Source organism: Streptomyces sp. NPDC020875, assembly GCF_040641415.1.
In the GTDB taxonomy this organism is placed as follows: domain Bacteria; phylum Actinomycetota; class Actinomycetes; order Streptomycetales; family Streptomycetaceae; genus Streptomyces.
In genome coordinates this window covers 57,672-115,342 of sequence record NZ_JBFADP010000006.1, presented here as the reverse complement: position 1 = coordinate 115,342, position 57,671 = coordinate 57,672, and the positions used below count along the sequence as shown (strand labels likewise).

General features: G+C 72.7%; 45 protein-coding genes (2 of these 45 cut by a window edge). 23 read left to right on the top strand and 22 right to left on the bottom strand.

Annotated elements, in window-relative coordinates; genetic code table 11:
- From AB0G74_RS05420 to AB0G74_RS05395, 6 genes are all read right to left on the bottom strand, one after another.
- Positions 1-323: the 5' portion of a response regulator gene (locus AB0G74_RS05420; RefSeq protein WP_361140987.1), read on the bottom strand. 364 nt of this gene lie to the left of the window's left edge; only the first 323 of its 687 coding nucleotides appear in the window; it begins with the start codon at positions 321-323; its stop codon lies off the left edge, out of view.
- Positions 324-459: 136 nt separating this feature from the next.
- Positions 460-3,003 carry a sensor histidine kinase KdpD gene (locus AB0G74_RS05415; protein WP_361140985.1) on the bottom strand — a complete coding sequence of 848 codons (2,544 nt, stop codon included), beginning with the start codon at positions 3,001-3,003 and terminating at the stop codon, positions 460-462.
- A gap of 218 nt (positions 3,004-3,221) precedes the next feature.
- On the bottom strand, positions 3,222-3,974 hold the full coding sequence (locus tag AB0G74_RS05410; RefSeq protein WP_361140984.1) for an ABC transporter ATP-binding protein: 753 nt from the start codon (positions 3,972-3,974) through the stop codon (positions 3,222-3,224).
- A 210-nt stretch (positions 3,975-4,184) separates the two neighbouring features.
- The gene (locus AB0G74_RS05405) at positions 4,185-4,970 is read right to left on the bottom strand and encodes a DUF3710 domain-containing protein (RefSeq protein WP_361140982.1); all 786 of its coding nucleotides are present in this window, start codon (positions 4,968-4,970) and stop codon (positions 4,185-4,187) included.
- Position 4,971: 1 nt separating this feature from the next.
- Positions 4,972-5,523: a dUTP diphosphatase gene (gene dut, locus AB0G74_RS05400; protein ID WP_361140980.1), complete on the bottom strand. Its 552-nt coding sequence runs from the start codon at positions 5,521-5,523 to the stop codon at positions 4,972-4,974.
- 1 nt (position 5,524) lies between these two features.
- Entirely contained in the window at positions 5,525-6,097 is a 573-nt protein-coding gene (locus tag AB0G74_RS05395; RefSeq protein ID WP_361141086.1) for a PaaI family thioesterase, read from the bottom strand.
- Between the two features lie 248 nt (positions 6,098-6,345).
- Here AB0G74_RS05395 and AB0G74_RS05390 point away from each other — a divergent pair, with 248 nt between their 5' ends.
- Positions 6,346-6,801, top strand: a complete 456-nt coding sequence (locus AB0G74_RS05390; RefSeq protein ID WP_361140978.1) for a DUF3093 domain-containing protein — start codon at positions 6,346-6,348, stop codon at positions 6,799-6,801.
- 22 nt (positions 6,802-6,823) lie between these two features.
- Here AB0G74_RS05390 and AB0G74_RS05385 read toward each other — a convergent pair whose 3' ends face one another.
- From AB0G74_RS05385 to AB0G74_RS05370, 4 genes are all read right to left on the bottom strand, one after another.
- Positions 6,824-7,780 (bottom strand): hypothetical protein, encoded by a 957-nt coding sequence (locus tag AB0G74_RS05385; RefSeq protein ID WP_361140976.1) that lies wholly within the window; start codon positions 7,778-7,780, stop codon positions 6,824-6,826.
- A gap of 13 nt (positions 7,781-7,793) precedes the next feature.
- Positions 7,794-8,090: a DUF4193 domain-containing protein gene (locus AB0G74_RS05380; RefSeq protein ID WP_006345898.1), complete on the bottom strand. Its 297-nt coding sequence runs from the start codon at positions 8,088-8,090 to the stop codon at positions 7,794-7,796.
- 418 nt (positions 8,091-8,508) lie between these two features.
- Entirely contained in the window at positions 8,509-9,741 is a 1,233-nt protein-coding gene (locus AB0G74_RS05375; RefSeq protein WP_361140974.1) for a HAMP domain-containing sensor histidine kinase, read from the bottom strand.
- A 3-nt stretch (positions 9,742-9,744) separates the two neighbouring features.
- Positions 9,745-10,398, bottom strand: coding sequence for a response regulator transcription factor (locus AB0G74_RS05370; RefSeq protein ID WP_146482805.1), 654 nt, complete (start codon positions 10,396-10,398; stop codon positions 9,745-9,747).
- A 382-nt stretch (positions 10,399-10,780) separates the two neighbouring features.
- On the opposite strand from AB0G74_RS05370, the gene AB0G74_RS05365 reads away from it, so the two are divergent.
- On the top strand, positions 10,781-10,957 hold the full coding sequence (locus AB0G74_RS05365) for a hypothetical protein (protein WP_361140971.1): 177 nt from the start codon (positions 10,781-10,783) through the stop codon (positions 10,955-10,957).
- 300 nt (positions 10,958-11,257) lie between these two features.
- On the opposite strand, the gene AB0G74_RS05360 is transcribed toward AB0G74_RS05365, so the two are convergent.
- Both AB0G74_RS05360 and AB0G74_RS05355 read right to left on the bottom strand, forming a co-directional pair.
- On the bottom strand, positions 11,258-12,073 hold the full coding sequence (locus tag AB0G74_RS05360; RefSeq protein ID WP_361140969.1) for an inositol monophosphatase family protein: 816 nt from the start codon (positions 12,071-12,073) through the stop codon (positions 11,258-11,260).
- 111 nt (positions 12,074-12,184) lie between these two features.
- Positions 12,185-13,312 (bottom strand): ferrochelatase, encoded by a 1,128-nt coding sequence (locus AB0G74_RS05355; RefSeq protein WP_361140967.1) that lies wholly within the window; start codon positions 13,310-13,312, stop codon positions 12,185-12,187.
- 227 nt (positions 13,313-13,539) lie between these two features.
- Between AB0G74_RS05355 and AB0G74_RS05350 the strand changes: the two genes are divergently transcribed.
- Together AB0G74_RS05350 and AB0G74_RS05345 are read left to right on the top strand one after the other, a co-directional pair.
- On the top strand, positions 13,540-14,787 hold the full coding sequence (locus AB0G74_RS05350) for an MFS transporter (RefSeq protein ID WP_361140966.1): 1,248 nt from the start codon (positions 13,540-13,542) through the stop codon (positions 14,785-14,787).
- On the top strand, positions 14,744-16,066 hold the full coding sequence (locus AB0G74_RS05345) for a D-arabinono-1,4-lactone oxidase (RefSeq protein WP_361140964.1): 1,323 nt from the start codon (positions 14,744-14,746) through the stop codon (positions 16,064-16,066). Before AB0G74_RS05350 ends, AB0G74_RS05345 begins: the two co-directional genes overlap by 44 nt.
- Before the next feature lie 16 nt (positions 16,067-16,082).
- Here AB0G74_RS05345 and AB0G74_RS05340 read toward each other — a convergent pair whose 3' ends face one another.
- The gene (locus tag AB0G74_RS05340; RefSeq protein ID WP_361140962.1) at positions 16,083-17,015 is read right to left on the bottom strand and encodes a hypothetical protein; all 933 of its coding nucleotides are present in this window, start codon (positions 17,013-17,015) and stop codon (positions 16,083-16,085) included.
- Positions 17,016-17,470: 455 nt separating this feature from the next.
- Here AB0G74_RS05340 and sepH point away from each other — a divergent pair, with 455 nt between their 5' ends.
- Positions 17,471-18,556 (top strand): septation protein SepH, encoded by a 1,086-nt coding sequence (gene sepH, locus AB0G74_RS05335; protein WP_361140960.1) that lies wholly within the window; start codon positions 17,471-17,473, stop codon positions 18,554-18,556.
- A 212-nt stretch (positions 18,557-18,768) separates the two neighbouring features.
- On the opposite strand, the gene AB0G74_RS05330 is transcribed toward sepH, so the two are convergent.
- The 3 genes from AB0G74_RS05330 to AB0G74_RS05320 form a co-directional block, all read right to left on the bottom strand.
- Positions 18,769-19,503: a gamma-glutamyl-gamma-aminobutyrate hydrolase family protein gene (locus AB0G74_RS05330; RefSeq protein WP_361141085.1), complete on the bottom strand. Its 735-nt coding sequence runs from the start codon at positions 19,501-19,503 to the stop codon at positions 18,769-18,771.
- A 249-nt stretch (positions 19,504-19,752) separates the two neighbouring features.
- Positions 19,753-20,235: a MarR family winged helix-turn-helix transcriptional regulator gene (locus AB0G74_RS05325; protein WP_361141083.1), complete on the bottom strand. Its 483-nt coding sequence runs from the start codon at positions 20,233-20,235 to the stop codon at positions 19,753-19,755.
- 518 nt (positions 20,236-20,753) lie between these two features.
- Positions 20,754-21,686, bottom strand: coding sequence for a ParB/RepB/Spo0J family partition protein (locus AB0G74_RS05320; protein ID WP_361140958.1), 933 nt, complete (start codon positions 21,684-21,686; stop codon positions 20,754-20,756).
- Positions 21,687-21,838: 152 nt separating this feature from the next.
- Between AB0G74_RS05320 and AB0G74_RS05315 the strand changes: the two genes are divergently transcribed.
- The 11 genes from AB0G74_RS05315 to argF all read left to right on the top strand — a co-directional run bounded on the left by AB0G74_RS05315 (position 21,839) and on the right by argF (position 38,612).
- The gene (locus AB0G74_RS05315) at positions 21,839-25,771 is read left to right on the top strand and encodes a BTAD domain-containing putative transcriptional regulator (protein ID WP_361140956.1); all 3,933 of its coding nucleotides are present in this window, start codon (positions 21,839-21,841) and stop codon (positions 25,769-25,771) included.
- Between the two features lie 267 nt (positions 25,772-26,038).
- Positions 26,039-26,458, top strand: a complete 420-nt coding sequence (locus AB0G74_RS05310; RefSeq protein ID WP_358824214.1) for a cell division protein SepF — start codon at positions 26,039-26,041, stop codon at positions 26,456-26,458.
- Between the two features lie 308 nt (positions 26,459-26,766).
- The gene (locus AB0G74_RS05305) at positions 26,767-27,858 is read left to right on the top strand and encodes an ATP-binding protein (RefSeq protein WP_361141081.1); all 1,092 of its coding nucleotides are present in this window, start codon (positions 26,767-26,769) and stop codon (positions 27,856-27,858) included.
- Between the two features lie 116 nt (positions 27,859-27,974).
- Positions 27,975-28,262, top strand: coding sequence for a nucleotide pyrophosphohydrolase (locus AB0G74_RS05300; RefSeq protein WP_361141079.1), 288 nt, complete (start codon positions 27,975-27,977; stop codon positions 28,260-28,262).
- A 360-nt stretch (positions 28,263-28,622) separates the two neighbouring features.
- Positions 28,623-29,423 (top strand): DUF6099 family protein, encoded by an 801-nt coding sequence (locus AB0G74_RS05295; RefSeq protein ID WP_361140954.1) that lies wholly within the window; start codon positions 28,623-28,625, stop codon positions 29,421-29,423.
- A gap of 381 nt (positions 29,424-29,804) precedes the next feature.
- Positions 29,805-30,728 carry an LLM class F420-dependent oxidoreductase gene (locus AB0G74_RS05290; protein WP_361140952.1) on the top strand — a complete coding sequence of 308 codons (924 nt, stop codon included), beginning with the start codon at positions 29,805-29,807 and terminating at the stop codon, positions 30,726-30,728.
- Between the two features lie 5 nt (positions 30,729-30,733).
- Positions 30,734-31,765 (top strand): homocysteine S-methyltransferase, encoded by a 1,032-nt coding sequence (gene mmuM / locus AB0G74_RS05285; RefSeq protein ID WP_361140950.1) that lies wholly within the window; start codon positions 30,734-30,736, stop codon positions 31,763-31,765.
- A 177-nt stretch (positions 31,766-31,942) separates the two neighbouring features.
- Positions 31,943-33,436: a 3' terminal RNA ribose 2'-O-methyltransferase Hen1 gene (locus tag AB0G74_RS05280; RefSeq protein WP_361140948.1), complete on the top strand. Its 1,494-nt coding sequence runs from the start codon at positions 31,943-31,945 to the stop codon at positions 33,434-33,436.
- Positions 33,433-36,063 (top strand): polynucleotide kinase-phosphatase, encoded by a 2,631-nt coding sequence (locus tag AB0G74_RS05275; protein WP_361140946.1) that lies wholly within the window; start codon positions 33,433-33,435, stop codon positions 36,061-36,063. Before AB0G74_RS05280 ends, AB0G74_RS05275 begins: the two co-directional genes overlap by 4 nt.
- A 138-nt stretch (positions 36,064-36,201) precedes the next feature.
- Entirely contained in the window at positions 36,202-37,434 is a 1,233-nt protein-coding gene (locus AB0G74_RS05270) for an arginine deiminase (protein ID WP_361140944.1), read from the top strand.
- A 149-nt stretch (positions 37,435-37,583) separates the two neighbouring features.
- On the top strand, positions 37,584-38,612 hold the full coding sequence (argF, locus tag AB0G74_RS05265) for an ornithine carbamoyltransferase (protein WP_361140942.1): 1,029 nt from the start codon (positions 37,584-37,586) through the stop codon (positions 38,610-38,612).
- A gap of 44 nt (positions 38,613-38,656) precedes the next feature.
- Here argF and AB0G74_RS05260 read toward each other — a convergent pair whose 3' ends face one another.
- Positions 38,657-39,592, bottom strand: a complete 936-nt coding sequence (locus AB0G74_RS05260; RefSeq protein WP_361140941.1) for a PaaX family transcriptional regulator C-terminal domain-containing protein — start codon at positions 39,590-39,592, stop codon at positions 38,657-38,659.
- A 193-nt stretch (positions 39,593-39,785) separates the two neighbouring features.
- On the opposite strand from AB0G74_RS05260, the gene AB0G74_RS05255 reads away from it, so the two are divergent.
- The 5 genes from AB0G74_RS05255 to AB0G74_RS05235 all read left to right on the top strand — a co-directional run bounded on the left by AB0G74_RS05255 (position 39,786) and on the right by AB0G74_RS05235 (position 44,890).
- Positions 39,786-41,357, top strand: a complete 1,572-nt coding sequence (locus AB0G74_RS05255) for an MFS transporter (protein WP_361140939.1) — start codon at positions 39,786-39,788, stop codon at positions 41,355-41,357.
- Positions 41,358-41,794: 437 nt separating this feature from the next.
- Positions 41,795-42,361 (top strand): DUF2617 family protein, encoded by a 567-nt coding sequence (locus AB0G74_RS05250; RefSeq protein WP_361140937.1) that lies wholly within the window; start codon positions 41,795-41,797, stop codon positions 42,359-42,361.
- Positions 42,358-42,771 (top strand): DUF4247 domain-containing protein, encoded by a 414-nt coding sequence (locus AB0G74_RS05245; protein ID WP_361140935.1) that lies wholly within the window; start codon positions 42,358-42,360, stop codon positions 42,769-42,771. Before AB0G74_RS05250 ends, AB0G74_RS05245 begins: the two co-directional genes overlap by 4 nt.
- Positions 42,772-42,831: 60 nt before the next feature.
- Positions 42,832-43,269, top strand: coding sequence for a DUF350 domain-containing protein (locus tag AB0G74_RS05240; protein ID WP_361140933.1), 438 nt, complete (start codon positions 42,832-42,834; stop codon positions 43,267-43,269).
- Between the two features lie 67 nt (positions 43,270-43,336).
- Positions 43,337-44,890, top strand: coding sequence for a polyamine aminopropyltransferase (locus AB0G74_RS05235; RefSeq protein ID WP_361141078.1), 1,554 nt, complete (start codon positions 43,337-43,339; stop codon positions 44,888-44,890).
- 86 nt (positions 44,891-44,976) lie between these two features.
- Here the strand turns inward: AB0G74_RS05235 and AB0G74_RS05230 are convergent, their stop codons facing one another.
- Entirely contained in the window at positions 44,977-45,384 is a 408-nt protein-coding gene (locus AB0G74_RS05230; protein ID WP_361140931.1) for a VOC family protein, read from the bottom strand.
- A gap of 285 nt (positions 45,385-45,669) precedes the next feature.
- Between AB0G74_RS05230 and AB0G74_RS05225 the strand changes: the two genes are divergently transcribed.
- Complete coding sequence (locus AB0G74_RS05225; RefSeq protein ID WP_361140929.1) at positions 45,670-46,332, top strand: class I SAM-dependent methyltransferase; 663 nt, start codon at positions 45,670-45,672, stop codon at positions 46,330-46,332.
- Between the two features lie 316 nt (positions 46,333-46,648).
- Here the strand turns inward: AB0G74_RS05225 and AB0G74_RS05220 are convergent, their stop codons facing one another.
- The 4 genes from AB0G74_RS05220 to AB0G74_RS05205 form a co-directional block, all read right to left on the bottom strand.
- Complete coding sequence (locus tag AB0G74_RS05220) at positions 46,649-47,734, bottom strand: HAD-IIIC family phosphatase (RefSeq protein WP_361140927.1); 1,086 nt, start codon at positions 47,732-47,734, stop codon at positions 46,649-46,651.
- A gap of 104 nt (positions 47,735-47,838) precedes the next feature.
- A complete protein-coding gene (locus AB0G74_RS05215) occupies positions 47,839-49,011 on the bottom strand; it encodes an acyl-CoA dehydrogenase family protein (protein WP_361141076.1) in 1,173 nt (390 codons plus the stop codon).
- Positions 49,012-49,075: 64 nt separating this feature from the next.
- Positions 49,076-49,372 (bottom strand): acyl carrier protein, encoded by a 297-nt coding sequence (locus AB0G74_RS05210; RefSeq protein ID WP_361140925.1) that lies wholly within the window; start codon positions 49,370-49,372, stop codon positions 49,076-49,078.
- Complete coding sequence (locus AB0G74_RS05205; protein WP_361140924.1) at positions 49,369-50,235, bottom strand: 3-hydroxyacyl-CoA dehydrogenase family protein; 867 nt, start codon at positions 50,233-50,235, stop codon at positions 49,369-49,371. Before AB0G74_RS05205 ends, AB0G74_RS05210 begins: the two co-directional genes overlap by 4 nt.
- 867 nt (positions 50,236-51,102) lie before the next feature.
- On the opposite strand from AB0G74_RS05205, the gene AB0G74_RS05200 reads away from it, so the two are divergent.
- Positions 51,103-57,671, top strand: the 5' portion of a protein-coding gene (locus AB0G74_RS05200) for a type I polyketide synthase (protein WP_361140922.1). 4,879 nt of this gene lie beyond the right edge of the window; the window shows 6,569 of its 11,448 coding nt (coding positions 1-6,569); its start codon is at positions 51,103-51,105; its stop codon lies beyond the right edge, outside the window.

The window sequence follows — 57,671 nt, the reverse complement described above, 5'->3', positions numbered from 1 at the left end:
AGCTCGTCCATCCCGAACGGCTTGGTGACGTAGTCGTCGGCGCCCGCGTCCAGCGCCTCCACCTTCTCGTCGGAGGTGTGCCGGGCGGAGAGCACCAGGATCGGCACCCGGGTCCAGCCGCGCAGCCCCTTGATCACCTCGACGCCGTCCATGTCGGGCAGCCCCAGGTCGAGGACGACCACATCCGGGTGGCGGGCGGCGGCCAGCTGGAGAGCGGTCGCCCCGTCCGGCGCCGCGTCCACCTCGTACTTGCGCGCCTTCAGGTTGATCACGAGGGCGCGTACGATCTGCGGCTCGTCGTCGACCACCAGCACCCTGGTCATCACTGGCCCGCCTTTCTGTCCTTCAGGTGCCGCGGGGTCCGCGGGGTTCCTTCGCTGTCTGCGGTGTCACGCACGGGTTCGCCGCCGGGGCCGTCACGGCGGGGGCGGCCGCCGGGCCACCGGAACGGGCTCGGGCTCACGAGGTGACCTGCGCGGGGAGATCGGGTGTCACCGGTGTCGTCCCGGGCGCCGCGGTGAGCGTGAGGACCATGGTCATCCCGCCGCCCGGGGTGTCCTCGGCCGACAGCGTGCCGCCCATGGCCTCGACGAAGCCCCGGGCCACCGCGAGGCCCAGCCCCACCCCGGCGCCGCGCGGGGCGTCCCCGTACCGCTGGAACGGCTCGAAGATCCGCTCCTTCTCGTCGTCCGGCACACCGGGCCCCCGGTCCACGACCCGGACCTCCACCCGGTCGCCGAGCGCGCTCGCCGAGACCGCCACCGCGGTCGCCTCCGGGCTGTACTTGACCGCGTTCTCGACGATGTTCGCCACCGCCCGCTCCAGCAGCCCCCGGTCCACGGTGACCATCGGCAGCGTCTCCGGGATGTCCAGCTCCACACTTTCCACGGGCACGGAGACCAGGGCCATGGGCACCACCTCGTCGAGATCGGTCACCCGCATCAACGGGGTGACCGTACCCGTCTGGAGACGGGACATGTCGAGGAGATTGCCCACCAGATGGTCAAGCCTGTCCGCGCCGTCCTCGATCCCCGCGAGCAACTCCGCCTCGTCCTCCTCGGACCAGGCCACGTCGTCGGAGCGGAGCGAGCTGACGGCCGCCTTGATCGCCGCCAGCGGGGTCCGCAGATCATGGCTGACGGCCGCCAGCAGGGCCGTACGGATCCGGTTGCCCTCGGCCAGTCTGCGGGCCTCCTCGGCCTCGCCGACCAGCCGCTTGCGGTCGAGGACGACGGCCGCCTGGGCCGCGAACGCGGCCAGCACCCGGCGGTCCTCGGCGGGCAGTACCCGCCCGGAGAGCGCCAGCGCCATATGGTCCCCGACCGGCATGTCCACATCGGCGTCCTCGGGCCGGACGACCGACCGGGGGCCGACGCTCCCGGCCGTGGTCCACGGATCGACGTCGCTGGTCCGCTCCAGCAGCGCCACCGACTCCATCCCGAAGGTCTCCCGCACCCGCTGCAACAGCGCGTCCAGCGACGTCTCCCCGCGCAGCACGCTCCCGGCGAGGAAGGAGAGGATCTCGGACTCGGCGCGCAGCCGGGCCGCCTGATGGGTCCGGCGGGCCGCGAGGTCCACCACGGACGCCACCGCGACCGCCACCGCGAAGAAGATGACGATGGCCACGATGTTCTTGGGGTCGTACACGGTCAGGGTGTGCACGGGCGGGGTGAAGTAGTAGTTCAGCAGGATGGAACCCACGGCGGCCGAAGCCAGCGCCGGGAGCAGTCCGCCCAGCAGCGCCGCCATCACCGTGGCGAAGAGGAAGAGCAGTACGTCGTTGGCGAGCCCGAGAGTGTCGTCCAGCGCCGTCAGCAGCAGCGACAGCAACAGCGGGACCGCGACCCCGATCAGCCAGCCCGCGATGATCCGGGACCGGCCGAGCCGGGCCCCTCGCGCCACCGGCAGCCCCCGGCCCTTCCCGGCCTCGTCGTGGGTGACGATATGGACGTCGAGATCGGGCCCGGACTCCCGGGCCACCGTCGCCCCCACCCCCGGGCCGAAGACGTACTGCCAGGTCTTGCGGCGGCTGGACCCCAGCACGATCTGGGTGGCGTTGACGCCCCGGGCGAACTCCAGCAGCGACGAGGGGATGTCGTCGCCTATCACATGGTGAAACGTCCCCCCGAGGTCCTCGACCAGGGTGCGCTGGACCGCCAGCTCCTTCGGCGACGCCGAGGTCAGCCCGTCGCTGCGGGCGATGTAGACCGCCAGGATCTCGCTGCCCGACCCCTTGGCCGCCATCCGGGCCGCCCGCCGGATCAGCGTCCGTCCCTCCGGCCCGCCGGTGAGCCCGACGACGATCCGCTCCCGCGCCTGCCAGGTCGAGCGGATGTTGTGCTCGCCCCGGTACTGCTGGAGGTACTCGTCGACCCGGTCGGCCACCCAGAGCAGGGCCAGCTCGCGCAGCGCCGTCAGATTGCCCGGCCGGAAGTAGTTCGACAGGGCCGCGTCGACCTTGTCGGGCTTGTAGATATTGCCGTGGGCCATCCGGCGGCGCAGCGCCTGCGGCGCCATGTCCACCAGCTCGATCTGCTCCGCCCGCCGCACCACCTCGTCCGGTACGGTCTCCCGCTGCCGGACGCCGGTGATCGACTCCACCACGTCGCCGAGGGACTCGAAGTGCTGGATGTTCACCGTCGATATCACATCGATCCCGGCGGCCAGCAGCTCCGCCACGTCCTGCCAGCGCTTGGCGTTGCGCGAGCCGGGCACATTCGTATGCGCCAGCTCGTCCACCAGCGCCACCGCAGGACGGCGCTCCAGGACCGCGTCCACATCCATCTCGGTGAACGCCGCGCCCCGGTATTCCAGCTCCCGGCGCTGGATCTGCTCCAGACCGTGCAGCATCACCTCGGTACGCGGCCGGTCGTGGTGCTCCACGAAGGCGACCACGCAGTCCGTGCCCCGCTCCACCCGGCGATGGGCCTCGGAGAGCATGGCGTAGGTCTTGCCCACGCCCGGTGCCGCGCCGAGATAGATCCGAAGCTTGCCGCGTGCCATGGCCCCATTGTCTTTCAGAAGGCGGTCGGGCGTACTCGCCGTACCGCTCCTACGCTGCGACGACGATACGGCGAAGGAAACGGGCAAATCGGGTGGAGGGTGGGCGGGAGGGGCGGTATTGACGCGATTCTGATGCCCATCCGCCCCACCCGTACCGCACGGCCACCCTGGTGGGGCGCCTCGGCCGTGTCGTTGGAATCGTGCCCGGCCCGTGGCGGTCAGGCCCGGACGGCCCCGGCGGCGGCCGTCTCGGCTATCTCGCCGTCGTGCAGCTCCAGTACCCGGTCCGCCAGTCCGAGCAGCTGGGCGTCATGGGTGGCGACCAGCGCCGTCACCCCCTCGGCCCGGACCACCGCGCGCAACAGCTCCATCACCGACAGCCCGGTCTCCGCGTCGAGCTGACCGGTCGGCTCGTCCGCGATCAGCAGGGCCGGGCGATTGGCCAGCGCCCGGGCGATGGCCACCCGCTGCTGCTGGCCGCCGGAGAGCTCCGTGGGGCGCTGGGCCGCGTGGTCCGCGAGACCGACCAGGGAGAGCAGCAGCTCCACCCGCTCGTCCCGCTCCCGGACCGGGGCGCCCCGCAGCCGCAGCGGCACCCCCACATTCTCCGCGGCGGTCAGGATCGGGATCAGCCCGAACGACTGGAAGACAAAGCCGATCCGGTCCCGCCGCAGCTCCAGCAGCTCGTTCTCGCCCAGCCCGGACAGATCCGTGCCGTCCAGCCTGATCCGCCCCCCGTCCGGGGTGTCGAGACCGCCGACGAGATTCAGCAGCGTCGTCTTCCCCGACCCGGAGCGGCCCTTCAGCGCCACCAGTTCGCCCCGGGGCACCTCGAAGGAGACCCCGCGCAGCGCGTGCACCGCCCCGGCGCCGGAGCCGTACGTCCGGTGCAGATCCTCCACCCGCACCATCGGCTCCCCGGCCACCGCCGTACCCGCCGCCGTCGCTTCCGTGCTCTCGTCCGTGCTCATGAGATCCCCCTGTCGTTCCCGTACACCGCACAGCTCCGTACCCGGCCGCCCCGTAGCCGATCCGCGAACGGCACGGGCCGCCGCGGTCCGGCTGCTGGGCACCGGCGATCTCGCACGTTACGGGGTACGACGACGGGCCGCACCCCCCTGTGGACAAGGGGGATACGGCCCGTCGCAAGCGGTACGGCGCCCGGGCGCCGACGCGGAGGGTCAGCGGACCTCGGTGATCTCCGGGCCCCGCTGGAGCTGGCCCATGCCGCCGGAGAAGCGGGAGGTCGCCTGCTCCTCCTGCTGGACGCCCTCGGGCACCATCTGGGCGTCCTCGGGGAGCTTGAGGACGATCGGGTCACGAGGCGCCATCGGCCCGTCACCGCGGACCACCACCGTGTCGCGGAAGATCTGCTCCAGCAGTCCGGCCGCCTCCGGCTGGACCGCGCCCTGGCCCGAGATGACGCCGCGCAGGAACCAGCGCGGCCCGTCGACTCCGACGAAGCGCACCAGCTGGACCCCGCCCGTGCCGTCCGGGAGCTGGACCGGCACCTGGGCCCGCAGCTCCCAGCCGAGCGGGCCCTCGACCTCGTCGATCACCCCGCCCTGCTGGGTGATACCGCCGGCGATCTCCTCACGGACCTCGCCCCAGATGCCTTCCTTCTTCGGCGCCGCGAACGCCTGGAGCTGGATCGCGCTGTCCCGCAGGACGACCGTGGCCGCGACGATCGCGTCACCGGCGACCTCGACCCGCAGCTCCATGCCCTCGACACCGGGCACGAAGAGCCCGCCCAGGTCCACCCGGCCCTCGGCGGGCTTGGACACCTCGGTGTCGTCCCAGGGGCCGTCGGGCCGCGGGGCCGGGGGAAGGTTCACCCGCCGGGGGGCGTCCTCGGCGTCGGCGGAGTCCTCCGCGTCGGGCCCGTCCAGGGCCGCGTCGACCTGCTCGGTCTCGCCGGCCGCGTCCGCGTCGCTCGCGGAACCACTCTTCTTGCGACGTCCGAACACGTCACTGTCCTTCCCGGTCGGATACGACGGAAGCGTATCGATTCCCACCCGTTGAACCATCCGTACGGCCGCCCACGGCGGCATGACCGCCGGTGGACCCGAAGCCCCCCTCGGCCCGTGCCGAGCCGGGAAGCTCCGCCACCTCGTGGAAGCGCACCTTCTCGACCTTCTGGACGACCAGCTGGGCGATGCGGTCGAAGCGCTCGAACCGCACGCTCTCGCGCGGATCGAGATTGATCACGATCACCTTGATTTCCCCACGGTACCCGGCGTCAATCGTCCCCGGGGCATTCACAAAGGCTACTCCGCAGCGGGCCGCGAGGCCGGATCGCGGATGGACGAAGGCGGCGTACCCGTCGGGCAGGGCGATCGAGACGCCCGTCGGCAGCACGGCCCGCTCGCCGGGGGCCAGCTCGGCGGCCTCGCGGGTGACCAGATCGGCGGCGGCGTCGCCGGGGTGCGCGTAGGACGGCAGCGGCACCTCCGGATCGACCCGGCGGATCAGTACGTCGAGGGCGTCGTGCGGGCCGGAGGGGCTGGCGGCGATGGACATGTCAGGGGTTCACCTCGAAAGCGCGTGCGCGGCGGATCTGGTCGGGGTCGGCCATGGCGGCCTCGATCTCCTCCGAGCGGCCGTGGTCGATGAAGTGATCGACCTTGACCTCGATGAAGAGGGCCTTCGCCCGGACGGCGAGCGGTCCGTCGGGGCCGCCGATCCGGCCCTCGGCCCGGGCGTAGATCTTCCGTCCGGCCACCGCGGTCACCTCGGCCCGGAGGAAGAGCGCCGTGCCCACCGGGACCGGCGCGACGAAATCGGTCTCCAGCCGTCCGGTGACCGCGATCGTTCGCAGCAGCCAGGTGAGGGAGCCCAGGGACTCGTCCAGGGCGGTGGTCAGCACCCCGCCGTGGGCCAGGCCCGGGGCGCCCTGATGGGCGGGCCGCACGGTGAACTCGGCCGTGATGCTCACACCCTCGCCCGCCCGGGCCGCGAGCCGCAGCCCGTGCGGCTGGTCGCCGCCGCAGCCGAAGCACTGCTCGTAGTGGGTGCCGAGCGGCTCACCGGGTGCCGGGGCCTCGGGGTGCCGTACCGGGGGTACGGCGTCGGCCGGAGGCGTCAGGGGCGATATACGGGCGGTCGCCGGATCCGTCGGCGAGGGGTCCGGACCCGGTGGATTAGCGGTGCTCACAGGCGCAGACCTTACCCGCGGTCGGCCGGTCGGCTCACGCGAGCCGTCGGCGCCCGCCCGCGCACGCCCCTCGCGGGACCCCGCCCACCGGTCCGCCGCGGCGGGCGGCCCGGACATCCGTACGAGCGCCGGGCACGGGGCCGTACCCGCGGGCCGGACCCGCCGGGGCCCCTGCCAGACTTGGCCGTATGCAGCCCTCATCCGCCGCCGCGCCCCGCTACGACGAACGTCTGACCGCCCCGCCCCTGTGGTGGGTGATCGTTCTGCTGCTCGGGCTCACCGGCGGACTGACCGTCTTCCCGGTCGGCCTGCTGGCGACGCTGATCACGGTGATAGTCGTATCGCTGCTGGCCGGGGCCGTGGTGAGTTCGTACGGCTCCGCCCGGATCCGGGTGGTCGCCGGGTCCCTCGTCGCGGGGGACGCCCGGATCCCGCTCACGGCGCTCGGCGAGCCGGAGGTGCTGGATCCCGAGGAGGCCCGGGCCTGGCGCTCGTACAAGGCCGATCCCCGGGCCTTCATGCTGCTGCGCAGCTATGTGCCGACCGCGGTACGGATCGAGGTCACCGACCCGGCCGACCCGACGCCGTACGTCTATCTGTCGACCCGCGACCCCCGGGCGCTGGCCGCCGCGCTCTCGGGCTGATCCGGCCGACCCGTCCGGTCGCTCAGTGCTCCGGCTCGCCGCCGCGGGTGACCGGCTCGGCGGGCCGTTCCAGCTCCTTGGGCTCCTCCAGCGGCGGAAGGGCCTCCAAGGCGTCCCAGGGCACCTGGCGGACCCGCAGGTCCTTGCGGATGCGCTCGGAGAGCTGGCGGGTGTCCCGGCGGTTGATGACGGCGCCGACGGCCGCCCCGACCATGAAGGGCAGCAGGTTCGGCAGGTTGCGGATCATCCGCTTCATGATCTGCTGGCGCAGCTCGCGCTTGAGCCCGCTGCTGACCAGAGCGGCGTTCTTGTACGTCGACGGTTTGGTCACGTCGATGCCGCGCTCTTCCGACCAGGTGGCCAGATAGACGGTGCTGCGCTCCTTGAGCGTGCCCGGCGGGCGGAGGCCGTAGACCTCGTACAGCTCGGCGATCAGCTTCAGCTCTATTGCTGCCACGCCGGTGATCTCGGTCGCCAGCTCCGCGGGCATCGCGGGCGGTACGGGAAGCATCGCGGCGGCTCCGATGCCCGCCCCGACCGTGGCCGTGCCGTTGGCCGCGCCCGCGACCAGCTTGTCGGCGAGCTGCTCGGGGCCCAGCCCCGGGAACTGCGCGCGCAGGGTCGTCAGATCGCGCACCGGGATACGGGGCGCGTTGTCGATGATCCGGTCGGCGAGGTAGCCGACGGCGGCCCGGGCGCTCTGACCGCTTCTGCGCACGCCCGCGCGCACGCCGGCCAGCCGTCCGGATTTCGCCGGGGGCCCGTCCGCCGTCTCCGCTCCCTGGTGGGGGAGCGCCGGGAGGGTCTCAGGCGAGGCCACTGGGCCTCGCCCGTCGTCTCCCACGGCATGGGGCAGGAGGGCGGCCGAGCGCTCGTCCGAGGGCTCAAGAGCCCCGGACGGTCCCGAACCGCCCTGATACGTCTCCGACGGCTTCTGACGCCGGAAACGCCGCTTCCGCGACGGTGTCTCGCCTGCCACGGCCGACCGGACCTTACTCGCAGTCGCGGCAGATCGGCTGACCGTTCTTCTCACGGGCCAGCTGACTGCGGTGATGGACCAGGAAGCAGCTCATGCAGGTGAACTCGTCGGCCTGCTTGGGCAGCACCCGGACGGCCAGCTCCTCGTTGGAGAGGTCGGCGCCGGGCAGCTCCATGCCCTCGGCGGCCTCGAACTCGTCGACGTCGACGGTCGAGGTCGACTTGTCGTTCCGGCGGGCCTTCAGTTCCTCAAGGCTGTCCGAATCGACATCGTCGTCGGTCTTGCGTGGGGTGTCGTAATCCGTTGCCATGTGTCGCTCTCCCCCTCTGGGTGTGATTGCGGTGTCTCCAGCGCACGTAACGCGTGAGAGGCCGGACTTGTGCCCGACCTGAGGCGGAGATTTTGCCTCACATCAAGGTCTGTTACTCAATCGACACCCAACCGGATCCCTCGGGAGTGATCGGGTTGGATGGCGATGGGGACCGTACACGATCCGAATGTCGCAGCTCACGGGCGCCACCCCGTGTACTTCCCGTGATCCCGACCCCCGGAAACCCGGACTTTTACCGGCTTTCCGGAAGGTGCATGATCACGGAGAGTAGATGGTCCGAAAATCGTCCCTGTGATCGATCACACATGGGCAACCCGGGAACAGGTCCCGAAAATTCCGCCAAAAGCGAACGGACTTCCTGGTCGCATGTGATCACGGTCAGCGATCCGGGTCGGACTCAGAGCGGCAGAGTGACGCGCATCACGAGCCCACCGCCCTCCCGGGGCTCCGCGATGATACGTCCCCCGTGGGCCCGGGCCACCGACCGGACGATCGACAGACCGAGACCGACACCCTTGTCGCTCCCCGTCCGCTCCTGCCGCAGTCTGCGGAACGGCTCGAAGATGTTGTCGATCTCGTACGCCGGGACCATCGGGCCCGTGTTCTCCACGACCAGGACCGCCCGGCCGGGCTCCGTCCTGGTGGTCACCTCGACCCAGCCCCCGTCCGGAACGTTGTACCGGACGGCGTTCTGCACCAGATTGAGCGCGATGCGCTCCAGGAGCACACCATTGCCCTGGACGACCGCCGGCGTGCGCTCCCCCCGGATCTCCACGCCCCGCTCGTCGGCCTCGCTCCGGGTCTGGTCCACGGCCCGGGTCGCCACCTCGGCCAGGTCCACCGGCTTGCGCTCGACGATCTGGTTGTCGCTCCGGGCCAGCAGCAGCAGCCCCTCCACGAGCTGCTCGCTCCGCTCGTTGGTCGCCAGCAGCGTCTTGCCCAGCTGTCGCAGCTCCGCCGGGGCCCCGGGATCCGAGAGATGCACCTCCAGCAGGGTGCGGTTGATCGCCAGCGGGGTCCGCAGCTCGTGCGACGCGTTGGCGACGAACCGCTGCTGGGCGCTGAAGGCCCGCTCCAGCCGGGCCAGCATCTCGTCGAAGGTGTCCGCCAGCTCCTTCAGCTCGTCCTCCGGGCCGTCCAGCTGGATCCGGCGCGAGAGGTCCGAACCGGCGACCTGGCGGGCGGTACGGGTGATCCGGCCCAGCGGGGACAGGACCCGGCCCGCCATCGCGTAGCCGAAGGCGAAGGCGATGATGCTCAGCCCCAGCAGCGCGAAGAGGGAGCGGCGCAGCAGATCGTTCAGCGCCACCTCCCGCTGCTGGGCGAAGCACCGGGCCACCGCCTCGCCGAACTGGTCGCCGGTGCCCTCGGCGGGCAGCTTGCACCAGCCCGTGGTGGCCTGGAACTTCCCCGAGAGGATCTTGAACGGCAGGCCGTTGCCGTCGTGCAGGGCCTGGGCCGCCAGCAGATAGATGATCGACAGCAGCAGGATGCCCGCGATCAGGAACATTCCGCCGTACAGCAGGGTGAGCCGTATCCGGATCGTCGGCCGCAGCAGCGGCCGGACCGGCGTACGGGGGTCCCAGGACGGCTTCGGCGGGACCTTGGGGGGCGGGGGAGTGCCTGCCACCGGTCAGATCCGGTAACCCGAGCCGGGCACGGTGACGATCACCGGCGGCTCGCCGAGCTTACGGCGCAGGGTCATCACGGTCACCCGCACCACATTCGTGAACGGGTCGGTGTTCTCGTCCCACGCCTTCTCCAGCAGCTGCTCCGCCGAGACGACGGCTCCCTCGCTGCGCATCAGCACCTCCAGCACCGCGAACTCCTTCGGGGCGAGCTGGATCTCCCGGCCGTCCCGGAACACCTCGCGCCGGTTGGGGTCCAGCTTGATCCCGGCCCGCTCCAGGACCGGCGGCAGCGGAACCGTCGTCCGCCGCCCCAGGGCCCGGACCCGGGCCGTCAGCTCGGTGAACGCGAAGGGCTTGGGCAGATAGTCGTCCGCCCCCAGCTCCAGCCCCTCGACCCGGTCCGAGACGTCCCCGGACGCGGTCAGCATCAGTACCCGGGTGGGCACTCCCAGCTCGACGACCCGGCGGCAGACGTCGTCACCGTGGACCAGCGGAAGATCGCGGTCGAGTACCACCACGTCGTAGTCGTTCACCCCGATCCGCTCCAGGGCGGCCGCGCCGTCGTACACCACGTCGACCGCCATGGCCTCCCGGCGCAGCCCGGTGGCCACCGCATCGGCGAGCAGCTGCTCGTCCTCGACGACGAGTACGCGCACGTCGCGATCCTTCCCTTGGCCCCGTCGACCCGATCAGGGCATGTCCGTGCACTGTCTGTGCGCGTCCATCCTGCCCGTTACGCGCGTAAACCGGCTGTAAGGCGGGTTGTTCCGGGCCGTCGCCGGCCGCGGAAAGCCGTCGGATGGTACGGGAATCAACGGGATTCCCGGCGTAGTTGAGGTTTCTCTGAGGGAAGGCCGGGGGAGGACGAGAAGACACCCGCGATCACATCCCCCGAAAGGGCGCATCCCCCGTATGCGTCCGCCCGCCGCCGGGACCGGCCGGGGCCGTGATCGCCCGCTCACCGTCCGCGGCTGTCCGTGCCGGTGAGCACCGCGGCACACCCCCGTGCCCGCCACCACCCACGACGAGGGGGCGCATATGGACGCATTCACCGATGGACTGCTGGAGCGCATAAAGGCCGCCGAGACGGACCTCGACCTGGCTCGCGAGACCGGTGACGACTTCCTCGCGGAAGTCGAGCTGGCCGAGCTGGAAGACCTTCGACGCCTCGCCGCCGAACACGGCGTGGAGGTCGGCGCGGCCCGAGCCGCCTGAGAGACCGCCCAGCCCGGCGATCCGCCTTCCCGGGCAGAGAATCCCCCCACCGGAACCCATCCGGAACAATCGGCGAACTCATCGCTCGTCACAACGGGACGACCCCCGACCGGGGAGCACGGACGAGCCGAACGGACACATGATCGACGGTACGGAAGCGGGTCCGGCGCGCTCGGCGCCGGGCCCGCGCCCGTTTCGGCCCGCCGCCGGGCCCCCCGGGCCGCCCGGGACCGGACCTGTCGGCCCCGCTACGGGTCCCCGCCGCCACCGTGGCGCGCTCCGGCCCCGATGCCCGGTCTCTCAGTCGTGCCAGGCGCCGAGCCCCTCCAGCAGGCCCTGCAGCGGCTCGAAGACCCCCGGCGGGGCCGCCACGGCCAGCTCGCCCGACGGGGCCTCGCCCGGCCGTCCGCCGGTGAGCGCCCCGGCCTCGCGGGCGATCAGATCGCCCGCCGCCAGATCCCAGGGGTTGAGTCCCCGCTCGTAGTAGCCGTCCAGTCGGCCCGCGGCCACATCGCAGAGGTCCACCGCCGCGGCGCCACCGCGCCGGATGTCCCGGACCCGGGGGATCAGCCGCTCCGCGACCCGCGCCTGATGGGCCCGGACGTCCGCGACATAGTTGAAGCCGGTGGAGATCAGCGCCTGGTCCAGCGGGGGCGCCGGACGGCAGCGGATCGGCCGGTCGTTGAGGAACGCGCCGCCCCCGGCCACGGCCCGGCTGGTCTCGCCGCGCATCGGGACCGCGACCACCCCGGCCACCGTCTCGCCGTCCCGCTGGGCCGCGATCGACACGGCCCAGGTCGGCAGCCCGTAGAGATAGTTCACGGTCCCGTCCAGGGGATCGACGACCCAGCGGACCCCGCTCGTGCCCTCCCGGGAGGCCCCCTCCTCGCCGAGGAAGCCGTCGTCCGGCCGACGCTCCGCCAGGAAGCCGGTGATCAGCTTCTCCGCCGCGATGTCCATCTCGGTGACGACGTCGATCGGGCTGGACTTGGTGGCGGCGACCGACAGATCGTCCGGTCGGCCGTCGCGCAGCAGCCGCCCGGCCCGGTCGGCGGCCTCCAGCGCCAGGGCGAGCAGTTCGGGGAGCAGGGGGTCACTCGTCGCGGTCACGGCCATTCCTCACGGTCGACACGGTCTTCTGGGCGGGTACGGGAGACGGCGCCGGGCACGGGCGAGCCCGGGGTCCGGAAGCCGTACGGAGCGGCCCCGGACGGCGCGGACACCCCCTCACGCGTACGGACTGTCCGCGCCCGCCGCGGCGGGCCGCGGACTGCGCGCCGGGCAGCAGCCCACCGGACAGAGGTCGTGCGAAGGGCCCAGCGCCCCGAGCGCGCACGGGGCGGCCGGCTCGCCGCGCTCCTTCGCCGCACGCTCCAGCACCAGCTCCCGTACGGCCGCCGCGAACCGGGGGTCCGCGCCGACCGTCGCCGACCTCCGGACCGGCAACCCCAGCTCGGCCGCCTTGGCCGCCGCCTCCGTGTCCAGGTCGTACAGCACCTCCATATGGTCCGAGACGAACCCGATGGGGACCATGACGGCCGCCGGTGCCCCCGCCGTGTGCAGCTCCTCCAGGTGGTCGCAGATATCCGGCTCCAGCCAGGGGATGTGCGGGGCGCCGCTGCGGGACTGGTAGACCAGCCGCCAGGGCCGCTCCACCCCGGTCTCCGCGCGGACCGCGTCCGCGATCACCCGGGCCGCGTCCAGATGCTGGCGGACGTACGCCCCGCCCTCGCCGTGCCCGGCGACCGGGCCCGAGGTGTCCGCCGCGGCGTCCGGGATCGAGTGCGTGGTGAAGGCGAGATGCGCGCCCGCCCGGACGTCCTCGGGCAACTCGGCCAGGGCGGCGAGCACCCCGTCGATCATCGGCCGCAGGAACCCCGGATGGTTGAAGTAGTGCCGCAGCTTGTCCACCCGCGGCGGCTCGAAACCCTCCGCCGTCAGCGCCGCCAGCGAGTCTGCCAGATTCTCGCGGTACTGACGGCAGCCCGAGTAGGAGGCGTAGGCGCTGGTGGTGAGCGTCACGATCCTGCGGCGGCCGTCCCGGACCATCTCGCGCAGGGTGTCGGTCAGATACGGGTCCCAGTTGCGGTTGCCCCAGTAGACCGGGAGATCGAGACCGTGGTCCGCGAAGTCCTTCCGGAGGGCGTCCAGCAGGGCACGGTTCTGGTCGTTGATCGGACTGACGCCGCCGAACAGGAAATAGTGCTGCCCGACCTCCTTCAGGCGCTCCTTGGGGATGCCTCTGCCCCGGGTCACGTTCTCCAGGAACGGGACCACGTCGTCGGGTCCCTCGGGGCCGCCGAAGGAGAGCAGCAGCAGGGCGTCGTACGGTGCGGAGTCACGCTGGTCGGACATGTCACCGATCCTGCCACCCGGCACCGACAACGCCGCACCCACCCGCCGCCGGGACCCGCGCGGCCTGTGGACGGCCCCGGAGCCGATGACCGGCCCCCGACCCGGTCGCGAAGCAGTCGTCGCAGCTCACAGCGGGTAGAACAAACCCCGGTGCGCCGAGCGGAACCGGGGTCGTAACCTGTCATCGCACTAATACGCCTTACCGGCCGTCCCCTCCGGAGAACGTGTTGCCCAGCCCCTACCGCGCCATCTTCGCCGCCCCCGGCGCCACGGCGTTCTCCGCCGCGGGACTCGTCGGAAGGCTGCCGCTGGCGATGACCGGCGTCGGAGTCCTGGCGATGATCTCCGAGCTGACCGGCCGCTACCGGCTCGCCGGACTCGTCGCGGCGACCATCGCCCTGGCCGCGGCGGCGATCGGCCCCCGGATCTCCCGGCTGGTCGACCGGCACGGACAGACCCGGGTACTCCGCCCGGCGACCCTGGTGTCGGTCGCCTCCGGGACCGGACTGATCCTCTGCGCCACCGCCGAAGCACCGGTCTGGACCCTCTTCCTGTTCGCCGTCGGCACCGGCTGCGTACCCAGCGTCGGCTCGATGGTCCGGGCCCGCTGGGCGGCGATCTACCGGGACCGGAAGGAGCTGCACACGGCGTACGCGTGGGAGGCGATCGTCGACGAGATCTGCTTCATCGCCGGTCCGCCGCTCGCGATCGGGCTGTCCACCGGCTGGTTTCCCGCTGCCGGACCAGTACTTGCCGCGCTTTTCCTGTTGGTCGGGGTGTTCTGGCTGACCGCGCAGAAGGCCACCGAGCCGGTGCCCGCCCCGCGCGAGGAGCACACCCCGGGTTCGGCGCTGGCGTCCCGCGCGCTCCAGGTACTGGTGGTCACCTTCGTGGCCACGGGCGCCGTCTTCGGCTCCGTCGAGGTGGTCTCCGTCGCCTTCGCCGAGGAGCAGGGCAACAAGGCCGCGTCCAGTGCGGCGCTGGCGATCTACGCGGCCGGATCGTGTCTGGCCGGTCTCGTCTTCGGACTGCTGAGGCCGAAGGGGTCCCCCGCCCGGCGCTGGCTGCTGGGCGTCTGCGTGATGGCCGTCAGCCTGGTCCCGCTCCAACTGGTCGGGAATCTGGTCGCGCTCTGCGCCGTGCTCTTCTTCGCGGGCCTGGCCATCGCCCCGACGATGGTGACCACCATGGCGCTGGTCGCCTCGCACGTCCCCGGCACCAAGCTGACCGAGGGCATGACCTGGGTCAGTACCGGACTCGCGGTCGGGGTCGCGCTCGGCTCGGGAGCGGCGGGTATCGCGATCGACGAATGGGGCGCCCGTACGGCCTACGCCGTCCCGGGGGTTGCCGGAGCCCTGGCCGCCGTGGTGGCGTTCCTCGGATACCGCCGGCTGACCGAGCCGGTGCCGACGAGGGAGGGGCAGCCGGTCGATGAGCACGATCAGCAGGGCGAACGGGACACGCGTCTGGCGTAACTGGGCGGGGAACGTCACCGCGCGGCCGGTCCGCGAGACCTCGCCCGCCTCCGCGGACGAGGTCGCCGACGCGATACGGCGGGCCGCCGAGGACGGCCTCACGGTGAAAACGGTCGGTACGGGGCACTCGTTCACGGCCGTCGCCGCCACCGACGGGCTGCTGATCCGCCCCGATCTGCTCACCGGCATCCGGCGGATCGACCGGACCGCGATGACCGTCACCGTCGAGTCCGGCACCCCCTTGCGCAGGCTGAACACCGCCCTCGCCCGGGAGGGCCTCTCCCTCGCCAATATGGGCGACATCATGGCGCAGACCGTCGCCGGGGCGGTCAGTACCGGCACCCACGGCACCGGCCGTGACTCCGGCTCCCTCGCCGCCCAGATCCGCGCCCTGGAGCTGGTCACCGCCGACGGAACCCTGATGACCTGCGACGCCGACCACCACCCCGAGATCTTCGCCGCCGCCAGGATCGGCCTGGGCGCCCTCGGTGTGATCACCGCGGTCACCCTCGCCGTCGAGCCCCTCTTCCTGCTGACCGCACGCGAGGAGCCGATGTCCTTCGACCGGGTCACGGCCGACTTCGACGCGCTGTACGCGGAGAACGAGCACTTCGAGTTCTACTGGTTCCCGCATACGGACAACTGCACCACCAAGCGGAACAACCGCAGCGCCGGGCCCGCCGCACCGCCCGGCGCGGTCGGCGCCTGGATCGAGGACGAACTCCTCGCCAACGGACTCTTCCAGATGGCCTGCACGGTCGGCCGGGCGGTGCCCGCCGCCGTCCCCGCGATCGCCGGGATCGCCAGCCGGGCGCTCTCGGCCCGTACCTACACCGACATTCCCTACAAAGTCTTCACGTCACCGCGCCGGGTGCGCTTCCTGGAGATGGAGTACGCGGTGCCCCGGGAGGCGTGTACGGCGGCGCTGCGCGAGGTCAAGGCCATGATCGAACGCTCCCCGCTGAAGATCGGCTTCCCGGTCGAGGTCAGGACCGCCCCGGCCGACGACATCACCCTCTCCACCGCGTCGGGCCGGGACAGCGCCTATATCGCCGTCCACCAGTACCGGGGCGCGCCCCACCGGGCCTACTTCACGGCCGTGGAACGGGTGATGACCGCCCACGGCGGCCGCCCGCACTGGGGCAAGCTGCACACCAGGGACGCCGGGCAACTGGCCCGGGTCTATCCCCGGTTCGGGGAGTTCACGGCGCTGCGGGACCGGCTGGACCCGGAGCGCCGGTTCGGCAACGACTATCTGCGGCGGGTGCTGGGGGCCTGACGGCCGGTCCGCGGGGCTACCGGGCCGGGCCGTCCTGGCGGGCACCGGCGGCCCCCTGCGCCGTACCCGGATCGCCGCCGGCGCCCCGGCCCGTACCGCCGCCGTCGGCGCCCGAGGCCGGGCCGGGGGCGCCGGAACCGGTCCCGGGCGACGACGGGCCGGGAGAGGCACCGGGAGAGCCGGAGGGCGCGGGTGCCGGTTTCCCGGCGGGCGGCTCGGGGGTGCCGCCTCCCTGTTCCGGGGCCGGGGTGGTCCCGTCGCCGGTCCGCTCCGGGTCCGTCGGCGGGGCGGGCGGGCTCCCGGGGTCGTCGGGGCCGTCGTCCCGGCCCCGGTCGGTCTCCGGCCGCTGCTGCTCCCGCGACGGCTCCCGGTCCTCGCGGGCCGGACCGGAGCCATCGCCTCCGTTGCCGCCCCGGACGACCGTTCCGACGGTGGTGCCCCCGCCGCCGTCGAGGCCGGAGCCGGAGAGCACCTCGTAGCCGGTGATCCCGGCCATGGCGACACCGAAGACGACGGCCGCGGCGGCCGCGGGACGCCGCCAGCCGCGTATCCGGGAGCCGTGTGTGGTGGCGGCACCGAACTCCCCTGAGCCCGGACCAGGACCCGGCTCGGGAGCCAAGGGCGGCCCGGTGGACGGTTCCGGGTGGCGCCCGGCGGACCGTCCCGGGCCGCCGGAGCCGCGCAACTGGTCACCGGTACGGCTGAAGAGGTGCTGGAAGACCGAGCCGCCGCAGGTGGCCACGACCGAGACGACTCCGGCGCCGATGATCGTGCCGTACACCCCCAGCCGGGAGGCGAGCACCGCCGCGGTGACGGCGGCCAGCGCGCTCCCGGCGACCTGGGGGACGCTCAGATCGAGTCGCCGGGGCCCCTGTTGTCCCGCGGGGTCCGGCGGATCGTTCCGGCTGATCCGGCCGGTGCCGGTGCCGGTGGACGGGCGTTCTCGCATCGTCAGCCCCTGTTCGCCTTTCGTCGTTTCAACTACGCATGAGGGACAGATGGGGCGGAGTGATTAGTTCCCTTTGAGGAGATTTTGTGAAGGAGGACACCCTTGGTCGCCGCCTCGATGGCCGATCGGGGTCGGTCGCGTCAACTTCCGCGGCGCGGCAGTCCACCCCGATGGCCCGAATGGAGTACTGTGGCGAGCCCTGGGTCCGGACTCCCTTACGGGTGCCCGGAACCCGGGAATGGGGGCCGAAAGCGGCGCTCGATCCGGCTGCGCCGCGATACCGCAGGGAAATCTGCACGCAGAGTGATTTCGCGATCACGCTGAGTGGTCAACAGGTAACCGTGCCACAGTGGCGATCACGGGCCCGTGCCCGACACGCCGGAGCAACTCGGCAAGGTTGTGGCAGGCTGCACCCGGGCAGGCCACACTCGACTAGCGGAAGCGGCGACGCACAGGTGACGTCGGCAGGCACCACCCGGGAGGTCCCCATGCCCGAACTGCGTGTCGTGGCCGTCTCCAACGACGGCACACGACTGGTGCTCAAGGCTGCGGACAGCACGGAGTACACCCTTCCGATCGACGAGCGGCTGCGGGCCGCCGTACGTAACGACCGCGCCCGGCTCGGCCAGATCGAGATCGAGGTGGAGAGTCATCTCCGCCCCCGGGACATCCAGGCGCGGATACGTGCGGGAGCGTCGGCCGAGGAGGTCGCCCAGCTGGCCGGGATCCCGGTGGAGCGGGTGCGCCGCTTCGAGGGCCCGGTACTCGCGGAGCGCGCGTTCATGGCCGAGCGCGCCCGCAAGACCCCCGTACGCCGCCCCGGTGAGAACTCCGGTCCGCCCCTCGGCGAGGCCGTCAAGGAGCGGCTGGCGCTGCGCGGCGCGGAGAAGGACACCACACTCTGGGACTCCTGGCGCCGCGACGACGGCACCTGGGAAGTCCTGCTGGTCTACCGGGTCGCCGGCGAGCCCCACGCGGCGAGCTGGACCTACGACCCGCCGCGCCGGCTGGTGCAGGCCGTCGACGACGAGGCCAGGGCGCTGATCGGGGAGACCGACGATACGATCGCCGCGCCGGACGCCAGCGTGCCGTTCGTGCCCAGGATCGCCAGGCTGCCCCGGGACCGGCCGTTGGACCGGACCCTCGACCGGGCGCCGGAGCGTTCCCCGGGACCGGGCACCGGCGCGCCGGTGCCCGACGAGGCCGGTGAGCGCGACTCCCTGACGAGCCTTCTGGAGGCCGTTCCCAGCTTCCGGGGCGATCTGGTCGTACCGGAGCGCCCGATGCCCTCCGAGGCAGCGGCGGAGGCCGCTGCGGAGCCCGAGGAGGCGGAGGAGAGCGTGGCGCCCGCCGCGTCGGCGGGCGCGGGGTCCGCGTACGCCGATGTCCTGATGCCCCGTTCGGTGGCGGGACACCGGGACCGGCTGATCGGGACGACCGACCGGCAGGCCGAGGCGGACGGTGTCCGCCCGGGGCGTCGTGCCGCCGTACCGAGCTGGGACGAGATCGTGTTCGGGACCCGCCGCAAGAAGCAGGACTGACCCGGGGGCCGCTCCGTCGAGCGGCTGCCCGGGCGACCGGCCCCTATAGGTGCCGTGTTTCGTTCATATCCGGTCGGTCCGCAGTATGTCGGCGGTCGGATGTGGTCGGTCGATGGCTGTGTCCGGTCGATTGACGGTCGTGCACGGCCGGTCGGCATCGCGTCGGCGCTTTCGGCCCAGGCCCCTTTCGGCCCGGGGCCCCGGCCGGGGTGTCAGCAGTGGTCGGACTCGCCCGTGGACGCCCGGACGAAGGCGTCGAAGATCCGCTGCTGGGCCGGGTCGTCGTGGGCGGTGTCCTCGGGGTGCCACTGGACCGCCGTCATCCAGTCCTTGGCGCCGACGAGTTCCAGCGCCTCCGGAGTGCCGTCGGCCGCCCGGGCCGTGACCCGCAGTCCGTCGCCGAGCCGGTCCACCCGGTGGTGGTGGTAGCAGGACGCCTTGACGGTCTCGCCGCCGGTGATCCGGGCGATCCGGGAACCGGGCCGCAGTATCACCGGATGGATCAGATGCCGGTGACCGGTCTCCGGACCCCGGGTGTCCTCGTGCAGGGTGCCGCCCAGCACGGTGTTCACGATCTGCAGGCCGCGGCAGACCGCGAGGATCGGCAGTCCGGTACGGAGCGCCTGGCGGGCCAGCTCCAGATCGAAGCCGTCCTGTTCGTCGTCGAGGTCGTCCGCCGGATAGTGCTCGGTCGCGCCGTCGCCGTACCGGTGCGGGGCTATCTCCCCGCCGCCGGGCAGCAGGACCCCGTCGAAGCGGGCGAGCCGGGCTGCCACGTCGTCCGCGTACGCGATGCCGCCGGGGGCGTACGGATGGACCGTGATGGGTTCACCGCCCGCCCGCCATACCGCGTCCACCAGCGCCCGGGCGCTGACCATGGCGGCGTACCGCAGACCCGAAGCGGACGCGGAGAAGCGGGCGGGGATCGCGATGAGGGGTCTCGGCAGGGTCACTGGCGGATCCAAGGGTCTGTGCGTCCAGGCCGTCGCCGGACTGCTGCGGAAGACGGGAATCGTATGGCGTCAAACGAATTACGGGCAAGCGGCTGAAGGCGGCGGAGCCCGGCCTTCCGGGCGGCCGGGTCTCCCCTGAAGGACCTGATCAGAAGGTTCGGGGTTGCACGGGGCCGGGGATTCGTTCCCGCGGGGTATGCCGGGCGGTCTGGTTTATGCAGACAGGAGCGTCGTATCGGGATATCAGCCGTGGCGTGGCCCGGTGGCCGGGCGCCGGCCGCCGGGCCGCGGATCGTCGCACCTGCGGTCCGGGCCGTACTCCTGGATCTGCCCCGCGACCCGGCGCAGCGCCTCCGCCGTGTCCCGGCACTCCTCGTCGTCCAGCGGGGCCGTGACGAAGGCGACTTCGGCTTCGAAGACCGGGCGCAGCCGTGCCATCAGGGCCTCGCCGTCGTCGGTGAGGGAGAGCAGTACCCGCCGTCCGTCCGTGGGGTGTTCGGTCCGGGTCAGCAGGCCCCGGGACTCCAGGGTTCCGGCGACTCCGGTGAGGGTGCCTTTGGAGATCCCCGCGTCCTCGGCCACCAGCCGGGTCTCGGCCTCGCCCCGGTTCCGTACCACCCACAGCACGACGAAACCGGTCCAGGAGAGGCCGCAGGTGCGCAGCGCCGAGTTCTCCAGATGCTGCCGGACGAAAGCGGCGGTCCGGTAGAGATAGCCCATCACCATCAGCCGGTCGCTCCCGAGCTGTCCGGGGCCCGGTGTGTCCCCCGGGGCGTACGAGGTCCCGGAGTCGGGGTGCTGATCCGGCAAGAACCCTCCTCCGGCGGGCGGCTGACGTGGCGACGGCCGCGGGCGCGAGCACCCGGACGGTCGGCTTTCGATCATAGGGGTCCGGTCGGTCGCGGGTGATCGTCTCCGGTCGGTCCGAGGGGGCGGTGTCCGGTCCCGGCGCGCGGGCGCGGGTGGGCAGGAACGCTTCGCGGGTACGCCGCTTCCGCCGCGGTCCGGGGACGGCTGTGGATCTCCGGACCGGACGGGACCGGCGTACGGGAGGGGAAGGCGCCGGACGGGAGGGGGTGATGGGGCGGACGGGACGGGGAATGAGGCGGCCGGGGGCGACGGGGGATGTGCCGGTTGACGGTGCGAGGTGTTCCGGACGGGCCGGTTCCAGGTCGGGGTGACCCGGGCGGCCGGATGGTCGGTCCGGTCCGCGACCGGCCCGTCCGGGCGGCGGAACGGCCGATTCAGACCCGGCGGTGCGCGGTCTGACGCGCCGCCCGGGCCTCCTTCTCGGCCTCGTGCCAGAGCCGCTGGAGCATCCGCCGCCGCTCCAGTGGACGCATCCGGGCGATCGCGATCTCCGCACAGGCCACCCCGTCGGCCCAGGGCATCGTCACGACTCCGCGCTGCCGCGCGATGCCGTTCATCCCCTGCGGGTGTACCCGGGCCGGATGCCGGTGCTCGGTGGGGCGCCCGGCGCCCCGGGTGTCGGCGCTCCGGGACTCGGAGGCCGCCGCCCTGGCGTCGGCCCGCTGCTTCTGCTGCTGCGGGCTGAGCCGGGAGAGATTGCGCACATGGACGACCTTGCGGCGTCCCGCGAGCAGGTCGGCCTGGAGTTCGGGCCCGAGCTCGAGGACCGACAGTTTGGAGGAGATGGTCGACTGGGCGATCCCGAGCCGCTTGGCGGCCTTGTTCTGGGAGCCGTAGAACTCCACCAGCTTCTTGAGCGCGTACGCCTGCTCCAGCGGATTCATGTCGTCGCGGTGCACGTTGGCGACGAACGCCGCTTCCAGGAGGGAGCGGTCGGTGGAGACCAGCGCGTCGTCGACGCTGACCCGGACGGCGGTCAGCCCCGCCCGCCGGGCCGCTTCGAGCCGGCGGTGGCCGTCGACAACGATGTACCGGGCACCCGCGGCGAGTTCGTGCGCACGGGACGGTCGCTCCCGTACATACGCCTCGACGGAGGCCACCGTGATCGCGTTGACGAGCCCGATCTCCCGGATGCTGGTGGTCAGCGGGTCGAGGTCGCGCAGCTCCCGGGGGTTGTCCGGGTTCTGGCCGATCGAACCGAGCGGCAGTTCCGACGGTACTCCGGCTTCGGCTTCCTGGCGGTCCGTGTCACTCTTGAGTCGTGTCTGGAGCGTCCTGTCGGTCTCGATGAACATATCGGATGACATGCTGGTGAGCCCTTTCCTCTTGCTAGCCGCCCGAGTTCCCCGTGTTCAAGCCCGAGCAGATGGCAAATCTCTCAGAGCCCTCCGGCCAGAGCCTGGCCAACCGGTTGCCAAGCGCTTGCCACGGAGCAGGCTGATTGCGGAGGATTCACGACATGACCGATGGGGGAATGAGGTTCCGCATCCTCGGTGGCCTGGAATGGACCGCCAGGGGAGCATCATTGCGCATCGGGCGGCGCCGTGAACGGCTGCTGCTCGGCCTGTTGCTGCTCGACGTCGGACGGGTGGTCCCGGCAAACAGACTGATCAGTCTGCTTTGGGACGAGGGGCAGCCGCCGTCCAGCGCGCGGGGCAGCCTCCAGGTCCATATCTCCCGGCTCCGCGGCCGGTTCACGGCCGAGGACGCCGAACACTACGGATTCGCACTGGTGAAGTCCGGCGACGGCTATCAGATCGAGGGCGATCCCAGCGCCGTCGACCTGCACCGGTTCCGTTCTTCCCTGCTGCGGGCCGAGCGGGCCGAGAACCTGGAGGAGCGGCTGCGCCTGCTCGACCAGGCGCTCGCCGACTGGGGCGGCCCGGTGCTCGCGGGCACGGCGCCCGAGGGGCTGGTACGCCGGCTGGGCGCCGGGTTCGAGGATTCGTACATCTCCGCCGTCACCCAGCGGGCGGAGACCCGGTTGCTGCTGGGGCGCCGTGAGCTGGTCCTGGAGGAGCTGGCCCGGGCCACCGCCGAACACCCCCACCACGAGCGGCTCGCCATGCTCCGCATGATCGCCCTCTACCGCGCCGACCACCGGGGCGAGGCGCTGGAGGTCTACAACGAGACCCGGACCCGGCTCGCGGAGGACCTCGGGCTCGACCCCGGCGCCGATCTCCAGCAGGTGCAGAACATGATTCTGCGGGCCGATCCGCTGCTGCTGGACGATGCCGTGGTGCCCCGTACGGAACGGAGCCGGGGCGACGCGTCCGGCCGGTCCGGCTGGTTCCTGGGGGCCGTCCCCAGCCCCCGTGCGGGGGGTTCGGGGGGACGGTGGCAGGGCTACGACGGCCGGTTCGTCGCGGAACGCGGCCCCATGGTCGGCGCGGTGCCGGCCGACGGCGGGGAGGGGCCGGGCGGGCAGTTTCCCGGCGGAAGCGGACTGCGGGCCGGTGCCCGGGGCGGCGAGCCCGGCCGGGGTCCGGGAGCCGTCGGCGGACCGGCGGCCGGGCCGCCGCCTGCCGCGCATATCTGCGAACGGGACCACGACGCGGGCCACGGCCGGCTGCCCGTGGCCGTGCCGGGGCAGCGCCGGGCGCCCGGAGCCGTCACCGCCCCTCCCGCCGGCCCCGGCCCCGGCCAGGGGCCCGACAACGGCCATGGCTGGGTCGCCGGAAGCGGCCACGATCACGCGCGGGCCCATGACGAGTGCGACGCGGAATCCGTACGGGCCGAGGCCGAGTCGGTCCAGCGCCACTCCCGGACCGGCGCCTTCATCGGCCGGGCCAAGGAACTGGCCCAGCTGGGACGGCTGGTGGAGGAGGCACGGGGCGGCTCCGGCGTACTGATGATCGTCGGCCCCGCGGGCAGCGGAAAGACGGCGCTGGCACTTCAGTGGTGCCGCGGTTCCCGGGACGCCTTCCCCGACGGTCAGCTCTTCCTCGATCTGCGCGGCCACAGCGACGAGAGCCCGATGCGCCCCAAGGAGGCGCTCTCCGGACTGCTCCGGGCCCTGGGCATCGCGTACCAGAACATTCCGCATGAGCTCGCCGAGATGGCCGAGCTGTACCAGAGCACCCTCGCGGGCCGACGGGTCCTCATCGTTCTGGACAATGCGGAATCAGCCGATCAGGTACGACAACTGCTGCCGTACGACACCGGATGCCTCGCCCTGGTCACCAGCCGCAACCGGCTGGGGTCGCTGATCGTCACCCATGGCGCGTCGATGCTGCCGCTGCGCCCGCTGGCATCGGACGACGCCAAGGCGCTGGTCCGCAGCGTCGTGGGGGCGCGCAGGGCCGACCGGGAGCCCGAGGCCATGACCGATCTGGTCGCCATCTGCGGGCGGAGTCCGCTGGCGCTGCGGATCGCCGCTGCCAATCTCGCCCTGCACCCGGACAGTCTGATCGCCCATCACGTGCGTGAGCTGCGGTCCGGCAATCCGCTGGAGACGCTGGCGGTGGCGGGGGACCCGGACTCGGCGGTGCGCCGGACGTTCGAACTGTCGTACCGGCGGCTCGATCCGGACGCCCGGGACGCCTTCCGTACGCTGGGCATCCTGCCCGGGCCCGCGACGACCGTGCCCGCCGTCGCCGCGCTGCTGGGGCGCTCCGTACCGGCCGCGAGCGGAATCCTCGACCGGCTCTTCGCCGAGCACCTGGTGGAGCGGATCGGCCGCGACCGGCTACGGCTGCACGATCTGATCTGGTGGTACGCCAGACTTCTGTCGGAAGCAGGGGATCCGGTTCCTTCCCAGCGGGAGGCGCGCCGCCGACTGCTGCGCTGGTACGCCGCGTCCGCGGATTCGGCGGCCCGCTGTCTCTATCCGCAGATTCTCCGGCTGGAGGTCGCTCCGGTGGCGCCGGGCGCCGCTCCGGCCGTCTTCGACGATCCGCAGCGGGCGGCCGACTGGTTCGACGCGGAACACGCGGACCTGGTGAGGCTGATCGAGGCGGAGGCATCGCTTCCGGACGGGGGCCCCGGTAGTACGACAGGGCCGGGAGAACGAGAGCCCGCCGGATTCGGCGGCTGCTCCGGACCCGGGTCCGGAGTGGAGACCGGTGCCGCGTCCGGTGCGGACTTCGGGGCCGGGGCGGGTGACCGTGCGGGCCTCGGCGCGAGGTCCGGGTCCGGTTCCGGGGCCGGTTCCGGGTCTGAGTCCGGGGCGCTCGCGGCGCCGGTGACGGAGTACGGCGGCACCCCGGACCCCACGGGTGCGGACTCCGGGCCCGACCCCAGTGTCTGGATCATCGCCGACATCCTGCGCGGCTACTTCTGGCTCCGCCGCCACACGGACTCCTGGGTCGCCGTCGCCACGGTCGCCCTGCGCACCGCCCGTGAGGCCGGGGACGTGAAGGGGCAGGCCGCGGCCCAGCAGAGCCTGGGCCTGGTCAGCTTCACCAAGGGCGATCTGGAGCGGAGCCGCAACCACTTCGAGCGGGCCATCGAACTGGCCAGGAGCGCCGGGTGGAGCGTGGCCGAGTCCGTCGCGCTCTCCAATCTGGCCGGGGTCTCCGGCGACCTCGGACGGCTGAGCCGGGCCGCCGAGTACTACGGCCGGTCCATCGCGATCAACCGCAGGCTGCGCCGCAGTCCGTCCCAGCCGTTCCTCGGTCTGGGCGAGGTGCTGCACGGCATGGGGCGGCTGCGGGAGGCGGAGCGGCTCTGCCGCCGGGCGCTCGCCCTGTCCCGGAAGATCGGCGCCCCCGACAGCCCGTCGCGGATCAGCTGCACCCTGGCGACGATCTCCCTCGATCTGGGGCTGCTGGTCACCGCCCAGGAGCTGGCCATGACGTCCCGGCGGGGCTTCCAGGCCATCGGTAATCTGCCCGGCGAGGCGGAGGTCCTCAGTGTGCTCGCCCTGATCGGAGCCGAGGCCGGGGACGGGCCCGGCGCGCTGCGGGCCGCGTTGACGGCCTGCCGGCTCAGCAGGCGCTCGGGACGGCCCCGGCTGCGGATGGACGCGATGATCGCGATGGGGCACGCCCGCTATCAGCTCGGCCAGTACGAGCGGGCCTTCGAGCACTTCCGGCTCGCCCGTGACACCGCCGAGTCCATCGGCTATCTCAAGGGCCGCACGATGGCCCTGCTCGGGCTGGGGGTCTGCGCGGCCCGGATGTACCGGCCGCTGGAGGCGCTGGGATACGCGGCGTCGGCCCTGGGGCTCGCCAAGGAGTCGCAACTACGGCTCCAGGAAGGGCAGGCCCAGGCCGTCATCGCGCTGTCGCAGGCGGCGTGCGGCGATACGGCGTCGGCGGCGCGGGCTGGGCGGCTGGCGGAGGACATCTACGCCAGTACGGGCTACCGGCCGCTGCACTCGCCCTTCGGGCGGCCCATGGAGGGGCTGCCGTCGGAGGGCGGCTACGCGGAGCTCTGTCTGCCGAACTGAGCGGCGGCGGGTCGTTGTCAGTGGTGGTGGGTACGGTTCTCGGACCGGGCCGGAACCGACGGGAGTGTACGGCTCCGGGCGCGCCCGGGGTCGGGGACCGGCCCCGGACTCCGCACAACTCCGCATGGTTTCGGGCCGGTTCGGGCGACCCGAGTGGTTCGGGTGGCTTCGGCCGGGTTCCCGGCGGGCGCCGGACGGCGGCGATAGTTGCGCGGCGCACCCGTGTCGCGTTTGGGCCGAACGGGTGAGGGACGGGAGGATGGGGCCATGAGCAGGTACGAAAGGTACGACGTCACCGACGAGCAGTGGGAGGGACTCGCGCAGGTCGTTCCGTTGCGGGGCCGCGACGAATGGCCGTCGAGGGTCGATCACCGCACCGTTCCCCAGGACTACGCCGCCGCGAGACAGCGGCGGTTCATCGTGCTGCGGGTCCAGATCTTCGCGGACGCCCGGGAGGTGGCCGAGTATCTGATCGCCGGGATCCCGGTCCTCCTCGATCTCACCAGCGCCGATACGGACGTGGCGAAGCGGATCCTCGACTTCAGCAGTGGTGTCGTCTTCGGGCTCGGCTGTGGAATGCACCGGGTGGACCGGAATGTCTTTCTGCTGACCCCGGTCGGTACGGAGGTCGACGGAATCGCGGAGGCCGCTACGGGCACCTTCACGACTCCGCTGCCACGATCCTGATCCGTCGCCCGTCGCCCGTCGCCCGTCGCCCGTCGCCCGTCGCCCGTCGCCCGTAGGGCCTTCCGGTCGCCCGGGACGGTCCGGGGTCCGTACGGCGGCGGGTGCCCCGGGTCCGGTTCCGGGGTCGCCCGTTCGTAGGAAGGTCTGCGCGGCAAAACGGTTCGCCGCCGACGGGGCTGCGTACCGTCCGGCGCATGGACGAGATCGTGCCGCAGGCCACCGTGCCCCCTTCGCGCCCCGCCGAGCCCCCCTCCCGCCGGGTCGCCGCCGCACCCGACCACACGGCGCTCCGGCCCACTGTCACCGAGATGCGGCTCTCGGCCTTCAGAACGCATCGGAGCGCCTCCTTCCGGCTGACTCCGCTGACTTTGTTCACGGGGGCCAGTGGTAGTGGCAAGTCGACTGTCTTACAGGCGTACGAGGCGCTGGGCGCGCTCGCCGGGGGCGCCGGTCTCGGCGAGGTCTTCCCGGACCCCGTCGCCTGCGTACCGGAGTGGGCCGACGCCGACGCGCAGGGTCGCCGGGGCTTCCGGATCGGCTGTACGGTCGACGGCCCGGCCGGAGCCGTACGGCTCGATCTGGCGGTCCAGGCCGAGCCTGCCCTGCGGATCGTCGGGGAGCGGCTGACCGTCGACGGGCGGACCCTGCTCAGTACGGCGCTGCGCGATCCGGAACGGCCCGCCGTCCAGGCGGAGTGGCTGACGGCCGGGTCGGTACCGGTGACCCGGGCCCCGCTGCCCGACGACCGGCTCGGCACCTCGTTGCTGCCGCTGCGGGTGGCGGGCAAGACGGCGGGGCAGCGGCTGGTGCTGGCCGCCGCCGAGCAGGTCGTCGTGGCGCTCCGCTCGGTCTTCGCCTGTGATCCGCAGCCGCGCGGGATGCGGCGGCCCGTGGTGGCGGGCGACGGGCGGCTCCGGCGGAACTGCGGGAATCTGGCCGAGGTTCTGCACCGGACCCGGGACCAGTGTGTCCGGCGGCACGCCCGGCTGACCGCGGCGGCCCGGACGGGGTGCGCGGGCGAGGTGGCGGAGCTGGCCGTCGAGGAGTTGGCGGACGGGAAGCTGAGGGCGCTGGTGGAGCGGGGTCCGGGGCGCCCGGCGACACCGGTGGAGCGGCTGGGGGAGGGCGAGTTGCGGTTTCTCGCCCTGGCGCTGGTCCTGCTGACCGGGCCGGGAGTGCTGGCGATGGACCGGGCGGCGGAGATCCCGGACGCGTATCAGTCACTGACGGTTCTCGCGGACGGCTTCGACCGGGGGCTCGACGCCCGGCAGTCCCGGGAGCTGGTGGCGCTGGCCGTCGAGACGGCGAAGCGGGGGCATGTACGGCTGGTGGGTTCGGTGTGCGACGCCTCGTTCGCGCGCGGGCTGGACGGGGTGTCGGTGGTAGACCTGGAGCCGTGACAGGACAGAACGAATCGGCGGGCGGTACGGGACACCGGGCGGGCGGCGGCCCCGACGGCGGTACGGGAAGGACGGCAGGAGGGAACGGGCTCGATGTCGGGGCGCTTCAGCGCAGACTGGTGGAGTTCGCCGAGGCGCGGGACTGGGGGCCGTACCACACGCCCAAGAACCTGGCCGTGGCGCTGAGTGTGGAGGCCGCCGAACTGGTCGAGATCTTCCAGTGGCTGACGCCGGAGCAGTCGGCGCGGGTGATGGCGGACGACGGGAAGGCGCACCGGGTACGGGACGAGGTCGCGGACGTTCTCGCCTATCTGCTGCAGTTCTGCGCGGTGGTGGGGGTGGATCCGCTTACGGCGCTGTCGGAGAAGATCGACCGCAACGAGGCGCGTTTTCCCCGGCCTTGAGGCGACGGGGCTCGGCCGGCTCGCGGCCGGGCCCGCGTCGGTTGCCCGTTCCGCGTCGGTCGCCCGTTCCGTGCCGGTCGTCCGCGGCGGTCGTCGTCGCGGACCGGGGGAAAATCCGGTTGATGGCCGGTGGCCGGGAGGATCAGGCTTTCCGGGGGTTTTGGGGGGAGTTGAGGGTGATGGGGATCCTGGTATCCGGCCTTCTGGATCATGGTTTCGTCACTCTCCGTAGTTAGCAAGTTATTAACATCCGGCTTCCTGTCCACAGATTTCCGTTTTCCCCTGGCGTTTTGACTCAAAGCCCTTCACGCTGGGTAATGACACTGTGGGCAGACAGTCGTACGATCGGGGGCGGCGTACATGGACGCGGAGCGACTCATCGATATGAGTCGGTACGCCCTTGCGCGGAGCAGGGCGCTTTCCGAGGTGGTGGTCGAGGCATGGCAGGCGCAGCTGTTGGCGCAGACGATCGGCGCGCGGCTGGTGGTGATCGGACCGCCCGAACTGGGCAGGGACGCGCGGGCGCTCGCCGAGACCGGGGGCCCCGGCTCGGGTGATCTGGACCGCTCCGGCGGGTTCGAACCGGTGAAGGGCGAGATCAGGGCCGCCCTGCTGACGGATGTCGAGGATCCCCGGGAGGCGCTGATCGCGCTGGGCGCGTTGCTCGCGGATGTGGGTATCGCCCTGGTCGGCGTCGCGTGCGCCACTGAGGAAGAGGGGCTGTACTGGCACTGCATCGAGGCGATGGATGCCGCCGACGAGGCCGGTGACCGGGTGCGGACGATGCTCCGCAGGCTCGCGGCCGGTGATCTGGCCGGACGGGATCTGCGCAGGCCGCCCGGTGGCGTCGGGGAGCGGGCGGGCCCTCCGCCGGGCGCGGTCGGTCCGGTCGTCGGACCGGGTGCGGGTCCCGGGGCCGGTCCCGGAGCCGGTCCGGGACCGGCGTCGCCGCCGGGGCCCGTGCCGGGAGCGCGGCCCCGGCCGGGTGGCGCGGTGACGTCCCATGTGCCGCTGCCGCCGCGTTCCGGGCGGTCCGCCGGTGCGACGGGGCGGCGGCCCCGTACCCCCGGCCGGTCGGAGAGCCCGCCGGACGGGGCGTCGGACACCGATGGGGCGCTGGGCTTCCCGGGTGCGGTGGACTCGGCGGCGGGTACCTCATGACCCGGTGGCCCCGGGCCGCGTGCCCGGCCGCCGAAGCCGCTCCGGAGTGGTGCCCGAGGACCGGCGGTGCTCCGGCGGTCGGTGCTCCGGTGGATGGCTCCCCGGCGGATGGCTCGGCTGCCGATGGTTCCCCGGTGGGTGGCCCCTCGGCCGGATCTCCGGCGGCCGGTGGGCCGGTGCTCCCGGGCCCGGCGCCGGACGGCCCTGCCACCGGGCGGGTGGAACCCCGGTGTCCGGCCGGATCGTGGTGGGCGGCGGTGGCGCGGCGGGCGCGGTCCTGGTGGTCCCGGATCGACCGGACCGGCGGTTTCCTGCCGCCGCGCAGGTGGGACGGGCGAGGCCGACGGGTTCCCGCCGGTGCCGGGGGTGCAGGATGGAGCCATGGATCTGCGCATCTTCACCGAACCCCAGCAGGGCGCGAGCTACGACACCCTTCTGACCGTCGCCAAGGCCACCGAGGACCTCGGCTTCGACGCCTTCTTCCGCTCGGACCACTATCTCGCCATGGGATCGACCGACGGGCTGCCGGGACCGACCGATGCCTGGATCACCCTTGCCGGGCTGGCGCGGGAGACCAGCCGGATCCGGCTGGGCACGTTGATGACGGCGGGCACCTTCCGGCTTCCGGGGGTGCTGGCGATCCAGGTCGCCCAGGTCGACCAGATGTCGGGCGGCCGTATCGAGCTGGGGCTCGGCGCCGGATGGTTCGAGGAGGAGCACCGGGCCTACGGCATCCCGTTCCCCAAGGAGAAGTTCGCCCGGCTGGAGGAGCAGCTGGCGATCGTCACGGGCCTGTGGTCCACGCCCGCCGGAGAGACGTTCTCCCACGAGGGCGCGCACTACCGGCTCACGGACTCGCCCGCCCTGCCCAAGCCCGCCCAGGGCCGGGTGCCGGTCCTGATCGGCGGTCACGGGGCGACCCGTACGCCCAGGCTGGCCGCGCGCTACGCGGACGAGTTCAATATCCCCTTCGCCTCCGTCGAGGACACCGAGCGGCAGTTCGGCCGGGTCCGGGCCGCCGCCGAGGCCCACGGCCGCCGCCCCGACGACCTGGTGTACTCCAACGCGCTGGTGGTCTGTGTCGGCCGGAACGAATCCGAGGTGGCGCGGCGGGCGGCGGCCATCGGCCGGGAGGTCGACGAGCTGCGGACGAACGGTCTCGCCGGATCGCCCGCCGAGGTCGTCGACAAGATCGGGCGGTACGCGGCCGTGGGCTCGTCCCGGATCTACCTCCAGGTGCTGGACCTCTCCGACCTCGACCATCTGGAGCTGATCTCGGCCCAGGTCCAGTCCCAGCTGGGCTGACGGCCGTGCGCCCCGGCCGTCCGCTCGCCGACGCGCTCGCCCGGGGCGCCCTCGCGCTCGACGGCGGGCTGGCGACCCTGCTGGAGGAGCGGGGGCACGACCTCTCCGGGGAGCTGTGGTCGGCCCGGCTGCTGGCGGACGACCCCGGGGTGATCGAGGCCGCGCACCGGGCCTATACGGCGGCGGGGGCGCGGGTGCTGATCACGGCGAGCTATCAGGCGTCGTTCGAGGGATTCGCCCGGCGCGGCGCGGACCGGGCGGCGGCCGAGGCGCTGTTCGCCCGGAGTGTGGCCCTCGCCCGGGCCGCCGCCGACGGGGCCGGTGCGGAGACCTGGGTCGCCGCCTCGGTGGGGCCGTACGGGGCGGTGCTGGCGGACGGCGGCGAGTACCGGGGGCGGTACGGGCTCCCGGTCCGTGAGCTGGAGCGGTTCCACCGGCCCAGGATCGAGGCGCTGGCCGCCGCGGGGCCCGATGTCCTGGCGCTGGAGACCGTGCCCGACGCGGAGGAGGCGGAGGCGTTGCTGAGGGCGGCCGAAGGGTGCGGGGTGCCGCTCTGGCTCTCGTACACCGTCCGCGGTGAACGGACCCGGGCGGGACAGGAGCTGGGAGCCGCGTTCGAACTCGTCCGCGGGCTCGACCAGGTGATCGCCGTCGGGGTGAACTGCTGCGATCCGGCCGACACCGGACCGGCCGTGGCGCTGGCGGCGGAGGTGACGGGCAAACCGGTCGTGGCCTACCCCAACAGCGGGGAGGGGTGGGACGAACGACGGCGGTGGTGGACCGGTCCCGTCCGCTACGACCCCGGGCGGGTGGGCGACTGGCTCGGCGCGGGCGCCCGGCTGGTCGGCGGCTGCTGCCGGGTCGGCCCGGGAACCGTCGCGGCGATCGCGTCGGCCGTCGCGGACCACTCCCCGCCCGGCGCCCCGCGCGGTGCCGCTCCGGGTGGCGGGTCCGGCGGTGATGGCGGCGGTGATGACGGCCGTGATTCGGGCGGCGGTCCCGGAGCGACGCCCGGCACCGGATCCGTACGGGACTGAACCCCCCCTCCGATCGAAGTCGGGCCGGAACGGCGCGTGTTGACGGTCTCCACCGTCGCTCGACGGCGTTCGTCCGGCGCCGGACGGCCCGGTTCCGCGCCGCCCCGGGCGCTTCGCCGTACGGGGGCGCCCGGATATTACGCACCCGGATCGGGGGGACCCGCCATAATCGCTCAGGTGTTCCTGACGATCCGTACCACCGGCACCGCCGAGCGACCCGCGACCGACCTGGGCTTTCTGCTGCACAAGCATCCCGACAAGGCGCAGTCGTTCCCCACCGCGCACGGGCGGGCCCATGTCTTCTATCCCGAGGCGTCCGCCGAACGGTGCACCGCCGCCCTCCTGCTGGAGGTGGACCCCGTGGCCCTGGTGCGCCGGGGCAAGGAGAAGGGGCGCGGCGGCGCGCCCGACGCCGCCCTCGCGCAGTACGTCAACGACCGCCCGTACGCGGCCTCCTCCCTGCTCTCCGTCGCGCTGAGCACCGTCTTCCGCAGCGCCCTGCGCGGGGAGTGCCGGGCCAGGCCCGAACGGGCCGAGCAGCCGATGCCGCTGCGGATCGAGGTACCGGCCCTGCCCGCCCGGGGCGGGCCCGACCTGGTGAACGCGCTGTTCGGGCCGCTGGGCTGGACGTCCGTCGAGGCCGTTCCGGTACCGCTGGACGAGGAGTTCCCCGAGTGGGGCGATTCGCGTTACGTCCGGCTGGTCCTGGAGGGCGAACTGCGGCTCGCCGACGCGCTCCGCCAGCTCTACGTCCTGCTGCCGGTCCTCGACGACGCCAAGCACTACTGGGTCGCCCCGGACGAGGTCGACAAGCTCATCCGCGCCGGAGAGGGCTGGCTCGCCGACCACCCCGAACGCAAGCTCATCACCAGCCGCTATCTCTCCCGCCGCTGGAGTCTGACCCGGCAGGCCACCGAGCGGCTCGAACTGGTCCGGCTGGCCGAGGCGGACCTGCTGGAAGTCGAGGACGTCGACAACGCGGTGGACGAGACCACCGATACCGAGGAACGGCCGGTTCCGCTCGCCGAACAAAGGCGGGAGGCCATTCTGGCGGTCCTCCGCGACAGCGGGTCGAGCCGCGTCCTCGACCTCGGCTGCGGACAGGGACAGCTGGTCCAGGCGCTCCTCAAGGACGTCCGCTTCACCGAGATCGTCGGTGTCGACGTCTCCGTCCGGGCGCTGACCATCGCCGCCCGGCGGCTGCGCCTGGACCGGCTGGGCGAACGGCAGGCCGGCCGCGTCCAGCTGATCCAGGGCGCCCTCACCTACACCGACAAGCGGCTCACCGGCTATGACGCCGCCGTGCTGAGCGAGGTGATCGAACATCTCGATCTGCCGCGACTGCCCGCCCTGGAGTACGCGGTCTTCCGCGCGGCCCGGCCCGCGACGGTGGTCGTCACCACCCCGAACGTCGAGTACAACGTCCGCTGGGAATCCCTCCCGGCCGGACACGTACGCCATGGGGACCACCGCTTCGAGTGGACCCGCGAGGAGTTCCGGAACTGGGCGGACACCGTCGCCGAACGGACCGGCTACACCGTCGCGTACCTCCCCGTAGGCCCCGACGACCCCGAGGTCGGACCGCCCACCCAGATGGCGGTCTTCACCCGGACCGACACCGGACCCGACACCACGAACGACAGCGCCGAGAAGGAGGCGAAGGCCGCATGACCACCCACGAGACCGGTACCACCGGCAGTGTCGACACCCCGGACGGCGGCGACCAGCCCCTGACCGGCACCCCCGGCGGGCGGCGCCTGCCGGTCACCGACCTCTCCCTCGTCGTCCTCATCGGCGCCAGCGGCTCCGGCAAGTCCACCTTCGCCCGCCGCCACTTCAAGCCCACCGAGATCGTCTCGTCGGACTTCTGCCGCGGGCTGGTCGCCGACGACGAGAACGACCAGTCGGCCAGCAAGGACGCCTTCGACGTCCTCCACTACATCGCGGGCAAGCGGCTGGCCGCCGGACGGCTGACCGTCGTCGACGCCACCAACGTCCAGGCCGAGGGCCGCAAGCAGCTCGTCCGGCTGGCCCGTGAGTACGACGTCCTGCCCATCGCGATCGTCCTCGATCTGCCCGAGGAGGTCTGCGCCGAGCGGAACGCCGTCCGCCCCGACCGGGCCGGAATGCCCCGCCGGGTCATCAAACGCCACCGGGCCGAACTCCGCCGCTCCCTGCGCGGACTCGAACGCGAGGGCTTCCGCAAGGTCCACGTCCTGCGGGACGTCGCCGAGGTCGACACGGCCGAAGTCGTCCTCGAGCGCCGCTACAACGACCTCCGCCACCTCACCGGCCCCTTCGACATCATCGGCGACATCCACGGCTGCCGCTCCGAACTGGAGACCCTGCTCGCCGAACTCGGCTACGAGAACGGGGCGCACCCGGACGGCCGGACCGCGGTCTTCGTCGGCGACCTGGTCGACCGGGGCCCCGACAGCCCCGGCGTACTGCGGCTGGTGATGTCCATGGTCGCGGCCGGAAACGCCCTCTGCGTCCCCGGGAACCACGAGAACAAGCTCGGCCGTTATCTGAAGGGCCGGAACGTTCAGATCACCCACGGCCTCGCCGAGACCGTCGAACAGCTGGAACGGGAGGACGAGAAGGACCCCGACTTCCGGGAGCAGGTCCGGGAGTTCATCGACGGGCTGGTCAGCCACTACGTACTCGACGGCGGCGACCTGGTGGTCTGCCACGCCGGTCTGCCGGAGAAGTACCACGGCCGCACCTCCGGCCGGGTCCGCTCCCACGCGCTCTACGGGGACACCACCGGCGAGACCGACGAGTTCGGCCTGCCCGTCCGCTACCCCTGGGCCGAGGACTACCGGGGCCGCGCCGCCGTGGTCTACGGCCACACCCCCGTGCCCAACACCTCCTGGATCAACAACACCATCTGCCTCGACACCGGAGTGGTCTTCGGCGGCAAGATGACCGCCCTGCGCTGGCCCGAACGCGAGCTGGTGGACGTCCCGGCCGAGAAGGTCTGGTACGAACCGGTCAAGCCGCTGCTCACCGAGGCCCCCGGAGCCCGTGAGGGACGGCCCCTCGACCTGACCGACGTCCAGGGGCGCCGGGTCGTCGAGACCACGCACATGGCCCGGGTCGGGGTCCGGGAGGAGAACGCGGCGGCGGCCCTGGAGGTGATGAGCCGGTTCGCGGTCGACCCCCGGCTGCTGGTCTACTTGCCGCCCACCATGGCACCCACCGCGACCTCGACGGCCGAGGGCTATCTGGAGCACCCGGCCGAGGCGTTCGCGCAGTACCGCGAGGACGGTGTGGACCGGGTCGTCTGCCAGGAGAAGCACATGGGCTCCCGGGCCGTCGCCCTGGTCTGCCGGAACGCCGCCGCGGCGTACGAACGGTTCGGCGTCGGCGCCCCGGACGGCACCGGGGGCCCGACCGGCGCGCTGTACACCCGTACCGGCCGGCCCTTCTTCGCCGACGAGTCCTTCACCGAGCGGATACTCGACCGGCTGCGGTCGGCCGTGACCGCCGCCGGGCTCTGGGACGAACTCGACACCGACTGGCTGCTGCTGGACGCCGAGCTGATGCCCTGGTCGCTGAAGGCGTCCGGACTGCTGCGCAACCAGTACGCGGCCGTCGGCGCCGCCGCCGGAGCCGTCTTCCCGCAGGTCACAGGTGCCCTGGAGGCCGCCGCCGGACGAGGCGTCGACATCGGTGGACTGCTCGCCGCCCAGCGGGAGCGAGCCGTCGACGCCGGTGCCTTCGTCGACGCGTACCGCCGCTACTGCTGGCCCACGGACGGACTGGAGGGCGTACGGCTGGCGCCGTTCCAGATCCTCGCCGCCCGGGGACGCTCCCTCGCGGGCACGCCCCACGACGAACAGCTCAGGCTGATCGACCGGATGGTGGAGCACGACCCCACCGGGCTGCTCCAGGTCACCCGCAGGCTCGTGGTCGACACCGGCGACGAGGAGTCCGTACGCGCCGGGACCGACTGGTGGCTGGAGATGACCGGGCGCGGCGGCGAGGGCATGGTGGTCAAGCCGCTCCAGCCGCTCGGGCGCACCCCGAAGGGGGCGCTGGTCCAGCCCGGGATCAAGGTGCGGGGACGGGAGTACCTGCGGATCATCTACGGCCCCGAGTACACGCGTCCGGTCCATCTGGAACAGCTGCGGAAGCGATTCCTCAACCACAAGCGGTCCCTCGCGCTCCGGGAGTACGGCCTCGGTGTCGAGGCGCTCGACCGGCTGGGCGGCGACGAGCCGCTGTGGCGGATCCACGAGGCCGTGTTCGCGGTACTGGCGCTGGAGTCGGAGCCGGTGGACCCGAGGCTCTGAACGGACCGGGGCGGTACGGCGCGCTCGCGCCGTACCGCCCCCGCCCCGGCCCTCCCGCCCCGCCCGCTCCCATCGGGCGAGGCGGAAGGTACCGGTGTCCACCGAGTGAAAGACGGCCCCGGCGGTGAGGATGGGACCATGGGATTCCATGTCGACTCCGAGACCGGGCGGCTGCGCCGGGTCATCCTGCACCGGCCCGATCTGGAGCTGAAGCGGCTCACCCCCAGCAACAAGGACGCCCTCCTCTTCGACGACGTGCTCTGGGTGCGCCGCGCCCGGGCCGAGCACGACGGCTTCGCGGACGTCCTGCGCGACCGGGGCGTCGAGGTCCATCTCTTCGGCGATCTGCTGCGCGAGGCGCTGGAGATCACCGACGCGCGGGCCCTCGTCCTCGACCGGGTCTTCGACGAGAAGGAGTACGGCCCGCTGGCCACCGGCCATCTGCGGGCCGTCTTCGACGAGATGCCCACCCCCGGTCTGGTGGAGGCCCTGATCGGCGGGATGACCAAACGGGAGTTCCTCGCCGGGCACCCGGAGCCGACGTCCGTCCGGTTCCACGCGATGGACCTGGACGACTTCCTGCTCGATCCGCTGCCCAATCATCTCTTCACCCGCGACACCTCCGCCTGGATCTACGACGGGGTGTCGATCAACGCCATGCGCTGGCCAGCCCGGCGCCGGGAAACGGTGCACTTCGAGGCGATCTACCGGCACCACCCCCTCTTCACCGGGCCCGAGGCCGGACCGTTCCACCACTGGTCGCAGGGGCAGAGCGACTATCCCTCCACCATCGAGGGCGGGGACGTGCTGGTCATCGGGAACGGCGCCGTCCTGATCGGGATGAGCGAGCGGACCACGCCGCAGGCGGTGGAGATGCTGGCGCGAGGGCTGTTCGCGGCCGGTTCGGCCCGGACGATTGTCGCGCTCGACATGCCCAAGCGCCGGGCCTTCATGCATCTCGACACCGTGATGACCATGGTCGACCGGGACACCTTCACCCAGTACGCGGGCCTCGGCATGCTCCGCTCGTACACGATCGAACCGGCCGGGGGCCCGCAGGCGCTCAAGGTCAGCGACCATCCGCCGGAGCAGATGCACAGCGCGATCGCCGCGGCGCTCGGGCTGACGGACATCCGGGTGCTCACCGCCACCCAGGACGTGCACGCGGCCGAGCGGGAGCAGTGGGACGACGGCTGCAATGTGCTCGCGGTGGAGCCGGGGGTGGTGGTGGCCTACGAACGCAACGCGACCACCAACACTCATCTGCGCCGGGAGGGCATCGAGGTGATCGAGATCCCCGGGAGCGAGCTGGGGCGGGGGAGGGGCGGCCCGCGGTGCATGAGCTGCCCCGTCGAACGGGACGCGGTGTGATCTTCCGGGGTTTGCCGGGGGCGGTCGGAGGGCACTCTGTATAGTGATACGGAACACCGCATGAAATTCCACCGGCGGCCGGGCGGGGCGCGTGACGAGGTCGCGCGCCGCGTTCCGTTCGCCCCTCGTCCGCCGTCCCAGGAGCACCCATGGCGATACATCTCGAAGGCCGCCACTTCCTCAAGGAGCTGGACTTCACCGCCGACGAGTTCCGCGGACTCGTCGACCTCGCGGCCCGGCTCAAGGCGGCCAAGCGGGCGGGTGCCGAGGAGCGGCTGCTGACCGGGAAGAACATCGCGCTGATCTTCGAAAAGCCGTCGACCAGGACCCGTTGCGCCTTCGAGGTCGCCGCGGCCGACCAGGGCGCGTCCACGACGTATATCGACCCGTCGGGCTCGCACATCGGCCGCAAGGAGTCCGCGAAGGACACCGCGCGGGTGCTCGGCCGGATGTTCGACGCCATCGAGTTCCGGGGCGACGCGCAGTCGACGGTGGAGGAGCTGGCGGCCCATGCCGGGGTCCCGGTCTACAACGGACTCACCGACGACTGGCACCCCACCCAGATGCTCGCCGACGTGCTCACGATGGTGGAGCGGAGCGAGAAGCCGCTGACCGGGATCGCCTTCGCCTACCTCGGGGACGCCCGGTTCAATATGGGCAACTCCTATCTGATCACCGGCGCCCTGCTGGGGATGGACGTCCGGATCGTGGCGCCCCGGGAGTACTGGCCCGCCGAGGGGGTCAGGGACCGGGCCCGGGAGCTGGCCGAGGCCAGCGGGGCGCGGATCACCCTCACCGAGGACGTCGCCGAGGGTGTCCGGGGCGCTGACTTCGTCGCCACCGACGTATGGGTGTCGATGGGGGAGCCCAAGGAGGTCTGGGAGGAGCGGATCAAGTCCCTGGGGCCGTACGCCGTCACCATGGACGTGCTGCGCGCCACCGGCAATCCGGACGTCAAGTTCCTGCACTGCCTTCCCGCGTTCCACGATCTGGAGACCTCGGTGGCGCGGGAGATCCACGACGCCTACGGGCTGACCGAGCTGGAAGTGACGGACGAGGTCTTCGAATCGGCTCACTCCGTCGTCTTCGACGAGGCGGAGAACCGGCTGCACACCATCAAGGCCGTACTGGTGGCGACCCTCGCCGGTCAGGTCGACGGGCGGGCCGCGCAGGGGTGATCCGGGCGGTACGGATCCGGTCTGTCGCGGACTCGTGACGGGAGTCACGGGCGCTGATCGCTGGGGGAGGAGGCAGAGGCGGGCGGCAGGCCGACGGTGCCGTCGTCCACGGTGCCGTCGAGGGACGGTCCGACCGGGATGTCGGTGTCCGGATCGGGCTGATGCTCCCCGTCCGGCCGGTGGAAGAAGGCCGCGCCCGTGTCGCGCAGCAGATCGTGGATCTCCCGGAAGACCTTCGTCGAGCGCCCGCCCGGCCAGCCCTCCGGCAGCAACTCGGTAGGCAGCCCGGGATCGGTGTAGGGCAGTCGCCGCCAGGAGTCGAGGACGAACAGATAGTCCCGGTAGGCGTCTTCGGGCGTCGCGGCCCGGCTCGTCGACCACTGGTGGAGCAGGGGCTCGTGCGCGGCGAGGAAGTCCTCGTGCGCCTTGGCGACGGCACCCAGGTCCCACCAGCCGGCCACGGCCTCGGAGGTGGCGGCGAAGCCGAGGTGAGCCCCGCGGAACAACTCGACATAGGGGTCGAGCTCAAGTCGGCGCAGGGTGTGGCGGGTCTCCTCGTACAGCCGGGCGGGGGCGACCCAGACACCCGGCGCGGCGGAGCCGAAACCGAGCCGGTGGAGACGGGAACGGAGCAGATGGCGCTTGTGACGTTCGGCCTCGGGCACGGAGAAGACGGCCAGGACCCAGCCGTCGGAGAGCAGCGGGGTGCGATGGTCGTAGATCCGGCGGTCGCCGTCGTCGAGCAACTGCCGGGCGTCCGCCGACAGGTCGTAGCCCGCGGCGCCGTCCGTGGCGCGGTCGGAGAGCAGCAGTCCGCGCCGTTTGAGCCGGGAGACGGCGGAGCGTACGGAGGGCGCGTCGACGCCGAGCGCCGCCATCAGCCGGATCAGCCGGGCCACGGGGAGCGGACCGGGGTACTCGCGCCCATACGCGCCGTAGAGGGTGACGATGAGCGAGCGGGGGGTGTGCTGGTCGGCCACGTGATCACTCTAGGGTCAGTTCCCGGTCCGGGGCCGGAAGCGCCGGAGCTCGCCGATCGGCGCGTGGGGGAGCGGGGTGATCGACTGGTGGGGGATACGGGGCGGGCTTAATGTCGATGGGTGGGCGCGGGGTGCCGGAGGGCGCACCGCGTACCGCGCGGCCGGACCCCACCGCACCGGGGGGTGATGCGATATGACGACTCCGAACTCGGGACCGCCCCAGGACCCGGGACCGGCCCGGGAGACGGCCGACGCACAGGGCCGGGCCGGGGGTGACGGCAAGGGCGTCGCGTTGTTCGTGATCGCCGCCTGCCAGCTGATGGTGGTCCTGGACATCACCATCGTGAATATCGCCCTGCCGCATATCCAGAAGGATCTGGGGTTCTCCACCACCAGCCTGGTGTGGGTGGTCAACGCCTATACCCTCACCTTCGGCGGGCTGCTGCTGCTCGGTGGCCGGGCCGGGGACATCCTGGGGCGCCGTCGGGTCTTCATGTTCGGCGTGGCGCTCTTCGCGTTCGCGTCGTTGCTCGGGGGGCTTTCGCAGGAGCCGGGGCAACTGCTGGCCGCCCGTGCCCTCCAGGGGGTGGGCGGGGCCGTCGCGTCGCCGACGGCGCTGGCTCTGATCACCACCACGTTCCGGGAGGGGCCCGAGCGGAACCGGGCGTTCGGGGTGTTCGCCGCCGTCTCGGCCGGTGGCGGTGCGATCGGGCTGCTGGCGGGCGGCATGCTGGTCGAATGGCTCGACTGGCGGTGGGTGTTCTTTGTGAACGTCCCGATCGCCGTGCTGATCCTGCTGGCCACCCCACGCCATATCCGGGAGTCCGAGCGGCATCCGGGCCATTTCGACCTCGCGGGGGCGTTCACCGCGACCCTGGGCATGGTCTCCCTGGTCTACGGGTTCATCCGGGCCGCCCAGCACGGCTGGACCGACCGGTTCACCCTGCTCTCGTTCGCCGCCGCGATCGTGCTGCTGACGGCCTTCCTGCTGATCGAGCGGCGCTCCCGGCAGCCGATCACCCCGCTGCACATGCTCGCCGAACGCAATCGCGCGGGCAGCTACGGGATCATGCTCTGTCTGGCCGCCGCGATCTTCGGGATGTTCTTCTTCCTCACCCTCTACGTCCAGGACGTGCTCGGCCTCAGCCCGCTCCGGGCCGGGCTGGCGTTTCTCCCGGTGAGCGCCGTGATCGCGGTCGGGGCCACCGTCACCTCCAGGCTGCTGCCGCGCTACGGGCCCAAGCCCTTTATCGTCGTCGGCGCGCTGCTGGCGGCGGGCGGGCTGAGCTGGCTCACCCAGATCCGGGTGGACTCCACCTACGCCGGGAGCGTGCTCGGGCCGATGCTGGTGTTCAGCGCCGGGATGGGGATGCAGTTCGTCTCCCTGACGCTGACCGCGGTCTCCGGGGTGCCGCAGCGGGAGACGGGGGCCGCGACCGGGTTGCTGAATACGATGCAGCAGGTCGGCGGGTCGCTCGGGCTCTCCATTCTGGTCACCGTCTTCGGTACGGCCAGCGGCAACGAGGCCGCGCGGCTGGTGCCCCGGTTTCTCGCCGGGGCCAGTCCGGCCGAGCGGATCGCCTTCCGCCGGACCGGGCGGCTGCCGGAGCCCTGGGCGTCGGAGGTCCTCACCCATGGGATCGCCGCCGCTTTCGTGGTCGCCGCCGTCTTCGGTGTGATCGCGGCCGTGATCGCCCTGGTCGTGATCCGGATCCGGCCCGTCGATCTGGAGCGGCTCCAGGGCGGCGGCCCCGGCGGCGGCTGACGCCCGGCCCGCCCGGTGCTCCGTCCTCGTAGCGCCCTTTATGCCCTGCCCGTTTCCCGTCAGCGACCCGCCGGAACCCCTGTCTCGCCTTCGCCCGGACCCCGGTCGCGCCGCCGGCTCCGGCCGGGGTCGGAGCCGTACCCCTGCCTTGACCTCGGAGGCCCGGCCTCCGCCCCCCTCCGCCGAACGACTCCGGGGGCGGTTGTAGCATGCACGGCGGCGCGATTGCGCGGTCGTGAACACGGGGGGCGAGAGATGGTGGACGGTGCTGCCGTTCCCACCTGGACGGGTGGGGAACGGAAACGTACGGGCGGGTATGCCGCCGGTCGGCGACGCGGTGGCCGGGACGGCCGCGGTACGGGAACGGGGCCGGAGCCCCGGCCGGTGCGCGGGGCGTACCGGCGGACCGTACGGTGCCGCCGTCCGGACCGCGCGGGATGAGCGGCATACGGGCCCTCGCGACGCCCTATCAGGACACCGACGCCGACCAGCTCTCCTTCGCCCTCGGCCTGCCGCCGCTGCCCGCCCTCGCCGTCCGTGAGCTGACCGTCGGCGGGACCGAGGTCCGGCTCCGGCTGCTGGGAGCCTCGCACCAGGTCTTCGCGGGCCCGGTGGCCGAGACCGTGGCCTGTCTGCCCGGCGGCGCGGGCGGGCTGCCGGACGCGGTGCGCGAGTTCGACGACTGGACGTACCGCTTCAGCGCCGAGGTGCGCCGCTATACCGGTCCGGAGTTCGGCCACCGGGTGGCCGAGATCCTGCGGCGTACCGAAGCCCATCCCCATGCCCTGTACGGGGTCTTCCCCGGCGACCCGGAGGCCGTGACGGCGCTCGTCGTGGACGCCGCCGAGGCCCCGTCCGAAGAGACCGGCCCGAGTGGCCCGGCCGCTTCCGCCGCCGGACGAGGCGGTCGGACCGGGCGAACCGGGCTGATCTGGCACACCTGGCACACCTATCCGCAGAGCCGCCGGATCGTGGCGACGCGCACCCGGCTGGAGGCCCGATGAAGACCACCCGACGCATCACGGCGATTGTGCTGGTCGGTGCCGCGCTGGCCGGCTGCTCCGGCAGCAAGGACGACGACCGCCCCGACAACGACGTACCGATCTCGTGGATCCGCTCCACCTACTCCTCGCACACCTCGGGCTATCTCGACCGGACCGACGTCCCGTCCGTGGTCGCGGGCGAGATCCACACCAACACCGCGTCGCGGGACCGCAAGGACATCGACGGGCGGGTCTTCCTCCGCTACGACGACGACATCGTGGCGGTCACCAAGGTCCGTGAGGGCACGCTGATCGAGGTCGACGACTACCGCACCGGCTATCAGCGGCACTACACCCAGCTCCAGTACAGCTCCTGGCCCGACCCGGCCACCCAGAGCTTCCGCGGCGGGGGCCCCGGCTCCGGCAAGTGACCCCGGCCGTCGCCCGCCCACCCCTCAAGACCTTCCATCACGTTCCCGAAAGGCACCCCCGTGGCTGAGATTTTCGAGTCGGCAGGTACCGCACTGCTCTACGGACTCGTCGGCTTCGTCGTCATGGCGGCCGGATTCATCGCCCTCGACCTGGTCACCCCCGGCAAGCTCTTCCACGTCGTGTGGTCCGAGCGCAACCGCGGCGCCGCGGTGCTCCTCGCCGGGCAGACCGTCGCCATCGGACTGGTCATCGGCGAGTCCATCCGTGCCAGCGAGTCGGAGCAGGGCCTGGGCCACGGCCTCGGCAGCACCCTGCTCTACGGACTCGCCGGGGTCGTCGTGATGACGCTGATCTCCCTCGTCGTCGGTCTGCTGACGCCCGGAAAGCTCGGCGCGGCCGCCCTGGAGGACGAGGGCGACCGCCCCCACCCGGCTGCCTGGGTGATGGCGGCCACCTATCTCGGCGCGGCCTTCATGGTCGGCGCCGCCGTCTCCTAACCCCACGGTGAGCACCACCACGGCGGAGCCCGGGGCCCCGGCGGCGCCCCCGGAACAGGACGAGGACATCCGGATCCCCCCGTCCCGGGGGGCCCGGTTCCTGCTGATGCTCGCGGTCTTCATCTGCGCCGCCTGCGGACTGGTCTACGAGCTGGCGCTGACCGCCCTCGGCTCGTATCTCATCGGCAACTCGGTGATGCAGACCTCGGTGGTCCTCTCCGTCATGGTCTTCGCCATGGGCATCGGATCACTCGCCGCCAAACCCCTCCAGAAGCGCGCCGTCGGCGGCTTCGCCCTGGTCGAGGGCGCGCTGGCGCTGGTCGGCGGGCTCTCGGTACTGATCCTCTACGTCTGCTTCGCCTGGCTGCGGATCTATATGCCCGCCATGGTCGTGGTCTCCTTCGTGGTGGGTCTGCTGATCGGCGCCGAGATCCCGCTGCTGATGACGCTGCTCCAGCGGATCCGGCGGCAGGAGGCGGGCAGCGCGGTCGCCGATATGTTCGCCGTGGACTACATCGGCGCCCTCGTCGGCGGGCTCGCCTTCCCCCTCTTCCTGCTCCCCGTCTTCGGCCAGCTCAAGGGGGCGCTGGTGGTGGGCGCGGTGAACGCCGTGGCGGGGGTGATCGTCGTACTGTGGATCTTCCGCAAGGAGACCCGGCGGATCGTCCGCTTCTCCCTGGTCGCCGGGATGGCCGGGGTCCTCGCCGTGCTGGGCACGGTCTACGCCCTGGCCGACGACATCGAGGTCACCGCCCGCCAGCAGCTCTACCGCGATCCGATCGTGCACGCGGAGACCACGCCGTACCAGGACATCGTCCTCACCCGGTCCACCGCCTTCACCGGCTCGCCCGATCTGCGGCTCTTCCTCAACGGCGATCTGCAGTTCTCCTCCGTGGACGAGTACCGCTACCACGAGGCCCTGGTCCATCCGGCGATGTCGGGCGACCGCTCGTCGGTACTGATCCTCGGCGGCGGGGACGCGCTGGCCCTGCGCGAGGTGCTGCGCTACGACGACGTGGACCGGGTCACCCTGGTCGATCTCGATCCCGCGGTCACCCGGCTCGCCCGGACGTACGGGCCGCTGCGCGAACTGAACGGCGACGCGCTCCGGGACCCCCGGGTGACCGCCGTCAACGCCGACGCCTTCAACTGGCTGCGGGACGCGGACCAGCGGTACGACACCGTGGTCATCGACTTCCCCGACCCCGACACCGCCGCCCTCGCCAAGCTGTACAGCGTGGAGTTCTACCATCTGCTCGGCCGGGTCCTGAACCCCGGCGCCCGGGTCCTGGTCCAGGGCGGCTCGCCCTTCTTCGCCCCCAAGACGTACTGGTCCATCGTGAAGACCGTCCGCGAGGCCGGATACACCACCACGCAGTACCAGGTCGACGTCCCCAGCTTCGGCAACTGGGGATACGTCCTCGCCACCCGGGGCAAGGGCGGCCCCGCCCCCGAGCCCAGGCTGGCCGACGGCGCGCCGAAGCTGCGGTTCCTCGACGCCGACGTACTGAAGGCGTCCACGGTCTTCCCGGTGGACCGCCGTCCCCGTGACGTACGCGCCAGTACGCTGCTCGATCCCGTGGTCGTCGAGTACACCCGCCACGAGTGGCGCGACTACTGACCACCGGCCCCGTTGATGTGGACACGGAACGGCCCGGACCCCCGCGGGGATCCGGGCCGTTCCGTATGTTCGGACGGTACGGCGCGTCAGCCCTGGGCGAGGGCCGCGACGTCCATGAACATGATCTCCCAGTGGTGGCCGTCCGGGTCCGCGAAGCCCCGGCTGTAGACCGGGCCCTGGTCCTTGACCGAGCCGGCCGCGCTGCCGCCGGAGGAGATCGCGGTGTCGACCAGGCGGTCCACCTCCTCGCGGCTGTCCGCGGTCAGACAGAGCAGGGTCTCGCTCACCTGCCGGGCGTCCGCGATCTCCCGGTCGGTGAACGTCCGGTAGAACGGCTCGGTCAGCAGCATCGCGTGCACGGCGTCGCCGAAGTCGACACAGGCGACGTCGTCACCGCTGAACTCCGGGTTGAGGGCGAAACCGAGCTTCTCGAAGAACGCCGTGGAGACGGAGAGATCCTTGACGGGAAGATGGACGTAGATCATGCGTGTCATGGCTCCATCCCTACCACCGGGGTACCGGCGCGGCGCCGGAATCCGGCCCCGAACAGGGGCGGATAGGGGTGGCGGCCGGGGTACGGAGCACCGGAAAAGCCACGATCACCGGCGAGAGGACGGCCCGGGAACCGGCTCCTCCCGGCCGCCGCGGCGGGGGAGTTAGGGGTTACCGGCCCGCCGCGGCCGCTCCTAGGCTGGCGGGGCCCGCAGCCGGGTCCGGACCTACGGGCCGGTCGGCGCCGGGCCGCCCGGGCGGACCGGGCCGACGACGAGGGGGCGCTGATGGCCGGACAGGTGGAGCTCGACGAGACCTTGCGCGGCTATGTCCGCGAGGTCTCCCTCCGCGAGGACGCGCTGCTGGCCGAGTTGCGCCGGGAGACCGCCGCCCTGCCCGGCGGGGCGGCGATGCAGCTGATGGCGGAGGAGGGCCAGTTCCTCGGGCTGCTGGCGGGCCTCGTCGGCGCGCGGACCGTGGTGGAGGTCGGTACCTTCACCGGCTACAGCACCCTCTGCCTGGCCCGGGCCCTGCCCGCCGACGGCCGGCTCGTCACCTGCGACATCAGCCCCCGCTGGCCCCGGATCGGCCGCCCCTACTGGGAGCGCGCCGGGGTCGCCGACCGGATCGAGGTGGCCGTCGGCGACGCCGCCGACACCCTCGCCCGGCTGCTGGACGAACTGGGCCCCGGCTCCGTCGACCTGGTCTTCATCGACGCCGACAAGACCGGCTACGCGCGCTACTACGAGGACGCCCTGCCGCTGGTACGGCCCGGGGGGCTGATCGCCGTCGACAACACCCTGTTCTTCGGCCGGGTCGTCGACCCCGGGGCCGACGACACCGACACCGAGGCGATCCGGAAGTTCAACGAGGCGCTGCGGGACGACGAGCGGATCGATCTGACGCTGCTGCCGTTCGCCGACGGGCTGACGCTGGCGCGGAAGCGCTGACGCCCGTCTGTCGAGGGCGGCGCCGTACGTGTGCGCCTCCGTGGGCCGGCCGGACGCCGTCGCTGGTTGCTCGCGCGGTTCCCCGCGCCCCTGAACTCCCCGTCACACCGTTGGATATGAACGACCGGTCCGAGGCGCGGTCTTCCAGGAGGACCGGGCCCCATTGCCGAAGGCATAGGGGCGCGGGGAACTGCGCGACCAGCCACTGACGGCGTGTGGCCGGAACGAGAGGCCCATGAGTACGGCGTCCCGGTCGTGAAAAGACAAGCGGCGGCGGGTGGGGTAACCCGCCGCCGCTCGTCACGGGTGCCGCTGCTCAGAACCCGTGCTCCTTGGCGAGATCGGGTCCCGCCAGGTCGATGGTCGGCGACGGCGACTGCCGGGCCGGGGTCAGATGGAGCCGCTGGACGCCCTCGTGACCGGGGGCGCCCAGTTCGTCGAGGCAGCCGCAGGGGGCGCTCTCGTATCCGGCGAACCGGTACGCGACCTCCATCATCCGATTGCGTTCGGTGCGCCGGAAGTCGGCGACGAGATGGACCCCGGCACGGGCGGCCTGGTCGCTCAGCCAGTTCAGCAGGGCCGCCCCGGCGCCGAAGCTCACCACCCGGCAGGAGGTCGCCAGCAGTTTGACGTGCCAGACCGACGGATGGGTGGCCAGCAGCAGTACGCCGACCGCGCCGTGCGGGCCGAACCGGTCCGACATCGTCGCCGTCAGGACCTCGTGGTCCGGGTCGTCCAGCAGCGACCGCAGCGTCTCGTCCGGGTAGTGGATCCCGGTGGCGTTCATCTGGCTGGTCCGCAGGGTCAGTTCCTCGACCCGGGAGATCTGTTCGTCGTCGGCCCGGTCGATCCGCAGCACCAGCTCCAGCGACTTCAGGAACTCCTCGTCGGGCCCGGTGAAGCTCTCCTGCTCCCGCTCCCGGGCGAAGCCCGCCTGGTACATCCGGCGGCGCCGCCGGGAGTCCACGGTCACCGTCGGCGGACTGAACTCGGGCAGTCCGGGCAGATTCGGCACCTCGTCGGCCGGATAGCCGCGCACCTCCGGCAGATGGAAGGCGACCTCGGCCAGTTCGGCGGGGCGGTCGTCGACGAAGGCGATGGTGTGCGGCGCGAACTTCAGCTTCTCCGCGATCTCGCGTACGGAGTCGGACTTGGGACCCCAGTTGATCCTCGGGACCACGAAGTAGTCGGCGATACCGAGTTCTTCGAGGCGCCGCCACGCCGGTTCGAAGTCGTTCTTGCTGGCGACGGCGTGGAGGATGCCGCGCGCGTCCAGGGCCCGGATGACCTCCACCACTCCGGGGAACAGCTCCACCTCGTCGTCCTCGGACAGGGTCCCGTTCCACAGGGTGTTGTCCAGATCCCAGACCAGGCACTTCACCATGGTCGTCGTCGGTTCCATCACATCTCCCGCTCGGATCACGGCTGTTCGCCGAAGGGCTCAGCCAGCACAGACGGTTCGAAAAGGTCGGAAGGGCCGGAAGGCGGGAGACGGGCGTCCGCGGGTCAGCCCGCCGTCGTCAGCGCGTGCTCCGCCAGCAGCAGTTGGCTGATCTCGTTGCTGCCCTCGATGATCTCCATCAGCTTGGCGTCCCGGTAGGCGCGGGCGACCACATGGCCGTCCCGGGCGCCCGCCGACGCCAGGACCTGGACCGCCGACGCCGCGCCCGCCGCCGCGCCGGTGGCGCCGATGTGCTTGGCGAGGACGGCGGCCGACGGCAGTTCGGGCAGCCGTTCGTCCCAGCAGCGGCTGGCGTGTTCGCAGGCGCGGGTGGCGTTCCGCTCGGCCACCAGCAGCTCCGCCAGATGGCGGGAGACCAGCTGGTGCCCGGCGAGCGGTACGCCGAACTGCTTACGGGCCGAGGCGTGGCGTACGGCGGCCTTCAGACAGGCCCGCAGAATGCCGGTACAGCCCCAGGCGACCGAGAGCCTGCCGTAGGTGAGGGCCGTGGTGACCAGCAGGGACAGGGCGAACTCGCCGCCGCCCAGCAGGGCCGTCGCCGGTACCCGTACCCCGTCGAAGGCCAGATGGGAGTGGCCCGCGGCCCGGCAGCCGAGGGGATCGGCGACCGGTTCCACGGTCACCCCGGGCGCGTCGCGCGGTACGACCACGACTGCCGCCGCGTCCGTACCGCCGCCGCCGCGCCCACCGCTGACCGGGTCGGCGGCGGTGGCCGTGTCGTCCTCGTACCGGCCGAAGACCACCAGATGGTCGGCGTACCGGGCCGCCGTGATCCACTTCTTGGCGCCGTCGACCACGAGGGTGTCGCCGTCCCGCCGGATCCGGGTCGTCATGGCGGCCAGATCGCTCCCGGCCTCCGGCTCGCTGAACGCCACGGCCGCCAGCTCGCCGCCGGTGAGCGCGGCCAGATAGCGGCGCCGCTGCTCGGCGTCGCCGAGCCGTCCGACGGTCCAGGCGGCCATGCCCTGCGAGGTCTGAACGCTCCGCAGGGAACTGCACAGGGCGCCGGTGTACGCGGTCAGCTCGCCGTTCTCCGCACTGCTCAGGCCCGGTCCGCCGTAGCGGGTGGCGACCTGGGCGCAGAGCAGGCCCCGGGCGCCGAGGTCGCGCAGCAGCCCGACCGGCAGCTCCCCGGCCAGGTCCCAGCCGTCGGCCAGATCGCCGACGGCGGTACCGATCGACTCCCGTGCCTCGGCCGGGGACGTGACCGGGCCGATTCCGGCCGTCGCCCCCGTCGTAGCCGTAGCCGTACTGGTCGTCGCGGTCGTCGCGCCGACCGGGTCAGTCACGGTTCTCCGCTCCGCCCGCGCCCTTGAGCCGGAGCGTCAGGGCGACCATCTTCTCCACGGTGCTGAAGTTCGCCAGCCGCAGATCGGGGCCCTCGATCTCGATCCCGTGCACGGTCTCCAGATGGACGACCAGCTCCATCGCGAAGAGCGACGTCGCCAGCCCCTCGGCGAAGATGTCCTGGTCGGGGGCTATCGGCTGATTCGTCTTCGCCTCCAGGAAGACGATCAGCTCCTTCTGGACGTCCGCCGCGTCGGGGGAGGCGGTTCCGGCGGTTCCGTTCGTGGTCACGAGACACTCTCTCCGTAGTCGTAGAACCCTCGTCCGGACTTGCGGCCGAGTTCGCCCGCGCGCACCTTCGCGCGCAGGAGGTCGCACGGGCGGCTCCGCTCGTCGCCGGTGCGTTCGTACAGGGCGTCCAGCGCGTCGACCAGATTGTCGATACCGATCAGGTCGGCGGTGCGCAGCGGGCCCGTGGGATGGCCGAGGCAGCCCTCCATCAGCCGGTCGACGTCCGGCGCCGACGCGGTGCCCTCGGAGACGATCCGGGCCGCGTCGTTGATCATCGGGTGGAGTAGCCGGCTGGTGACGAAGCCGGGGCTGTCGGCGACGACGACGGCCTTGCGCCGCATCACCTCCAGCAGCTCCATGGTCGTGGTCAGGGCCGTGTCGTCGGTCCGCGGCCCCCGGACCACCTCGACCATCGAGATGAGATAGGTCGGGTTCATGAAATGGGTGCCCAGCAGCCGCCCGGGACGGGCCACGGAGGCGGCCAGTTCGTCGACCGGGATGCCGGAGGTATTGGTGATGAGGGGGGTGTCGGGGCGCAGCAGCGCCGAGACCTCCGCCAGTACTTTCGCCTTGAGGGCCGCGTCCTCGGTGATCGCCTCGATGACGGCGTCGGCGTCCCGCGCGGCCGACGGCTCCAGGGCCGTGGTGAGCGTGCCGGGGGTGCGGTCGTCCGGCAGGGCGTCCAGCAGCCGGGCGTGCCGCAGTTGGCGGCGTACGTCGGCCCGGGCGCGGGTGAGGATCGGCTCGGTGACGTCGACGAGGGTGACGGAGACGCCGGAGCCGAGGGCCAGTGCCGTGATGCCGGTACCCATGACACCGGCGCCCAGGACGACGACGTTCCGGCTCTGTTGAGGGGCTGGCAACGGACCTCCACGGTTCGGACGCGGTCTGTGGCCGGACGCGCTGTATCAGGCGGTCCGCTGACCTGGATTTCGGGCGTGCGGCGGAGCACGGGAAAGCGGAAATGGCCCGCCCGTGCGTACGGCCCGGCCGGAGGAATCCCAGGAGATGCGAAAGAATCCGGAAGGGATATCGGACGTGTTCCCGAACCGCCGAGCCGGGATTCACCGACTGTCTTTCCGGAACCGTCCTCGATTCCCCGGTGAATTCCCGGCCGGGTCCCGAATGTGCCAGTGCCCGGCCGGGCCGGACAACCCCTAACTCCCCGCCCCGGACCCGGCCGGGCGGCCCGGACCCGCGGGCCGGGACAAGGGGGACGGGCCCGTTCCCGTACCCCCGGACCCCTAAGCGGCCACGGGTGACCCGCGCCCCTTTCGCGTGATCCTTCCGGCGGGGCGTCCGGGCCGACTGAGGGGTACTGATCGCCGGGCTAGGGGTGGGGACCCGGCGGTCCGCGATCGTAGGGTGGCGTCGCTGACAAGGCATCAACCAAGACGACGGGCAGGGCTGAGAGAATTCCCTGACGCGAGGTCCGGGCGGCCGAAATGGCCGCCGGAACCGGCGGATTCCCGGCCGTGACGGCGACCGCGTACCACCGGCGGCGAACGAGAGATCCCAGGAATTCCGGAAACGGATCACCGGGAATTCGCGTTCCGTCCGCCGGGGACACCGCGGCGCACCCGACGACGCAGTACGACCCGCCCGCCCCGGCGCCCTCCGGCGCCGACCCGGTCGCGGGCCGGACGCGCGGCGGAGACCGTCACCGGCCCCGGGGCCGCCGACCCGCGTGTGAGGGCAGGCCCGCGACCGGCAATGACGTGGGGGTTCACATGAGCACGTCCGAGGACCGACTGGTCGAGGCGTTGCGTGCGTCGCTCAAAGAGGCCGACCGGCTCCGGGAGCAGAACAGGAAGCTGACGGAGGCCGAGCGGGAGCCGATCGCGATCGTCGGCATGGCGTGCCGCTTCCCCGGCGGGATCACCTCCCCGGAGGGGCTGTGGCGGCTGCTGTCCGCCGGTGAGGACGCCATCGGGCCGTTCCCCACCGACCGGGGCTGGGATCTGGAGCGGCTCTACGACCCGACCGGGCAGCGGCCGGGTTCGACGTACGTCCGCGAGGGCGGCTTCCTCCACGACGCGGCCGACTTCGACGCCGACTTCTTCGGCATCAGCCCCCGCGACGCCCTGCTCATGGACCCCCAGCAGCGGCTGCTGCTGGAAACCACCTGGGAGGTGCTGGAGCGCGCGGGCATCCCGCCGCGCTCCGTCAAGGGCAGCCCCCTCGGGGTGTTCAACGGCGTGATGTACCACAACTACCCCGGTAGCTACGGCTCGTCGGGGCCGGTCTCGGGACGCGTCTCGTACACCTTCGGCATGGAGGGGCCCGCCGTCACCCTCGACACGGCCTGCTCGTCGTCGCTGGTCGCCCTGCATCTGGCGGTGCAGTCGCTGCGGCAGGGCGAGTGCCCGCTGGCGCTGGCCGGCGGGGTCTCCGTGATGTCCAGCCCCCGGACCTTCGTCGAGTTCAGCATCGACGGCAATCTCTCCCGCGACGGCCGCTGCCGCCCGTTCGCCGAGTCCGCCGACGGCACCTCGTGGTCCGAGGGCGCGGGCGTCCTCCTCCTCGAACGGCTCTCCGACGCCCGCCGCAACGGGCACGAGGTGCTGGCCGTCATCCGGGGCAGCGCCATCAACCAGGACGGCGCGAGCAACGGCATCGCCGCGCCCAACGGTCCCGCGCAGCAGCGGGTGATCGGCCAGGCCCTGGCCAACGCCCGGCTCGCCCCCGACCAGATCGACGTGGTCGAGGCCCACGGCTCGTCCACCGAACTGGGCGACCCCATCGAGGCCGACGCGCTGCTCGCCGCGTACGGGCGGCACCGGCCCGCGGACCGGCCGCAGTGGCTGGGCTCGGTGAAGTCCAACCTCGGCCACACCCAGGGCGCCGCCGGAGTCGCCGGTGTGATCAAGATGGTGCTGGCGATGCGGCACGGCGTCCTCCCGCGGTCCATCAACATCGACCGGCCCAGCCGCCACATCGAATGGGACCGGGGCGGGATCCGGCTGCTCACCGAGGCCGTGCCGTGGGAGACCGACGACGGCGCGCCGCGCCGGGCCGGGGTCTCCTCCTTCGGCCTCAGCGGCACCAACGCCCATGTCATCCTGGAGCAGGCCCCCGCCGAGCCCGCCGCCGATGAAGCCGGGGGCACGGAGCCCGCCGAGCGGATCCCCGGCGCCCTGCCGTGGCTGGTCTCCGGCCGCAACCGGGACGCCCTGCGCGCCCAGGCCGCCCGGCTGCTCGACTTCCTCCGCGACCGGCCCGCCGACCACCCCCTGGACACCGGTCTCGCCCTCGCCGAGCACCGCTCCCCGCTGGAGTACCGGGCCGCGCTCGTCGGCGAGGACCGCGACCAGCTGATCGAGGCCCTGACCGGGCTCGCCGACGACACCCCCGTACCGGGCATCGAACGCGGCGTGGCCCGCGGCGACTCCCTCACCGCCTTCCTCTTCCCCGGCGGCGGCGCCCAGCGCCTCGGCATGGGCCGGGAACTCAGCGCCGTCTTCCCCGTCTTCGCCGCCGCCTACGACGAGGTCTGCGCCGCCCTTGACGCCCACCTCGACCGGCCCCTGCGCCCCATGATCGACGGCGATGCCGAGGCCCTGGACCGGGTCGGCTACGCCCAGGCCGGACTCTTCGCCTTCGAGGTCGCCCTCTTCCGGCTGCTGGAGTCCTGGGGCCTCACCCCCGGGCTGCTCGCCGGACACTCCACCGGCGAACTCAGCGCCGCCCATGTCTCCGGTGTGCTCTCCCTCGCCGACGCCGCCCGGCTGGTCGCCGCGCGCGGCCGGCTGATGCAGGGCCTGCCCGAGGGCGGCGCCATGATCGGGATCAACGCCGACGAGGAGACCGTACGGCCGCTGCTGACCGACGGGGTCGGGATCGCGGCCGTCAACAGCCCCGGCTCCGTGGTGGTCTCCGGCGACGCCGTCGAGGCCGACACGGTCGCCGCCGCCCTCGCCGACCGGGGCCACCGCACCAAGCGGCTCCGGGTCAGCCATGCCGCGCACTCCCCGATGATGGAGCCGATCCTCGACGAGTTCCGGGCCGTCGCCGCCGGGCTCACCTTCCACGAGCCGCGGATCCCGGTGGTCTCCACCGTCACCGGCCGGCTCGCCGAGGGCGACGATCTGCGTACCCCCGACTACTGGGTCCGGCATCTGCGGCACTCCGTCCGCTTCCGCGACGCCGTCGACGGGCTGCGCGCCGAGGGCGTCAACCGCTTCCTGGAGCTGGGCCCCGACGGCGTACTCACCGCCATGGTGCAGGAATGTCTGACCGGCGCCGCCGACAACCCGGTCGTGACGTCCCTGCTGCGCCGCGACCGGCCCGAGCCGACGGCGCTGGCCGCCGCGCTCGGGCAGCTCCACACCCGGGGCGTCGACCTCGACTGGGCCGCCTACTTCGGCGCGCGCGGCGCCCGCGCCGCCGAACTGCCCACCTACGCCTTCCAGCGGGAGCGCTTCTGGCTGGAGGGCGCCGCGGGCGGCGACCCGACGTCCCTCGGCCTCGATCCCGTCGACCATCCGCTGCTCGGCGCCGCGACCCTGCTCGCCGACTCCGGCGAACTCGTGGTCACCGCCCGGCTCTCCACTGCCACCCACCCCTGGCTCGCCGACCACGCCGTCGGCGGGGCCGTCCTGCTGCCCGGTACGGCCTTCGTGGAGCTGGCCGCCGGAACGGGCGCCCGGGTCGGCTGCGGCCGGGTCCGCGATCTGGCGCTGCACGCCCCGCTGGTCCTGCCCGAGGAGGGCGCGGTACGGCTCCAGATCGTCGCCGGGCCCGCCGCCGACGACGGTACGCGGTCGATCGGCGTCCACTCCCGGCGCGAGGGCGCCGGGGAGCACACCCCGTGGACCCAGCACGCCACCGGCGCCCTGCTGCCCGGCAGCGGGATCTCCCCGATCGATCTGTCGGTCTGGCCGCCCGCCGGGGCCGAGCCCGTCGACATCGACGGGATGTACGACGAACTGGCCGCCCGGGGCTCCTCCTACGGGCCCCTCTTCCGGGGGCTGCGCGCCGTCTGGCGGTCCGGTGACGAGATCTTCGCCGAGGTGTCGCTGCCGGAGAACGCCCGCGCCACCGCCGAGGACTTCGGCCTCCACCCGGCCGTCTTCGACGCCGCCCTGCACGCCATCGGGTTCGCCGGGCCCGCCGACGAGGGCGACGGCGCCACCGAGCTGCCGTACGCCTGGGCCGATGTGGAGCTGTACGCGGCCGGGGCGTCGGCCGTACGGGTCCGGGTCCGGCCCACCGGCGACGGGCCCGCGCCCGGCGGCGGCCGTACCGTCGCCCTCGAACTCGCCGATGTCACCGGCCGCCCGGTGGCCTCCGTCGGCGCGCTGACCCTGCGGCCCGTCTCGGACGAGCAGCTCGCCCGCGCCGCCGCCGCGACCGGCGGGGACATCACCGGTGACGCGCTGTTCGCCGTCGACTGGACCGCCGTGTCCGTCCCGGACGCCCCGGCCGTCACCGTCACCGACTACCCGGCCGACGCGACCACGGACGCGGTCGCGGATGCCGACGCGACCGTCCTCCGGCTCACCGGCGGCACCGGGCCCGACGCCGTACGCGCCGCCACCCTCCAGGTCCTCACGGCAGTCCAGCGGTGGACCGGCGGCGAGGCCCCGCGGACCGCCCGGCTCGTCGTCCTCACCGAAGGCGCGGTCGCCCTGCCCGGCGAGGACATCACCGACCCGGCCGCCGCCGCGGCCCTCGGCCTGGCCCGCTCCGCCCAGTCCGAGAACCCGGACCGGATCGTCCTGGCCGACACCGACGACGAGACCGCCGTCCGGACCGCCCTGCCCGGACTGCTGGCCCTCGGCGAGTCCGCGTACGCCCTGCGGGGCGGCAGCGGCGGTACGGTCCACGTGCCCCGGCTCGCCCGCGCGGCCGTCGCCCCCGCCGATGACCAGGCCACCCCGTTCGATCCGGACCGGACCGTCCTCGTCACCGGCGGCACCGGCGCCCTCGGCAGGCTCGTCGCCCGCCACCTCGCCGACCGGTACGGCGTCCGCCGGCTGCTGCTCGTCAGCAGGCGCGGACCGGCCGCCGACGGCGCCGCCGGCCTCGTCGCCGAACTCGCCGAACTCGGCGCCCGCGCCGACCTGGTCGCCGCCGACCTCGGCGACCGTAGCGCCACCGAGGCCCTGCTCGCCGAACACCCCGTCGGCGCCGTCGTGCACTGCGCGGGCGTTCTCGCGGACGGCGTCATCGCCTCCCAGACCCCCGAACGCCTGGACACCGTCCTCGGGCCCAAGGCCGACGCCGCCCGGCACCTCCACGAACTCACCCGCGACGCCGACCTGACCGCCTTCGTCCTCTTCTCCTCCGCCGCGGGCGTACTCGGCGCCCCCGGCCAGGGCAACTACGCCGCCGCCAACGCCTACCTCGACGCCCTCGCCGTCCACCGCCGGGCCGCCGGGCTGCCCGCCCACTCCCTGGCCTGGGGCCAGTGGGCCGAGGCCGACGGCATGGCCCCGCAGGGCGCCAGGACCGGACTGCCCGCCCTCACCGCCGACGAGGGCCTCGCCCTCCTCGACGCCGCCCTCGCCTCGCCCCGGCCCGTCCTCGTCCCCGTCAAACTGGACCTCGCCGCCCTGCGCGCCGACCCGGCCGGAGCCGGTGACCTGCTGCGCGGCCTGGTCCCCGCCGTCCGGCGGGCCGCGGGCGCCCCCGACGACCCGGCGGACGGCGGCGGACTCGTCGCCGAACTGGCCAAGCTCCCCGCCGACAAGCGCCGGGCCGCCCTCCTCGACACCGTCCTCGGCAGCGTCGTCGAAGTCCTGGGCCACGGCTCCAAGGACCTCATCGACGCCGACCGGCCCTTCCGCGACCTCGGCTTCGACTCCCTCACCGCCGTCGAACTCCGCAACCGGCTGAGCGCCGCGACCGGCGCCCAGCTCCCCAGCACCCTCGTCTTCGACCACCCGTCCGCCGCCGAACTCGCCGACCACCTCCTCGGCACCCTCCTCGGCGAACTGACGGCCGCCGCACCCGTGGAGACCATCACCATCGGCGCCGACGAGCCCATCGCCGTCGTCGGCATGGCCTGCCGCTACCCCGGCGGGGTCACCTCACCCGCCGACCTGTGGCGCCTCCTCGTCGACGGCGGCGACGGCTCGGGCCCGCTGCCCACCGACCGGGCCTGGGACCTGGAGTACTGGACCGAGGTCCTGGCCGCCGCCGGAACCCAGCCGCGCGGCGGATTCATGCCCCACGCCACCGACTTCGACGCGGCGTTCTTCGGCATAGGCCCCAACGAGGCCATCATGATGGACCCCCAGCAGCGCGCCCTGCTGGAAGTCGTCTGGGAGGCCCTCCAGAACGCCGGACTCGACCCGCTCGCCCTCAAGGGCAGCACCACCGGCGTCTTCGCCGGAGCCATGACCACCACCTACGACCCGGGGCCGCTCGCCGCCCTCGACCTCAACGGCCTCTACTTCGGCGTCGGCTCCCTCACCAGCATGGTCTCCGGCCGGGTCTCGTACACCTACGGCTTCGAAGGCCCCTCCCTCTCCATCGACACCGCCTGCTCCTCGTCCCTGGTCGCCGTCCACCTCGCCGCCCAGGCCCTGCGCAACGGCGACTGCGGCATCGCCCTCGCGGGCGGTGTCACCACCGTCTCGTCGCTGGAGCAGTTCGCCCACTACGACAGCGGCACCGCCGCCGACGGCCGCAGCAAGTCCTACGCGGGCAGCGCCGACGGCGTCGGCTGGGCCGAGGGCGTCGGCATGATCGTCCTCGAACGGCTCTCCGACGCCCGCCGCAACGGCCACGAGGTACTCGCCGTGATCCGCGGCAGCGCCGTCAACTCCGACGGCGCGTCCAACGGCCCCACCGCACCCAACGGCCCCTCCCAGGAGCAGGTCATCCGGCGCGCCCTCGCCGTCGCCGGACTCGCCTCCGCCGATGTCGACGCCGTCGACGGCCACGGCACCGGCACCACCCTCGGCGACCCCATCGAGGCCCAGGCCCTGCTCGCCACCTACGGCCGGGACCGGCCCGAGGACCAGCCGCTGTGGCTGGGCTCCGTCAAGTCCAACCTGGGGCATCCGCAGGCCGCCGCCGGTGTCGCCGGAATCATCAAGATGGTCCTGGCGCTGAGGCACGGCACCCTGCCGCGCTCCCGGTTCGCCGACGACCCCACCCCCGAGGTCGACTGGACCCGGGGCAACGTACGGCTGCTCGCCGAGAACCTGCCCTGGCCCGACCGGGGACGGCCGCGCCGCGCCGGAGTCTCCTCGTTCGGCTACAGCGGCACCAACGCGCATCTCATCCTGGAACAGGCGCCCGAAGCCGACTCCGACGGCGTGCCCGCCGAACCCGCCGACCGGGCGGG

What these genes read in the sequence shown, in the direction of transcription:
- AB0G74_RS05295 (WP_361140954.1), top strand. Translation starts at nt 28,623, where the DNA reads ATGGACGCGGAGCGACTCATCGATATGAGTCGGTACGCCCTTGCGCGG.
- dut (WP_361140980.1), bottom strand. Translation starts at nt 5,523, where the DNA reads ATGTCCATCGCCGCCAGCCCCTCCGGCCCGCACGACGCCCTCGACGTA.
- AB0G74_RS05415 (WP_361140985.1), bottom strand. Translation starts at nt 3,003, where the DNA reads ATGGCACGCGGCAAGCTTCGGATCTATCTCGGCGCGGCACCGGGCGTG.
- AB0G74_RS05380 (WP_006345898.1), bottom strand. Translation starts at nt 8,090, where the DNA reads ATGGCAACGGATTACGACACCCCACGCAAGACCGACGACGATGTCGAT.
- AB0G74_RS05325 (WP_361141083.1), bottom strand. Translation starts at nt 20,235, where the DNA reads ATGGTGATGGGCTATCTCTACCGGACCGCCGCTTTCGTCCGGCAGCAT.
- AB0G74_RS05365 (WP_361140971.1), top strand. Translation starts at nt 10,781, where the DNA reads ATGGACGCATTCACCGATGGACTGCTGGAGCGCATAAAGGCCGCCGAG.
- AB0G74_RS05255 (WP_361140939.1), top strand. Translation starts at nt 39,786, where the DNA reads ATGACGACTCCGAACTCGGGACCGCCCCAGGACCCGGGACCGGCCCGG.
- AB0G74_RS05225 (WP_361140929.1), top strand. Translation starts at nt 45,670, where the DNA reads ATGGCCGGACAGGTGGAGCTCGACGAGACCTTGCGCGGCTATGTCCGC.
- AB0G74_RS05360 (WP_361140969.1), bottom strand. Translation starts at nt 12,073, where the DNA reads ATGGCCGTGACCGCGACGAGTGACCCCCTGCTCCCCGAACTGCTCGCC.
- AB0G74_RS05220 (WP_361140927.1), bottom strand. Translation starts at nt 47,734, where the DNA reads ATGGAACCGACGACGACCATGGTGAAGTGCCTGGTCTGGGATCTGGAC.
- AB0G74_RS05310 (WP_358824214.1), top strand. Translation starts at nt 26,039, where the DNA reads ATGAGCAGGTACGAAAGGTACGACGTCACCGACGAGCAGTGGGAGGGA.
- AB0G74_RS05315 (WP_361140956.1), top strand. Translation starts at nt 21,839, where the DNA reads ATGACCGATGGGGGAATGAGGTTCCGCATCCTCGGTGGCCTGGAATGG.
- AB0G74_RS05390 (WP_361140978.1), top strand. Translation starts at nt 6,346, where the DNA reads ATGCAGCCCTCATCCGCCGCCGCGCCCCGCTACGACGAACGTCTGACC.
- AB0G74_RS05320 (WP_361140958.1), bottom strand. Translation starts at nt 21,686, where the DNA reads ATGTCATCCGATATGTTCATCGAGACCGACAGGACGCTCCAGACACGA.
- AB0G74_RS05410 (WP_361140984.1), bottom strand. Translation starts at nt 3,974, where the DNA reads ATGAGCACGGACGAGAGCACGGAAGCGACGGCGGCGGGTACGGCGGTG.
- AB0G74_RS05305 (WP_361141081.1), top strand. Translation starts at nt 26,767, where the DNA reads ATGCGGCTCTCGGCCTTCAGAACGCATCGGAGCGCCTCCTTCCGGCTG.
- AB0G74_RS05270 (WP_361140944.1), top strand. Translation starts at nt 36,202, where the DNA reads ATGGGATTCCATGTCGACTCCGAGACCGGGCGGCTGCGCCGGGTCATC.
- AB0G74_RS05275 (WP_361140946.1), top strand. Translation starts at nt 33,433, where the DNA reads ATGACCACCCACGAGACCGGTACCACCGGCAGTGTCGACACCCCGGAC.
- AB0G74_RS05230 (WP_361140931.1), bottom strand. Translation starts at nt 45,384, where the DNA reads ATGACACGCATGATCTACGTCCATCTTCCCGTCAAGGATCTCTCCGTC.
- AB0G74_RS05345 (WP_361140964.1), top strand. Translation starts at nt 14,744, where the DNA reads ATGAGCACGATCAGCAGGGCGAACGGGACACGCGTCTGGCGTAACTGG.
- AB0G74_RS05290 (WP_361140952.1), top strand. Translation starts at nt 29,805, where the DNA reads ATGGATCTGCGCATCTTCACCGAACCCCAGCAGGGCGCGAGCTACGAC.
- AB0G74_RS05250 (WP_361140937.1), top strand. Translation starts at nt 41,795, where the DNA reads ATGAGCGGCATACGGGCCCTCGCGACGCCCTATCAGGACACCGACGCC.
- AB0G74_RS05355 (WP_361140967.1), bottom strand. Translation starts at nt 13,312, where the DNA reads ATGTCCGACCAGCGTGACTCCGCACCGTACGACGCCCTGCTGCTGCTC.
- AB0G74_RS05340 (WP_361140962.1), bottom strand. Translation starts at nt 17,015, where the DNA reads ATGCGAGAACGCCCGTCCACCGGCACCGGCACCGGCCGGATCAGCCGG.
- AB0G74_RS05245 (WP_361140935.1), top strand. Translation starts at nt 42,358, where the DNA reads ATGAAGACCACCCGACGCATCACGGCGATTGTGCTGGTCGGTGCCGCG.
- argF (WP_361140942.1), top strand. Translation starts at nt 37,584, where the DNA reads ATGGCGATACATCTCGAAGGCCGCCACTTCCTCAAGGAGCTGGACTTC.